This is a genomic window from Burkholderia sp. Ax-1720 (assembly GCF_011753035.1).
In the GTDB taxonomy this organism is placed as follows: Bacteria; Pseudomonadota; Gammaproteobacteria; order Burkholderiales; family Burkholderiaceae; genus Burkholderia; species Burkholderia gladioli.
Genome location: NZ_VWWK01000048.1, coordinates 1 through 41,227 on the forward strand (window position 1 = coordinate 1; position 41,227 = coordinate 41,227).

General features: G+C 67.3%; 34 protein-coding genes, 1 tRNA gene and 2 pseudogenes. 20 read left to right on the forward strand and 17 right to left on the reverse strand.

What is annotated here, in order from left to right; all coding sequences use genetic code 11:
• From F3J18_RS16295 to F3J18_RS16310, 4 genes and pseudogenes are all read right to left on the reverse strand, one after another.
• Positions 1-311, reverse strand: a pseudogene (locus F3J18_RS16295) (hypothetical protein); the annotation flags it as partial.
• 52 nt (positions 312-363) lie between these two features.
• On the reverse strand, positions 364-1,461 hold the full coding sequence (locus tag F3J18_RS16300) for a BMP family ABC transporter substrate-binding protein (protein ID WP_025099260.1): 1,098 nt from the start codon (positions 1,459-1,461) through the stop codon (positions 364-366).
• A 19-nt stretch (positions 1,462-1,480) separates the two neighbouring features.
• Positions 1,481-3,535: an allophanate hydrolase gene (atzF, locus tag F3J18_RS16305; protein WP_166913342.1), complete on the reverse strand. Its 2,055-nt coding sequence runs from the start codon at positions 3,533-3,535 to the stop codon at positions 1,481-1,483.
• 304 nt (positions 3,536-3,839) lie between these two features.
• A complete protein-coding gene (locus F3J18_RS16310) occupies positions 3,840-4,652 on the reverse strand; it encodes an inositol monophosphatase family protein (protein WP_025099262.1) in 813 nt (270 codons plus the stop codon).
• A gap of 353 nt (positions 4,653-5,005) precedes the next feature.
• Here F3J18_RS16310 and F3J18_RS16315 point away from each other — a divergent pair, with 353 nt between their 5' ends.
• Positions 5,006-5,782 carry an RNA methyltransferase gene (locus F3J18_RS16315; protein WP_013698603.1) on the forward strand — a complete coding sequence of 259 codons (777 nt, stop codon included), beginning with the start codon at positions 5,006-5,008 and terminating at the stop codon, positions 5,780-5,782.
• 255 nt (positions 5,783-6,037) lie between these two features.
• Positions 6,038-6,808: a serine O-acetyltransferase gene (gene cysE / locus F3J18_RS16320; RefSeq protein ID WP_013698602.1), complete on the forward strand. Its 771-nt coding sequence runs from the start codon at positions 6,038-6,040 to the stop codon at positions 6,806-6,808.
• A gap of 61 nt (positions 6,809-6,869) precedes the next feature.
• Here the strand turns inward: cysE and F3J18_RS16325 are convergent, their stop codons facing one another.
• The 4 genes from F3J18_RS16325 to F3J18_RS16340 form a co-directional block, all read right to left on the reverse strand.
• Positions 6,870-7,673, reverse strand: a complete 804-nt coding sequence (locus tag F3J18_RS16325) for a UDP-2,3-diacylglucosamine diphosphatase (protein ID WP_166913343.1) — start codon at positions 7,671-7,673, stop codon at positions 6,870-6,872.
• A 22-nt stretch (positions 7,674-7,695) separates the two neighbouring features.
• The gene (locus tag F3J18_RS16330) at positions 7,696-8,187 is read right to left on the reverse strand and encodes a peptidylprolyl isomerase (protein WP_025099265.1); all 492 of its coding nucleotides are present in this window, start codon (positions 8,185-8,187) and stop codon (positions 7,696-7,698) included.
• An 86-nt stretch (positions 8,188-8,273) separates the two neighbouring features.
• The gene (locus F3J18_RS16335; RefSeq protein ID WP_013698599.1) at positions 8,274-8,849 is read right to left on the reverse strand and encodes a peptidylprolyl isomerase; all 576 of its coding nucleotides are present in this window, start codon (positions 8,847-8,849) and stop codon (positions 8,274-8,276) included.
• A gap of 41 nt (positions 8,850-8,890) precedes the next feature.
• On the reverse strand, positions 8,891-9,628 hold the full coding sequence (locus tag F3J18_RS16340; RefSeq protein WP_025099266.1) for a tetratricopeptide repeat protein: 738 nt from the start codon (positions 9,626-9,628) through the stop codon (positions 8,891-8,893).
• Between the two features lie 230 nt (positions 9,629-9,858).
• On the opposite strand from F3J18_RS16340, the gene cysS reads away from it, so the two are divergent.
• From cysS to F3J18_RS16400, 12 genes are all read left to right on the forward strand, one after another.
• Positions 9,859-11,253, forward strand: coding sequence for a cysteine--tRNA ligase (cysS, locus tag F3J18_RS16345; protein WP_166913344.1), 1,395 nt, complete (start codon positions 9,859-9,861; stop codon positions 11,251-11,253).
• A gap of 47 nt (positions 11,254-11,300) precedes the next feature.
• Positions 11,301-12,209, forward strand: a complete 909-nt coding sequence (locus F3J18_RS16350; RefSeq protein WP_025099267.1) for a DNA-3-methyladenine glycosylase — start codon at positions 11,301-11,303, stop codon at positions 12,207-12,209.
• Between the two features lie 105 nt (positions 12,210-12,314).
• The gene (locus F3J18_RS16355; RefSeq protein WP_013698595.1) at positions 12,315-13,286 is read left to right on the forward strand and encodes an acetyl-CoA carboxylase carboxyltransferase subunit alpha; all 972 of its coding nucleotides are present in this window, start codon (positions 12,315-12,317) and stop codon (positions 13,284-13,286) included.
• A 34-nt stretch (positions 13,287-13,320) separates the two neighbouring features.
• Positions 13,321-14,754 (forward strand): tRNA lysidine(34) synthetase TilS, encoded by a 1,434-nt coding sequence (gene tilS / locus F3J18_RS16360; RefSeq protein WP_166913345.1) that lies wholly within the window; start codon positions 13,321-13,323, stop codon positions 14,752-14,754.
• Between the two features lie 334 nt (positions 14,755-15,088).
• Entirely contained in the window at positions 15,089-16,339 is a 1,251-nt protein-coding gene (locus tag F3J18_RS16365; RefSeq protein WP_013698592.1) for an aspartate kinase, read from the forward strand.
• Between the two features lie 173 nt (positions 16,340-16,512).
• A tRNA-Ser gene (locus tag F3J18_RS16370) sits at positions 16,513-16,606 on the forward strand.
• Positions 16,607-17,234: 628 nt separating this feature from the next.
• Positions 17,235-20,225 carry a type VI secretion system tip protein TssI/VgrG gene (gene tssI / locus F3J18_RS16375; RefSeq protein WP_166913346.1) on the forward strand — a complete coding sequence of 997 codons (2,991 nt, stop codon included), beginning with the start codon at positions 17,235-17,237 and terminating at the stop codon, positions 20,223-20,225.
• The gene (locus tag F3J18_RS16380) at positions 20,225-21,094 is read left to right on the forward strand and encodes an ankyrin repeat domain-containing protein (RefSeq protein WP_166913347.1); all 870 of its coding nucleotides are present in this window, start codon (positions 20,225-20,227) and stop codon (positions 21,092-21,094) included. The genes tssI and F3J18_RS16380 overlap by 1 nt, the downstream gene beginning before the upstream one ends.
• Complete coding sequence (locus F3J18_RS16385) at positions 21,094-21,528, forward strand: hypothetical protein (protein ID WP_166913348.1); 435 nt, start codon at positions 21,094-21,096, stop codon at positions 21,526-21,528. Before F3J18_RS16380 ends, F3J18_RS16385 begins: the two co-directional genes overlap by 1 nt.
• A gap of 52 nt (positions 21,529-21,580) precedes the next feature.
• Positions 21,581-22,051 carry a DUF1795 domain-containing protein gene (locus tag F3J18_RS16390; RefSeq protein ID WP_166913349.1) on the forward strand — a complete coding sequence of 157 codons (471 nt, stop codon included), beginning with the start codon at positions 21,581-21,583 and terminating at the stop codon, positions 22,049-22,051.
• Positions 22,052-22,072: 21 nt separating this feature from the next.
• Positions 22,073-26,350, forward strand: coding sequence for a DddA-like double-stranded DNA deaminase toxin (locus tag F3J18_RS16395; protein ID WP_166913350.1), 4,278 nt, complete (start codon positions 22,073-22,075; stop codon positions 26,348-26,350).
• A 1-nt stretch (position 26,351) separates the two neighbouring features.
• A complete protein-coding gene (locus F3J18_RS16400; RefSeq protein ID WP_166913351.1) occupies positions 26,352-26,723 on the forward strand; it encodes an Imm1 family immunity protein in 372 nt (123 codons plus the stop codon).
• Positions 26,724-26,754: 31 nt separating this feature from the next.
• Here the strand turns inward: F3J18_RS16400 and F3J18_RS16405 are convergent, their stop codons facing one another.
• Positions 26,755-26,970, reverse strand: coding sequence for a hypothetical protein (locus F3J18_RS16405; RefSeq protein ID WP_166913352.1), 216 nt, complete (start codon positions 26,968-26,970; stop codon positions 26,755-26,757).
• A gap of 109 nt (positions 26,971-27,079) precedes the next feature.
• Complete coding sequence (locus F3J18_RS16410) at positions 27,080-28,081, reverse strand: YopT-type cysteine protease domain-containing protein (RefSeq protein WP_166913353.1); 1,002 nt, start codon at positions 28,079-28,081, stop codon at positions 27,080-27,082.
• A 281-nt stretch (positions 28,082-28,362) separates the two neighbouring features.
• Between F3J18_RS16410 and F3J18_RS16415 the strand changes: the two genes are divergently transcribed.
• Complete coding sequence (locus F3J18_RS16415; RefSeq protein ID WP_166913354.1) at positions 28,363-29,355, forward strand: aldo/keto reductase; 993 nt, start codon at positions 28,363-28,365, stop codon at positions 29,353-29,355.
• A gap of 114 nt (positions 29,356-29,469) precedes the next feature.
• Here F3J18_RS16415 and F3J18_RS16420 read toward each other — a convergent pair whose 3' ends face one another.
• Positions 29,470-30,036 carry a TetR/AcrR family transcriptional regulator gene (locus F3J18_RS16420; RefSeq protein WP_166913355.1) on the reverse strand — a complete coding sequence of 189 codons (567 nt, stop codon included), beginning with the start codon at positions 30,034-30,036 and terminating at the stop codon, positions 29,470-29,472.
• A 212-nt stretch (positions 30,037-30,248) separates the two neighbouring features.
• Between F3J18_RS16420 and F3J18_RS16425 the strand changes: the two genes are divergently transcribed.
• Complete coding sequence (locus F3J18_RS16425) at positions 30,249-30,896, forward strand: TIGR00730 family Rossman fold protein (RefSeq protein ID WP_166913356.1); 648 nt, start codon at positions 30,249-30,251, stop codon at positions 30,894-30,896.
• Between the two features lie 43 nt (positions 30,897-30,939).
• On the opposite strand, the gene F3J18_RS16430 is transcribed toward F3J18_RS16425, so the two are convergent.
• Positions 30,940-31,803 carry a LysR substrate-binding domain-containing protein gene (locus F3J18_RS16430; protein ID WP_166913357.1) on the reverse strand — a complete coding sequence of 288 codons (864 nt, stop codon included), beginning with the start codon at positions 31,801-31,803 and terminating at the stop codon, positions 30,940-30,942.
• 123 nt (positions 31,804-31,926) lie between these two features.
• Between F3J18_RS16430 and F3J18_RS16435 the strand changes: the two genes are divergently transcribed.
• Both F3J18_RS16435 and F3J18_RS16440 read left to right on the forward strand, forming a co-directional pair.
• Positions 31,927-33,564, forward strand: a complete 1,638-nt coding sequence (locus tag F3J18_RS16435) for a gamma-glutamyltransferase family protein (RefSeq protein ID WP_166913358.1) — start codon at positions 31,927-31,929, stop codon at positions 33,562-33,564.
• Positions 33,565-33,653: 89 nt separating this feature from the next.
• Positions 33,654-34,973 carry an MFS transporter gene (locus F3J18_RS16440; RefSeq protein ID WP_025099280.1) on the forward strand — a complete coding sequence of 440 codons (1,320 nt, stop codon included), beginning with the start codon at positions 33,654-33,656 and terminating at the stop codon, positions 34,971-34,973.
• Positions 34,974-35,039: 66 nt separating this feature from the next.
• Here the strand turns inward: F3J18_RS16440 and F3J18_RS16445 are convergent, their stop codons facing one another.
• Together F3J18_RS16445 and F3J18_RS38540 are read right to left on the reverse strand one after the other, a co-directional pair.
• On the reverse strand, positions 35,040-36,110 hold the full coding sequence (locus tag F3J18_RS16445; protein ID WP_126242516.1) for a saccharopine dehydrogenase NADP-binding domain-containing protein: 1,071 nt from the start codon (positions 36,108-36,110) through the stop codon (positions 35,040-35,042).
• 80 nt (positions 36,111-36,190) lie between these two features.
• Entirely contained in the window at positions 36,191-36,313 is a 123-nt protein-coding gene (locus F3J18_RS38540) for a hypothetical protein (RefSeq protein ID WP_275691126.1), read from the reverse strand.
• A 32-nt stretch (positions 36,314-36,345) separates the two neighbouring features.
• On the opposite strand from F3J18_RS38540, the gene F3J18_RS16450 reads away from it, so the two are divergent.
• Complete coding sequence (locus F3J18_RS16450) at positions 36,346-37,398, forward strand: FAD-binding oxidoreductase (protein WP_166913359.1); 1,053 nt, start codon at positions 36,346-36,348, stop codon at positions 37,396-37,398.
• A 29-nt stretch (positions 37,399-37,427) separates the two neighbouring features.
• Entirely contained in the window at positions 37,428-38,114 is a 687-nt protein-coding gene (locus F3J18_RS16455; protein ID WP_025099283.1) for a M24 family metallopeptidase, read from the forward strand.
• A 33-nt stretch (positions 38,115-38,147) separates the two neighbouring features.
• Here F3J18_RS16455 and F3J18_RS16460 read toward each other — a convergent pair whose 3' ends face one another.
• From F3J18_RS16460 to F3J18_RS16470, 3 genes and pseudogenes are all read right to left on the reverse strand, one after another.
• On the reverse strand, positions 38,148-39,158 hold the full coding sequence (locus F3J18_RS16460) for an AraC family transcriptional regulator (protein WP_025099284.1): 1,011 nt from the start codon (positions 39,156-39,158) through the stop codon (positions 38,148-38,150).
• A 90-nt stretch (positions 39,159-39,248) separates the two neighbouring features.
• Positions 39,249-40,445: a porin gene (locus F3J18_RS16465; protein WP_166913360.1), complete on the reverse strand. Its 1,197-nt coding sequence runs from the start codon at positions 40,443-40,445 to the stop codon at positions 39,249-39,251.
• 146 nt (positions 40,446-40,591) lie between these two features.
• A pseudogene (locus F3J18_RS16470) lies at positions 40,592-41,227 on the reverse strand (MFS transporter); the annotation flags it as partial.

Consider the following 41,227-nt stretch of genomic DNA (forward strand, 5'->3'; position numbering starts at 1 on the left):
TGGCGGCGCAGGAAGGCCTCGGCGATGTTCGCGTGGACCACGAAGCGCTTCGAGCTGGTGCAGACCTGGGCCGGCAGCGCCACGCACAGCGCGGTCAGCATCAGAGGGGCTGCGCGCAGCAGCGTGTTCTGCCAGGCGAACGAGGAGCCGAACGCGCCTTGCGCGATCAGGCCCAGCGCATCGAGCGCCGGCGCGTGCGCGGCGGCCAGGAAGGCCGCGAACAGCAACACGGTGGCCGCCAGCGCGGCCACCGTCGGCACGGCCGGCAGCAGCGCGAGCGCGCAGCGCGCGGCGAGCGGATTCAGGCGCATGGTCGGGCTCCGGATTGGGCTCCTGGTCGGGCGCGGTCGGTCGGCGCCTTCATCAGATCTGGCCCACCACGCCGGCCACCAGGTAGTTCATGCTCTCCAGCACGATGTCGGTCTGCACGTGGCTCACGCCCGCCGCGATCGCGGTGCCGCCCTTGTTGTCCTTGAGCGGGCCCTTGAAGATCACGAAGTCGCCGGCCTGCATCCTGGCCTTCACCGCGTCGGCCGCCTGCTTCGCGGCGGGCGTCACCTTCGCGCCGTAGGGCGAGGGCTTCACGTAGCCTTCCTTGAGGCCGCCGCGCATCACGTTGGGCGGCGTCTTGCCGGCCTGCACGGCCTGCACCAGCTGCGTGTAGGGCGTGGCCCAGTCCCATTCGGCGCCGGTCAGGTAGCCCTTGGGCGCGAGCGCCGACTGGTTGGCGTGATAGCCGCAGCTCATCGCGCCGCGCTTCTCGGCGGTTTCGATCACCACCTTGGGACCGTCGACGTGGCAGGTCAGCACGTCGCAGCCCTGGTCGACCAGGCTGTTGGCGGATTCGGCTTCCTTGACCGGCATCGACCAATCGCCGGTGAAGATCACGTGCGTAGTGATCGACGGATCGACCGACTGCGCGCCGAGCGTGAAGGCGTTGATGTTGCGCAGCACCTGGGGGATCGGCTTGGCGGCCACGAAGCCGAGTTTCTTCGTCTTCGTCATGTGGCCCGCCACCACGCCGCTCAGGTACTCGCACTCGTCGATGTAGCCGAAATAGCTGGTGATGTTGGCCGGGTTGCCGGCCTTCCAGAGCCCGCCGCAATGCGCGAAGCGCACCTTCGGGTATTTGGCCGCCATCTTCAGCACGTGCGGGTCGAAATAGCCGAACGAGGTGGCGAACACCAGGCTCGCGCCGTCCTGCTCGATCATCGCGGCCATCGACTTCTGCGCGGCGATGGTCTCGGGCACGTTCTCCTCTTCGACGATCTTCACGCCGGGCAGCTTGCGGATCACGTTGGTGGCGGCGGCCTGCGCCTGGTTGTAGCCGTAGTCGCCGCGCGCGCCGACATAGAGCGCGCCGACGGTGAGCCCGGAGGCGGCCAGCGCCCGCTCGAGCGGCAGCATCGCGCCGAGCGCGAGGGCGCCCGCGGTGTGGAGGAAATGGCGGCGTGTGGTCATGAGGCGTTCTCGTTCAGCGTCAGGCGTTCAGGGGGAGGGAGGAGATGGCGGCGCTCGCCGGCGCGGCGCGCTCGCGCAGGTAGGCGAGCCAGCCGCCGTGGGCCGTGATGTCCAGCGCGCGGCCGGCGGCGACCGCTGCCGGCTCGCAGATGAAGCCCTTCACCGCGCGGCCGTCGGCCACGCGTACCGTGCCGATGCCCAGCGGCGCCGGCACCTGGGCGACCAGGCCGCCGAACAGGCGCAGCGGCAGCTCCCACAGTTCGATCGCGATCGCGCGGCCGTCGGCGTCGCCGGGGCTGTGGACCAGGGCCGGCTTGGGCGGGGTGGTGCCGGCCAGCGCGTAGAGGCGGTAGTCGGCGCTGGTGACGGTGGCTTCGACGAAGCGCGCGCCGGCTTCGAGCAACTGGCCGTTGAGCGGCTGGCCGCGCAGGTGCGCGCCGACCACGGCGACGATCAGGGTGGGCTCGTTGGCGGGCAGCGGCGGCAGGGGTTCGGCTGCCGGGCCGGATGTCGAGGGCTGACCGGCGGACGTATCGGCCGGGCGCGCGCCCGATTGCGAGCCCGGCAGGGCGGCCGACGAAGCCGCTGATCCAGCAGTCGATGAAAGGGTCGATGACGGGGACGATGACAGGGCCGATGACGCGCCCGCCGAAGAGGGCGACGGAGCAGCCGATCGAGCAGCCGTTTGCGCGCCCGTGCGAGCGCCGGATTGCGCAGCCAACCGCGCCACCAGCGCGCGGCCGAGCGTGGCGAGCTGGTGATCGGCGCCCGCCTTGCCGATCAGCGTGATGCCGGCCGGCAGGCCGTCGGCGCGCGGCAGGGCGGGGATCGCCAGTGCGCACAGGTCGAGCAGGTTGACGAAGTTGGTGTAGTAACCCAGCCGGCTGTTGACGGCGATCGGATCGGCGCGCACCTGGGCGATGGTCGGATGGGTCGGCGCACTCGGCACGATCAGCACGTCGAGCTCGGCGAAGATCGCCTCGGCGGCGCGGCGCAGCTCGGCCAGTTCGTATTGGGCGTTGAACGCGTCGACGGCGCTGAAGGCATCGGCGCGCGCCACCACGGCGGCCACCACCGGGTCCATTGCCTCGCGCTCGGTGTCGAGGAAGCCGCCGATCGCGGCGCGCCGCTCGGCCACCCAGGGGCCGTCGTAGAGCAGGCGCGCGACGGCGTTCAAGGGCGCCATGTCGACGGCGACCGGGTCGGCCAGCAGGTCGGCCGCCAGGTGGCGCAGCGTCTGCATATAGGCCGCCTCGGCTTGCGCGTCGTCGAAGAATTCGGGCTGGGCCGGCACGCCGATGCGCCAGGCGCGGTTCGGCAGGCCGAGCGACGGCACCGCGCGCGAATAGGGATCGGCCGCGTCGAAGCGGGCCAGCACGCCGAGCACGCGCCAGGCGTCCTCCACCTCGGGCGCGAAGATCGACACGGTATCGAGCGTGCGGCAGGCCGGCACCACGCCGCGCTTGCTGAGCAGGCCGAGCGTCGGCTTGAGCCCGACGATGCCGTTGAAGCCGGCCGGCACGCGGCCCGAGCCGGCCGTGTCGGTGCCCAGCGAGAAGGCCACCGCGCCGCCCGCCACCGCTACCGCCGAACCCGAGCTGGAACCGCCCGAGACGTAGTCGGGATGGTCGACCTGGCGCACCGCGCCATAGGGCGAGCGCACGCCCACCAGGCCGGTGGCGAACTGGTCGAGGTTGGTCTTGCCGATCAGCACCGCGCCGGCCGCCAGCAGCAGCGCGACCACCTGGGCCGATTCGGCCGGCGTACTCGCGAAGGCGGGGCAGGCGGCGGTGGTCGGCAGGCCGGCCACGTCGATGTTGTCCTTGACGGCGAAGGGCACGCCGAACAGCGGCATGCGCTCGACGACGGCGGGGCCGTGCGCGGCGCGCAGCGCGTCGAGTTCGGCCGCGCGAGCATGCAGTTCGGCGGGTTCGACGCGGTGGATCCAGGCTTCGGGGCGGTCCATCGCCTCGAGGGCGGCGAGCGCCGCGTCGATCCGGTTCGCGACGGTCAGCGTGCCTGCCGCGTAGTCGACGAGCAGGGTGGTAATCGAGGTGCGTTGTCGGTCTGGCATTCGGAACTCAATCTTGTATTCAAGATGGCGTTCAAGATGCAGGTTGCGTGCCAGGGGCGCCGGCGTGATCGGCGGGAAGACGGGGAAGGCTTGCCGGGCAAGGCTCGGCGGGAGGCAGGGGCGAGCGGGCGCACGCGCGCCGCGCCGCGATCGCACCGGCGGCGGGCGGCGCGGCTGGTGCGCGGCGGCGTCCGAAATGGTGCGGAGGTCCGATCCTGGTGCGCGGCGTGGTCGATGCGGCCGGCCGTAAACGACAACGGCCCGCATCCCGGAGGATGCGGGCCGTGCTGCCCGGCGCCGATGCTTACTGCTGGGCCGGTGCCTCGCCGCCGACGCGCGAGTAGCGGTTCAGGATCGGGATCATCTGCGCGTAGATCTTCGGGTTCGCCGCGACGATCTCATGACGCTCGAGGAAGTCGGCGTCGCCGTGGTAGTTGCCGACCAGGCCGCCGGCCTCGGTGATCAGCAGGCTGCCCGCGGCCATGTCCCAGGCGCTGATGCCTTGCTCGAAGAAGGCGTCCAGGCGGCCCGCGGCGACATTGGCCAGGTCCAGCGCGGCCGCGCCCGGGCGGCGCAGCCCCGTGCAGGCCTGGGTCATCTCGACGAACAGGCGCGTGTAGGCCTCGAGGCCGTCCTTCTCGCGGAACGGGAAGCCCGTGCCGACCAGCGCGTCCGACAGGCGGTCGCGGCGGCCGACGCGGATCCGGCGGTCGTTCAGGAAGGCGCCGCGGCCGCGGGTGGCCGTGAACAGGTCGTTGTTGTTCGGGTCGTAGACCACCGCCTGCTGGACCACGCCGCGATGCGCGAGCGCGATCGAGACGCAGTAGTAGGGGAAGCCGTGGATGAAGTTGGTGGTGCCGTCGAGCGGATCGATGATCCAGACGAATTCGGACTCGTTGTCCGACTTGCCCGATTCCTCGGCGAGAATCGCGTGGTCGGGGTAGGCCGTCTTCAGCGTATCGATGATGGCCTCTTCCGAGGCCTTGTCGACTTCCGTCACGAAATCGTTCTGCTGCTTCTTGCGGATCTCGATCATGTCGAGATCGAGCGAGGCGCGGTTGATGATCTGTCCGGCGCGGCGCGCAGCCTTGACAGCAATATTGAGCATGGGATGCATGGAACTGGATCCTGTAGCCGGCGGCACGGGGCCGCCACGAGGTGACTGGAACCGGCGAAGCGCGCCCGCCGCAAGGCGGACGGACGTTTCGTCGACGGAAGACGCGAATTGGCAAAGAACGGGGCGCCAGGCGGCGGACAGCCTCGGAAAACGGGGAGGCGGGGCGGCCGGCGAGCGCGGAAAGCGGCATTTTACCCGAGTCGCGGCGTTTTTCCGACTGTCTCGCGCCCGGGGCCGTCGGCCCTGCCGTTCGGACGGGTGGGATTGGGACGGCGTTGGCGATACCATACCGCCAGTTCGTTTCCCGTTCGTTTCCCATTTCCTTGCCGTTTTCTCAGCCGGACCCATCGACGTTGGACATTTCGCCCCCGATCCCCGCCCCGCCGCAAGCCTTCCGTGCCGCGCGCTTCGTGCTCGTCGAGCCCAGCCATCCCGGCAATGTCGGCGCCGCCGCCCGCGCGCTGAAGACCATGGGCTTCTCGCAACTGGTGCTGGTCGCGCCGCGCGTGGCCGAGGTGCTGGCCGACCCGGAGGCGATCGCGATGGCCAGCGGCGCCGACGACGTGCTGGCCGCCACCCGCATCGTGGCCACGCTCGACGAGGCGCTGGCCGGCGTGTCCTGGTCGGCCGCGCTGACCGCGCGCAGCCGCGAATACGGGCCGCCGCGGCTGGCGCCGCGCGCCGCCGCCGGCGAGGCGCGGCGCCAACTCGACGGCGGCGAGATCGCCTTCGTGTTCGGCAACGAGCGCGTCGGCCTGTCGAACGAGCATGTCGAGCGCTGCAGCGCGATCGCGCATATCCCCGCCAATCCCGATTACAGCTCGCTGAACCTGTCGCAGGCGATCCAGGTGCTGGCCTACGAGTTGCGCGTCGCGCTGCTGGAGGGCCAGGCCGCCGAGCACCACGACGGCGCGGCCGGCACGCTGGCGCAGGCCGACGAGATCGAGAAGATGTTCGCCCATCTGGAGCAGGCGCTGGTCGCGCTCGAATTCCTCGATCCGCGCAATCCCAAGAAGCTGATGCCGCGCCTGCGGCGGCTGTTCTCGCGCGCCGGGCTGGAGCGCGAGGAGGTCAACATCCTGCGCGGCGTCGCCAAGCACATCCTGATGAAGTCGGGCGGCGAGCACTGAGCCTCGGGCTCGGGCGCCGAGGCCGCCGTCGACGGCGGCAGGCGCCCGGCGCTTGCTTGGCGTTCCTGAGGATTCGCCTAGCCGCGCCGCGCCGCGCGCCGGCGAATACCCCCGGCGCCGATGGGGACAAAATCCGTCGCCAGCAGCCGCGCGCGAGTCGCCCTACAATCGTCGCGCGTCATAAGCAAATGGCGATAAGGCATAAGCGCCGCGCGGCAGGCGGCAAGAACATTCCTCCCCGGTCACCGACACACCATGTTCACGAGACTTCGAGAAGACATCGCGACGATCCGCGAGCGTGATCCCGCCGCTCGCAGCGCCTGGGAAGTGCTCACCTGTTATCCGGGCATCCATGCACTGGTCTTCCATCGCCTCGCGCACGCCTTCTGGCGGCGCGGCCAGCGCTGGGCGGGGCGCTTCGTCTCGCAGGTCGGGCGCTTCATGACCGGCATCGAGATCCATCCCGGCGCGACGCTGGGCCGGCGCGTGTTCATCGATCACGGCATGGGCGTGGTGATCGGCGAGACCGCCGTGGTCGGCGACGACTGCACCATCTACCAGGGCGTGACGCTCGGCGGCACCTCGCTCACGCGCGGCGCGAAGCGGCATCCCACGCTCGAGCGCGGCGTGATCGTCGGCGCGGGCGCCAAGGTGCTGGGCGGCTTCACGATCGGCGAGGGCGCCAAGATCGGCTCGAACGCGGTGGTGGTCAAGCCGGTGCCGGCGGGCGGCACGGCGGTTGGCAATCCCGCGCGCGTGGTGCTGCCGGCCGAGAGCCGGCCCGCCGCGCCCGAGCGCGCCGCGTTCTGCGCCTACGGCATCACGCCGAACGCCGACGATCCGATGTCGCTGGCGATCCACGGCCTGATCGATCATGCGGCCAAGGAATCGCAGCGCGTCGACGAGATCGTCGCCGCGCTGGAGCGGCTCGGCGAGCGCTTCGAGGCGCTCCAGGCCGATGGCCGGCTGGACCTGCGCCGCTTGTCGGCCGCGCTGGAAGGGCGCGCGGTCGAGCACACGGGCTGAGCCCGGATCGCGAAGGGAATCGCCAATGGAAAAGGGCGGCCGAGAGGCCGCCCTTGTCGTTTCAGTGCTCCAGCGGCAGCGCCGCGACGCCCTCGGCGTCGATGCGCAGGTAGCCGCCGCGCGGCCTGCCATGGTCGAGATCCCAGTCGGGCAGCACCCAGCGCGTGCCCTCGGGCTCGATGTGCCGCGCGGGGCGATGGGTATGGCCGTGGATCATGGTGTCGGCGCTGCTGCGCTCGAACAGCTCGGCGATGCCGTCGCGCGTGACGTCGTAGCGCGGCAGCATCGGCCGGTCGCGGCCCGCCTCGCTCTTGGCGCGCATGCGCTCGGCCAGGCCGCGCCGCCAGCGCAGCGAACGCGCGAGGAACAGCCACTGCGCCAGGCGATTGCGCGCGAAGCCGCGGAACCACTGGTAGCCGCGATCGGCCGTGCACTGCGCGTCGCCGTGCGCGAGCACGATGCGCCGGCCGAAGGCGAGCACCACCGACGGGTCCGGCACCAGCATCGCGCCCGCGGCCTTCATGAAGCGCCGGCCGAGCAGGAAGTCGCGATTGCCGTGCATCACGTAGAGCGCGATGCCGCGCTCCGAGAAGCTGTGCAGCAGCGCGGCGATGCGCTGCGCGAACGGGTCGTCGTCGAGGATGTCGTCGCCGACCCAGTATTCGAACAGGTCCCCGAGGATGAACACCGAGTCGGCGCTGTCGGCCGTGACGCGCACGAAATGCTCGAACGCGGCGACGGTGCGCGGGATCGCCTCGCTCAGGTGCAGGTCGGAGATGAACAGAAACGGGCGTGCCGCATGCGCGAGACCCTGCTCGCCCGGCACGCCCCCGGAGACGCTTCGCGGCGGTGTTTCCTGCAGCATCGAAGTGCCTCCCTCGACGGCGTCAGGCCACCACGGCCTTTTCGATGATCACGTCGTCGGCCGGCACGTCCTGGTGGAAGCCCTTGCTGCCGGTCTTGACCTTCTTGATCGCGTCGACCACGTCCTGGCCTTCGACCACCTTGCCGAACACGGCGTAGCCCCAGCCTTGCGGCGTCGGCGACGAGTGGTTCAGGAAGTCGTTGTCGTTGACGTTGATGAAGAACTGCGCGGTGGCCGAGTGCGGATCGTTGGTGCGTGCCATCGCCACCGTGTAGGTGTCGTTCTTCAGGCCGTTGTTGGCCTCGTTGTCGATCGGTGCCTCGGTCGGCTTCTGCTTCATGCCCGGCTCGAAGCCGCCGCCCTGGATCATGAAGCCGTTGATGACGCGGTGGAACACCGTGTTGTCGTAGTGGCCGGCCTTCACGTAGTTCAGGAAATTCTCCACCGACTTCGGTGCCTTGGCGGCGTCGAGTTCGAGCTTGATCACGCCGTGGTTCGTGTGCAGTTCAACCATGATGGTTCCTTCGTTGAGGTGGGTGAAATGGCACGCGGCCGGTCGTGACGACGCGGCCGCGTGAGGGGCGCTGGTGGCGCGCCGGATTATTTGCCGACGACGCTCGCCGATTCGATCGTGATCGTCTTTTCGGGCACGTCGCGCATCGAGCCGCGCGAGGTGGTCGGCGTCGCCTCGATCTTCTTCACGACATCCAGGCCCGAGACCACCTTGCCGAACACGGCGTAGCCGTTGCCGTCCGGGTTCGGGTAGTCGAGGTTGGAATTATCGACGGTATTGATGAAGAACTGGGCGGTGGCCGAATTCGGATCGCTGGTGCGCGCCATCGCGATGGTGCCCGTCAGGTTCTTCAGGCCGTTGCGGCTTTCCAGCGGAATCGGCGCGCGCGTCGGCTTCTCGTCGAAGTTCGCCTTGTAGCCGCCGCCCTGGATCATGAAGCCCGGGATCACGCGATGGAAGATCGTGCCGTTGTACTGGCCGGCCTTCACGTAGTCGAGGAAGTTCGCCACCGTCTTCGGCGCCTTCTCCGGGTAGAGCTCGACACGGATGTCGCCCTGCGTGGTCTTGAACTGCACGACGGGATGCGCGGCGGCCGTTTGCGCATGGGCCGGCGCGGTCGCGACGAGGGCGGCGCTGCCGAGCGCCAACAACAGACGTTTCATGACGATCCTCTGGTTGATGAAAAAATGACGGCCCGGCCGCCTCAGTGCGAGGGCGCGACGTAGGGCGGGGTGGCCAGCGTCGCGCCGCCGCCGCCGTTGAACTCGAAGTTCGACTGCTGCGGCGGCGTGATGGTCGACAGGTTCGAGGTGGCATCGGCCGAGACGCCCTCGGCCCGGCTCGCGGCGGCGGGCTTGTCGGCCTTGGCCTGCGCTGCCTGTTGCGCTGCGGCCGGCGGCGCGATGATCCGCTCGATGTCGGCCAGGCGCTGCGCGCTCGCGCCGCTCGTGCGGCCCAGCGAGCGCGCGCGCTTGTAGGATTCGGAGGCCAGGCGCAGGTACAGGTCGCCGAGGTTCTCGTAGGCGAGGCTGTAGTCGGGGTTCGCCTGGGTGGCCGTGACCAGCGCCGCGCGCGCGTCGTCGTAGCGGCCATGCTTGGCATAGAGCGCGGCGAGGTTGTTGTACGGCTCGGGGAGTTCGGGGTAGGCCTGGGTCAGCGCGAGGAACTGCGCGATCGCGTCGTCGTCGCGATTGAGCCGGGCCAGCACGGTGCCGCGCTTGAACTGCGCCTGCACGTCGCGTGGGTTCGCGGCGATCCGCGCATCGAGCTGCGAGAGGGCCGCCGACCAGTTGCGGCTGGTGATCGAGGCGTCGATCTCCGGGGTGCCGTCGGCGGTGGCGGGGGCCTTCTGCGCCCAGGCCGGGAGCGCCAGCGCGACGCCCAGGACGGTGGTCGCAAGGAGGGTCGCAGCGCTCGTCGCGCGGCCGCGGGAAGATTTCATAGGCTCAAATCGCAATGTTATACTCCGAGCCATTCTAGCAAATCGTCCGCGCGTTCCGGCGAGCCGCGGACTGTCTTTTGCCTCTCGCGGCCGTTACCGCTTCGCCCGTCGTCCGACCGACGCCTCCATGTCGACGGTGCGTCGTGCCGGGCAGCGGCGGGTGCTCCGAGCGGATTCACACGCAGGCGCCCTTCGCCAGGGCGGCACTCATCGGCTCTCGTTTGTTCTCTATGGAATCACTGCGCATCTACAACACGCTCGCGCGTGACAAGCAAGTCTTCGTGCCGCGTCAGCCCGGCGAAGTGCGCATGTACGTGTGCGGCATCACGGTTTACGACTACTGCCACATCGGCCATGCGCGGATGATGGTGGTGTTCGACATCGTGCAGCGCTGGTTGCGCCAGCTCGGCTATCGCGTGACCTACGTGCGCAACATCACCGACATCGACGACAAGATCATCCGTCGCGCGGTGGAGAACGGCGAGACCATCGGCGAGCTGACCTCCCGCTTCATCGCGGCGATGCACGAGGACCTGGACGCGCTCGGCGTCGAGCGGCCCGACCACGAGCCGCGCGCCACGCACTATATCCCGCAGATGCTCGGCATGATCGCGGCCCTCGAGGCAAACGGTTACGCCTACCAGGCCAAGGACGGCGACGTCAATTACGCGGTGCGCAAGTTCGCGAACTACGGCCGCCTGTCGGGCAAGTCGCTCGACGACCTGCGCGCCGGCGAGCGCGTCGCGGCCAACGACGCCAAGCAGGATCCGCTCGATTTCGTGCTGTGGAAGCGCGCGAAGCCCGAGGAGCCGGCCGATACCAGCTGGGATTCGAAGTACGGGCGCGGCCGCCCGGGCTGGCACATCGAGTGCTCGGCGATGGGCTGCACGCTGCTCGGCAATCATTTCGACATCCACGGCGGCGGGCAGGACCTGCAGTTCCCGCATCACGAGAACGAGATCGCCCAGAGCGAGGGCGCGACCGGCGAAACCTTCGTCAACACCTGGATGCACAACGGCTTCGTGCAGGTCGACAGCGAGAAGATGTCGAAATCGCTCGGCAACTTCTTCACGATCCGCGAAGTGCTGGAGAAGTACGACGCCGAGGTGGTGCGCTTCTTCATCGCGCGTACCCACTATCGTTCGCCGCTGAACTACAGCGAAGTGCATCTCGACGATGCGCGCGCCGCGCTCACGCGTTTGTATACGGCGCTCAAGGACGTCACGCCCGACGGCGCGCCGCTCGATCCCGACGAGCCGCACGCGCAGCGTTTCGCCGCCGCGATGAACGACGATTTCAATACGGCCCTGGCCGTGTCGGTGCTGTTCGAACTGGCCGGCGAGGTGAATCGCACCGGCGATGCCGCGCTGGCGCGGCAGTTCAAGCAGCTCGGCGCGCTGCTGGGCCTGCTCGGCCGCGATGCGCGCGCCTTCCTGCAGCAGGCCACGGGCGCCGGCGCCGATGCGCTCGACGGCGAGGCGATCGAAGCACGCATCGCCGAGCGCGTGGCCGCCAAGCAGGCCAAGAACTATGCCGAAGCAGACCGGATCCGGGCAGACTTGCTCGAGGCCGGTGTCGCGCTCGAAGACAAACCGGGCGGGTTGACCGAATGGCGTCGCGTTTGATCGCGCGTCGTCCGTTCCGCTGATCGACTCGTCAGGCAGGAGGCAAGATGGCAACGGGCAGGAAAGTGCCGGCAAAGGGCGCGGTTCGCGCGGCGACACGCTCGCCGGCCACCGGCCGCGCGCCGGCCGGGAAGGTCGCCGCCAAGCGCGCGACCGACCCGCGCGCGGGCGCCGTCAACGGCGTGGCGCATTCGCCGGCCGCGCGCGGCGCGGCGAAACCGGCGCGTGCCGAGAGCGCGGAACGCGAACTCGCGGCCGAGCTCGTCGACGGCGCCGCGCGCAAGGCCCGTGCGAACGAGGCGGCCTTGCCGGAGTCGTCCGCCGAAGCCGAGGAAGTGGTGCGCCCCCCGTACTGGGACAAGGCCAGCGCCGATCTCGTCAAGCGCGATCGCATCCTCAAGAAGCTGATTCCGAAATTCGGCCCGGCGCATCTGGTCAAGCGCGGCGATCCCTTCGTCACGCTGGCGCGCTCGGTGGTCGGCCAGCAGATCTCGGTGAGCTCGGCGCAGGCCGTGTGGGCGGCGATCGAAGCCGCCTGCCCGAAGCTCGCGCCGCAGCAGGTGATCCGCCTCGGCCTGGAGAAGCTCGCGGCCTGCGGCCTGTCCAAGCGCAAGTCGGAATACATCATCGACCTGGCCCAGCATTTTGTTTCGGGCGCCTTGCACGTCGATAAATGGACCTCGATGGAAGACGAGGACGTGATCGCCGAGCTCACGCAGATCCGCGGCATCGGCCGCTGGACCGCCGAGATGTTCCTGATCTTCAACCTGTCGCGGCCCGACGTGCTGCCGCTCGACGACCCCGGCCTGATCCGCGCGATCAGCGTCAACTACTTCAGCGGTGAACCCGTCACGCGCAGCGAGGCGCGCGAGGTCGCAGCCAACTGGGAACCGTGGCGTACTGTCGCAACCTGGTACATGTGGCGCAGCCTTGACCCGGAATCCGGTGACGCTTGATCCGTTTTTGCTATTGATTAAATCAGCTCGATAGTTTCGAGTCGATTTTGATGCGAACCAGCGCGGTTAGAATACGCGCTGCCGCACGACCTAGGACTCCCATACATGAAGACCACGTTTCTGGATTTCGAACAGCCGATCGCCGAACTGGAAGGCAAGATCGAGGAACTGCGATTCGTGCAGGACGATTCGGCCGTCGACATTTCGGAAGAGATCGAGCGGCTGTCGAAGAAGAGCCAGCAACTGACCAAGGACCTCTACGCGAACCTCTCGCCGTGGCAGGTCTCGCAGATCGCGCGCCATCCGCAGCGTCCCTACACGCTCGATTACGTGAGCGAGTTGTTCACCGATTTCCACGAACTGCATGGCGATCGCGCCTTTGCCGACGACCAGTCGATCATCGGCGGCCTGGCGCGCTTCAGCGGCAATCCCTGCATGGTGATCGGCCACCAGAAGGGGCGCGACACCAAGGAGCGCGCGGCGCGCAACTTCGGCATGCCGCGTCCGGAAGGCTATCGCAAGGCCGAGCGCCTGATGCGCCTGGCCGAGAAGTTCGGCCTGCCGATCTTCACCTTCGTCGATACGCCGGGCGCGTATCCCGGCATCGGCGCCGAGGAGCGCGGCCAGTCGGAGGCGATCGGCCGCAACCTGTACGTGATGGCCGAGCTGAAGACGCCGATCATCACCACCATCATCGGCGAGGGCGGCTCGGGCGGCGCCCTGGCGATCGCGGTGGCCGATACCGTGCTGATGCTGCAATTCTCCACCTACTCGGTGATCTCGCCGGAAGGCTGCGCCTCGATCCTCTGGAAGAGCGCGGCCAAGGCGCCCGAGGCCGCCGAGGCGCTGGGCCTGACCGCTCACCGCCTGAAGGCGCTGGGCCTGATCGACAAGATCGTCAACGAGCCGCTCGGCGGCGCGCATCGCGATCCGAAGGGCATGGCCGCGCTGCTGCGCCGTGCGCTGGCCGATACGCTGCGACAGTTCCAGGGCATGAGCATCGATGCGCTGCGCGAGCGTCGCCTGGAACGCCTGCTTGCCTACGGCAAGTACAAGGAAACCACGCCGGGCATCTGAGCCCCGTCTTCCACGTGCCTTGCGCGTGATGCCGATGATTCCTCCGAATGACCTCAACGCGGACCGCGTCGTACTCGACGCGGTCCGCGTTGCTTTGGGCGAGCTGCCCGAGCACGCGACGATCGCGATCGCCTACAGCGGCGGGCTCGATTCCTCCGTGCTGCTCGAAGCCGCCGCGCGCGTCGCCGGCGCCGAGCGCTGCGTGGCGCTGCATGTCCATCACGGCCTGAGCCCGAACGCCGATGCGTGGCTCGCGCATGCCGAGGCGGCCGCGGCTGCGCTCGGCGTGCGTTTCGATGTCGAGCGCGTCGAGGTGCCGCGTGGCACCGGGCTCGGCGTCGAGGCCAGCGCGCGCGAGGTGCGCTACCGCGCGCTCGACGCGATGGGCGAGCGGCATGGCGCGCAGGCGCTGTGGCTGGCCCAGCATGCCGACGACCAGGCCGAGACGGTGCTGCTGCAGTTGCTGCGCGGCGCGGGCCTGGCCGGCATCGCCGCGATGGCGCCGCGCTACCTGCCCGCCGAGGCGAGCATGGTGCGCGTGCGCCCGCTGCTGCATCTGCTGCGCGCCCAGCTCGAGCGTTATGCCGAGGCGCGCCGGCTGCGCTGGATCGACGACGAATCCAATGCCGACACGCGCTATACGCGCAATGCGCTGCGCATCGAGGTGCTGCCGGCGCTGTCGGTGCATTTCCCCGGTTTTCGCGACGCGCTCGCGCGTACCGCCCAGCATGCGGCGGCCGCGCAACGGCTGCTCGACGCGCTGGCCGCCGGCGATCTCGCCGAGGTCGCCCGGGACGAGGGCCGCGCCTTGTCGCGCGAGCGCCTGCTCGCGCTCGACGACGAGCGCGGCGCCAACCTGCTGCGCCACTGGATGCGCACGCTCGGCCTGCCCGGCGCATCGGCCGCGCGCCTGGCCGAGATGATCAAGCAGTTGCGCGCGACACAGGTGTCGCATGCGCTGCGGATCGATCATGCGGGACAGTGCCTGAGGCTGTATCGCGAGGAGGTGTATTGGGAGGCCGGTGACAGTGCCGATCCGCCCGACGACGGCACCTCGCCCGAGCGCCCCGTGGCGCGGCTCGACTGGAGCGGTCAGGAGGTCTGGCACCTGCCGGCCTGGCGCGGCAGCTTCGTGTTCCGGCCGGTGACGGCCGAGGCGGGGCAGGTGGAGAACAGCGTGGCCGAGGCCACGCTCGCGCAGGCGCCGCTGATGGTGCTCGCGCGCAGCGGCGGCGAACGCCTGCGGATGTCCGCCGGCGGCCCCTCGCGCACGCTCAAGAACCTGTTCCAGGAGCGCGGCGTGCCCGCCTGGCAGCGCGACGTGCCGCTGCTGCATGTCGGCCCGGTGCTGCTGTTCGTGCCGCGCATCGGCCTGAATCGCGCGCCCGAGGCGGCCGGCGCCGAGGCCGGGCAGGGCGGCGGCGCGCGCCGCCAGATCGAGTGGCGCCCCGATCTGCTGATGGCCTGAATTAAATGGGGCTGGGGCGATAACAAAAATGCCGATTTGCAGCGGCGCCCGTTTTTTAAAGGTGTCGGATCAATGCGGCTCGCTTGTCAAGCGGACCTCGATAGAGTACGCTCAAGCGTTTGCTCGGCTCGATTTTTCGAGCATTTTGTGCAGGTTTTCCGCGTGACGTACCCGGTTTGCGCGGCCTGATCCGCCGACCGGGCAAATCCGCCACGCCAGCGTACTGTTCCCGCCGTTTTTCCCGTCGTCCCCCTGCCAAAAGCCGCGAGACCGAACGGCAGCGCGGCTTCCGGCGCAGTGCGCCCGCGCGGTCAATCTCCTGTTCTGAACGACAATGGCACTCATCGTACATAAATACGGCGGCACCTCGATGGGCTCGGTCGAGCGCATCAAGAACGTCGCGAAACGCGTCGCGAAATGGCATCAGGCCGGTCACCAACTGGTGGTCGTGCCCTCGGCGATGTCCGGCGAAACGAACCGCCTGCTGGGTCTCGCGAAGGAAATCTCGAGCCAGCCCGATCCGCGCGAACTCGACATGATTGCCTCGACCGGCGAGCAGGTCAGCGTCGGCCTGCTGGCGATCGCGCTGCAGGAAATCGGCGTCCCGGCCGTCAGCTACGCGGGCTGGCAAGTGCCCATCAAGACCGACAGCGCATTCACCAAGGCACGCATCCAGTCGATCGACGATGCGCGCGTCAAGAAGGATCTCGCGGCGGGCAAGGTGGTGATGATCACCGGCTTCCAGGGCGTCGATCCGGAAGGCAACATCACCACGCTGGGCCGCGGCGGCTCGGACACCTCGGCGGTCGCGGTCGCGGCGGCGCTGGGTGCCGAGGAGTGCCTGATCTATACCGACGTCGACGGCGTGTACACGACCGATCCGCGCGTGGTCGACGGCGCCCGCCGGCTCGACCGCGTGACCTTCGAGGAGATGCTGGAAATGGCCAGCCTCGGCTCGAAGGTGCTGCAGATCCGCTCGGTCGAATTCGCCGGCAAGTACCGCGTGAAGACGCGTGTGCTGTCGAGCCTGACCGATCCCCTGATTGCGCTCGACGAAGAGATGAAGTCGGGCACCCTGATTACTTTTGAAGAAGACGAGACCATGGAAAAGGCAGTCATTTCCGGCATCGCATTTCAGCGCGACGAAGCCCGCATCGTGGTGATGGGTGTGCCCGACAAGCCGGGTATCGCCTACCAGATCCTCGGCCCGGTGGCCGACGCGAACATCGACGTCGACATGATCATCCAGAACCAGAGCGTGGCCGGCAAGACCGACTTCACGTTCACGGTCGGCCGCGGCGACTACCAGAAGGCGATGGACATCCTGACCAACCAGGTCAAGGGCCATGTCAACGCCGAGCAGGTGCTGGGCGACCCGAAGGTCTCGAAGGTCTCGGTGGTGGGCGTGGGCATGCGTTCGCACGTGGGCGTGGCGAGCACGGCGTTCCGCACGCTGTCGGAAGAGGGCATCAACATCCAGATGATCTCGACCTCCGAAATCAAGATCTCGGTGCTGATCGACGAGAAGTACATGGAGCTGGCCGTTCGCGCGCTGCACAAGGCGTTCGAGCTGGACCAGGCCTGAGTTCGCGGGTTTTTCGCGGATTCGAGCGCGCGGCCGTCTTCGGCCGCGCGGCTCCTTGGAAGCGGGTTGTGGTTTAGGCAAAAAAAAGCGTGCCGAAACATTTGACCTGGGCCCAATGAGCAGATAGAATTTCGTTCTCGTCGCGCTGCCTCCCTGGCGCGAGCGAAAGTTTGGGAGACGTGGCCGAGAGGTCGAAGGCACTCCCCTGCTAAGGGAGCATCTGGGCCAAAACCTGGATCGAGGGTTCGAATCCCTCCGTCTCCGCCAATAGGCGGTGACAAAGCCCCGCAAGTTTTCGGACTTGCGGGGCTTTTTCTTTTCCAGCGCATCAGCCAGCCCATCGGTAGCAACGTGCTTGATAGCCGTTGTTCGGGGCGCATCGTAGAGCTAGCACGCGTTCTTCGACCTTCTCGTGTACTTCGGCGAAAAGAGAGATCATTTTCGGGCAGCGACTTGCAAGGTCACGTCAAACTTCCACTCGGATCACTGTTCGAGTTTTGGTCGTTCTGCAATGCCATTGCGGAGATGATCCGCTTGGGTTTTCCGGGCCAAGCCTGGCGCAGATCATTTACGGAAAGGCCCCGGCAATCCGGGTTTCATCGAACTTTGTCAACGACGCTGATACTCCGTTAATAGCGATGTTGCATCGCAGCCTGCCATCACGCTGAAATTATCGACTTTCTCGAAGTAAATCTCATTGATTTCAGGAATATTGAATCGACTGTCATGCGGGAAATCGTACCGAGATAACCCGCTATATCATTGACGTTGAGTCAAAATTTCCGAATCGATTCAACGCCAATTCAACGTTTACCGTTTCTTTCATTTTTCCCCTAAAGTGGCGGGGCCATGAAAAAAATGGCCCTACGGGAAGAACCTGAGAAGAAGGAAAGACATGAGTACGGCGTCGTCAGGCGGCGTCCTGTCCAGCTTTGCGAGCCTGCAGGGAGCACCCGCAGGACTCGGCGGACTGGCGGGTTCGCTTGCCACCACTATCGCTAGCCAGGTCGGCCCGGTGGCCGCGCTTGCCGGTCACGTCGATACGGTGCAGCGCGCTGCGCAATTGGCGCAGACGGGCTTCTCGCTGTTGCAGCGGCCGCCGGCCGCGATTGCCGATTCGATCAATCAGGCAGTGGGCAGCACGGCGAGGCTCACGCAGATGAACCGCTACGTCACGCTCGACACGCCGCTCGGCGAGGACGTGCTGCTGGTGAGCGTGGCGGTGGTTGACGAGCACGTCAACCGGCTGCCCGAGATGCACCTCGATCTGCTCTCGCACCGCAACGATCTGAAGCCGGCCGACCTGATCGGCCAGCAGGTCCGGCTCAGGTTCGACCCGCAATCCCAGCAATCGCTGCTGCCCGCCGCCACCGCCGTGAGCGGCGACGAGACGCGGTATTTCGATGGCTTCGTGGCGTCATTCGATCGCGTCGGCAATCCGGGCAGCGTGACCCAGTACCACATGTCGGTGGTGCCGTGGTTCTGGTTCCTGACGCGCTCGACCGATTGCCGGATCTTCCAGGAGCAGACCGCGCAAGCCATCCTGTCGACCGTGTTTGCCGATCACGGCTTCAGCGATTTCGCGTTCGACATCCATTCCGAGCAAAAGCCGCTCGAATACGTGGTGATGTACCAGGAGTCCTATTACAACTTCTGCGCCCGGCTGATGGAGCAGGAGGGGCTGATCTGGACGCACCGCTACGAGAAGGACAAGCACACCCTCGTGATCGGCGATAGCAACGCCATGTTCCGCCCGATCAAGGAGCTGGCCAGCGTGCCCTACGCCGACAGTGCGTCGAGCGAATACAACGGCATCGACCAGTTGAACCAGGGCGGCCATTTCGGCGTCGGCAAGATCGTCTATCGCGACTTCAACCATCAGACGCCATCGTCGCCGCTGATGATGGTGGAAGTCGAATCGACGCTCAAATACGCACGGCTCGCCACGACCGAGCGCTTCGAACATCAATCGCTCTACGATCATGCCGCCGACGGCGACCGCTACGCGCTCCAGGCCATCGAGGCCGAGGAGGCGGAGGGACAGCGCTACACGGGCCAGGGCTACGCATGGCGCATGACCACGGCCGGTAGCGTCAGCGTGACGGGCCACCCCGTGGCCGCCGACAATCAAGCCTACGTGATCCTGCAGGTACGCCACGAGGCGGTCAACGACTACACCGCGCACGCGGCCAAGCTGCCGTATCGCAACAGTTTCGTGCTGCTGCCGCAGAAAGTCTCCTACCGCGCGCGGCGCGTCACGCCCAAGCCGCTGATCCAGGGCACGCAGTCCGCCATCGTGGTCGGCCCGAAGGGCGAGCAGATCCATACCAACGGCAGTTGCGTGAAGCTGCATTTCCTGTGGGACCGGCGCGGCAAGCTCGATGGCTCCGATTCGATGTGGATCCGGGTGTCGCAGCCGTGGGCCGGGGCCGGCTGGGGCGCGGCCGCGATTCCCCGGATCGGCCAGGAAGTGCTGGTGGCTTTCAATCAGGGCGACCCGGACAACCCGGTGATCGTCGGCCGCGTCTTCAACGGCGAGCAGGGCAACCCGTACCACGGCGCGGCTGGCCAGACGATGGGCATCAAGAGCCAGACGCACAAGGGCGATGGTTCGAACGAATTGCGCTTCTCCGACGTGAACGGCAGCCAGGAAGTGTTCCTGCACGCCCAGAAGGACATGAACACGGTCATCAAGGATGCCGAAACGCATACCGTCGAGGCCGGCCCGCGCACCGTCTCGCTGCTCAAGGGCAGCGAATCCAAGCGGATCCTCGAAGGCGGCATGACCGAGACGATCGCGCTGACTCGCGACACCTCGGCGAACATCATCAATACCAAGGCGATCGCCAGCAAGGCCGGCCCCGGCATGCAGAGCCACCAGGCCAGCGACGGCATCGAGCACCGCGTGGGCGAAAGCGTCGTGACCATGACGCCCGACAGCATCAAGCTGAGCCACGGCCCGTCGACGATCCTGATCAACGCGAACGGTATCTATCTCGACGGCCCGGTCATCCACCTGAACCAGGGCAGTGTGCAGACGCCCGAGCAGGCGCTGGCGCTGCAATGGGCCGCCGCGCAGGCCATGATCGCGCAGGGTCTCGCCAGCTCGGACCCGGCCACGCGCGCGGCGGCCTCGAAGCTGGCCGAGTCGCTCAAGGCGCAGCAACTCGCCAAGCTGGCCGACCACGTCTATCACCCGAACGATCCGCCGCCCACCGGCTGGAAGGCGATCGGCAACGATCCCGAGGCGCTGAAGGCCTACGGCCTCAAGCCGAGCGATCTGCAGAAGCCCGGCAGCAACTTCGGCGCGCAGATGTACGCGCCCGATCCGGCCGTGTTCGGCGACACCATGAAGCCGGCCATCGCGTTCAAGGGCACCCAGCAATTGTTCGGCGAGGACATGACCAACAACCTCGCGCAGGGCCTTGGCAACGATTCGCCGTATTACCGCAACGCTGTCACGATCGGCAAGGACCTTCAGACCTCCGGGGCGGCGTCGGGCGTCGATTTAACGGGCCATTCGCTCGGCGGCGGGCTGGCCTCGGCGGCCTCGGAAGCCAGCGGCTCGTCTGCCATCACGTTCAACGCGGCGGGCCTCGATCCCGGCACGGTCGCCCAGTACGGCGGCACCGCGCAGGCCAGCAACATCACCGCCTACCGCGTCGACGGCGATATCCTGACGGGCATGCAGGAAGGCCGCCTCGGCCCGATCAGCGATGGCACGGCCGCGCTGATGCCGAAGGCGGTCGGCACGCCGGTGACGCTCGACGGCACCAGCGTGACCACCGTCGGACGCCATTTGATGGGCGAAGTGTCGAACGGCCTGGGCCAACAGGTTTCCAAGGACGAGCTGAATCTCGCCTCCCATCTGAACTCATCGAACTGATGCGATACAAGAATGCAATTGCCGCCGGCACCGTCGCCGCGCTGATCGGCGCGGCGCTGCCGCTCGGCTGGCCCACTCAAGCGCAAGGGATCACCATGACTGGCTTCAAACGCTATGCGCCGGAAGAATTCTTTTCGGGGCAGCAGCTTACGCTGGCCCAGGCCATTCACGACGGCAACCTCGGCAGCGTGCAGCAGCTCGCGCCGAAGACGGAGCTGAACACGCCCGGCGCGAAGCACACCACACTGCTGTCATATGCCGTGCAGGAAATCGTGCCGGTCAAGAACGACGCGTCCAGCCCGCGCTACCAGATCATCTCGGTGCTGCTGAAGAACGGCGCCGATCCGAAGGCGAGCCTCGGCCCCGACGGCGGCTCGGTCGCCGAGCTCTCGCTGCGCGCCGATACGCCGAACCTGCTGCGCGTGCTGCTGGACGGCGGCCTGGATCCGAACTGGCTCTACAACGGCGACACGCCGATGCTGTTCGAGGTGGCCGAGAACAAGCTGCTGCCGCAACTGAAGGTGCTGATCGAACACAAGGCAAACGTCAACGCGCGCGATTCGCTCGGCAAGACGGCGCTGTTCCAGGCGACGATGATCCAGCAGTGGGACACCGTCGATTACCTGCTTGCGCACGGCGCCGATCCGAAGGTCGCCAGCGAGCTGGGCGTGTCGTACGGCTGGGTGCTGCAGAACGAACTGAAGCATCACGCCACGCCCGATTCGCCGGCCGCCGCGCGCATCGAGCAGATCCGCCGCAAGATCGTCGCTGCCGGCGCGCCGTGGCCGCCGCTCGATCCGAAGGCCCAGCGCGCGGCCATGCGCGCGCGCGGCGAGAAGGTCGTGACGCCGGCCGGTCAGGCGGACTGATGGCCGATCTGATCGAGGCTTTGCCGGCAGTCGGCCGGCGCACGGTGCTGGGCGCGTCGGCGGTGGGCTACGTGCTGTCGCTGCTGCTGCCGGCGATGTACTTCGAGAAGGCGCCGCCGCTGAGCGGCCTGGCGCTGCTCGGGCAGGGCTGGTTCGGCTTGCTGACGCTCAATCCGTCGTGGCTGGCCAATCCGCTCTACCTGGTCGCCGCGGTGCAGCTCGCCCGGCGTCGCGACGCCAGGGCCGCGGCATTCGGAGGCGCCGCGCTGGCGTGCGCGCTGTGCTCGTTCTTCACGAGGAACTGGTATTTCAACGAGGCCAATGCGACGCCGATCGCCGGCCTCGGGATCGGTTTTTATGTGTGGTTGCTGGCGCTGGCGGCGTTGCTGCTGGGCAGCCTGCGCCTGCGCCGGAGCGCCGCCGCGACGCACTGACTCGCGCGCGGGCCTTCGCCTCATTCGATTTTTTTTGACACGGGCAGTTTGCATGACGGATTCCGACAGCCGTATCCGCATCCACGAAGGCAGCATCACGCTGCCGACGGGTTTCGAGGATCGGACTACCAATCTCTTCGTGCCGGCCGACCTGGCCGCGCAGCCGAACCTCAGCGTCGCGCGCGACTGGTTGAAGGACGGCGAAGCGCTCGCCGTCTACATCGATCGCCAGAGCGCGTTGCTCAAATCGCGGCTGCAGGGCTATCGCCTGATCGCGCGCGCGGCCGAGCGGCTCGGCGCGGAAGACGGCGGCATTGCCGGCGAACGGATCGACACCGCCTACCGCAACGGCGCGAAAACCGTGTTCCAGCGGCAAGCGGCGTTTGTCGTCGCGCCGGGGCGCGTGCTGATCTTCACGGCGTCGAGCGCGAGGAGCTTCGGCGACACCTACAACGCACTCTGGCGCGACTGGCTCGACAGCTATCGGCCGGATGCGCCGGAACCGGCGCCGAACCAGGCCTGACCCGCGCAAAGGAGACGTATCGTGTACGAAGCGGCCCGCGTCACCGATCCGATCGAGCACACCAGCGCGCTGGCCGGCTTCCTGGTGGGCGCCGTGCTCGGTATCGCCCTGATTGCCGCCGTGGCGTTCGCCACGTTCACCTGCGGCTTCGGCGTGGCGCTGCTCGCGGGCATGGCCGCCGGCATCGGCGCGCAGGTGCTGTTGTCGTTAGGGGAATCGATCGGGAAGATGTTCAGTTCGCAATCCGGCGCGATCACGCTCGGCTCGCCGAACGTCTACGTGAACGGCAAGCAGGCCGCCTACGCCACGCTCAGCAGCGTGGCGTGCAGCAAGCACAACCCGGTGCCGCTCGTCGCGCAAGGCTCCACCAACATCTTCATCAACGGCAAGCCGGCCGCCCGCAAGGACGACAAGATCACCTGCGGCGCGACTATCTCGGACGGCTCGCACGACACCTATTTCCACGGCGGCACCCAGACCTGCCTGCCGATCGACGACGAAGTGCCGCCGTGGCTGCGCACCGCCACCGACTGGGCGTTCGCGCTGGCCGGGCTGGTGGGCGGGCTCGGTGGCCTGCTCAAGGAAGCGGGCGGGCTATCGCGCGCGGTGATGCCGTGCGCGGCGAAGTTCATCGGCGGCTACGTGCTCGGCGAGGCGGCGAGCCGCTACGTGATCGGCCCGGCCATCAACAGCGCGATCGGCGGGATGTTCGGCAACCCGGTGGACGTCACCACCGGGCGCAAGATCCTGCCGGCCGAATCGGAAACCGATTACGTCGTGCCCAGCCCGATGCCGGTGGCGATCCGGCGCTTCTATTCGAGCGACCTCGATTACGTCGGCACGCTCGGGCGCGGCTGGGTGCTGCCGTGGGAGCTGCGCCTGCACGGGCGTGACGGGCGGCTCTGGTACACCGACGCGCAGGGGCGCGAGAGCGGCTTCCCGATCCTGAAACCGGGCCAGGCCGCGTTCAGCGAGGCCGATCAGCGCTATCTGACCTGCACGCCGGATGGCCGCTACATCCTGCACGACGTCGGCGAAACCTATTACGATTTCGGCCGCTACGAGCCGGGCTCGGGCCGCATCGGCTGGGTGCGCCGGATCGAGGATCAAGCCGGCCAGTGGTGCCAGTTCGAGCGCGACAGCCGTGGCCGCGTGCGCGAAATCCAGACCTGCGGCGGCTTGCTGGCCGTGCTCGATTACGAGCCGGAGCACGAGCGGCTCGCCGAGGTGTCGCTCGTCAGCGGCGATCAGCGCCGCCTCGTCGTGGCCTACGGCTACGACGAAAGCGGCCAGATGGCCTGCGTGACCGACGCGAACGGCGCGGTGGTGCGCCGCTTCACCTATGCCGACGGGCGCATGACGAGCCATTCGAACGCGCTCGGTTTCACCTCGGGCTATACGTGGAAGGCCATCGACGGCACGCCGCGGGTGGTCGCCACCCATACCAGCGAGGGCGAGGCCTGGGCGTTCGAGTACGACATCGAAGGCCGCCGCACCCATGTGCGGCATGCCGACGGTCGCCACGCGCAATGGCGCTACGACGCGCAATTCCAGATCGTCGAGTACCTCGATTTCGACGGCCGTCGCTACGGGCTCAAGTACAACGATGCCGGCATGCCCGTGATGCTGGCGCTGCCCGGCGAACGAACCGTGATGTTCGAATACGACGACGCCGGCCGCATCGTTGCCGAAACCGATCCGCTCGGCCGCACCACGAAAACGCGCTACGACGGCAACAGCATGCGGCCCGTCGAGATCATCTTGCCCGACGGCAGCGCCTGGCACGCCGAATACGACCGACAGGGCCGGCTGCTCGCCACCCGCGATCCGCTCGACCGAGAGAATCGCTACGAATATCCGAAGGCGCTGAGCGCGCTGCCGATCGCGCATGTCGATGCGCTGGGCGGGCGCAAGACGTTCGAGTGGAACCGGCTCGGCGAGCTGGTGGCCTACACCGATTGCTCGGGCAAGACCACGCGCAATGTCTTCGACGCATTCGGCCTGCCGCTCGCGCGCGAGAACGCGCTCGGGCACCGCTTGTCGTTCGACCTGCGCCCGACCGGCGAGGCGCGCCGCGTCACCTATCCCGACGGCAGTTCCGAAAGCTACGAATACGATGCCGCCGGGCTGATGATCCGGCACATCGGGCTGGGCGGCCGGATGCAGACGTTGCAGCGCAATGCGCGCGGGCAACTCGTCGAGGCGGTCGATCCGGCCGGGCGGCGAACCCGCTACCACTACGACACCGAAGGGCGGCTGCGCGAGCTGCAACAGGCCCACGCGCGCTACGCGTTCGCGTACAGCGCGGGCGGGCGGCTTGTCAGCGAAACGCGGCCCGACGGCGTGCTGCGCCGCTTCGAATACGGCGAGGCCGGCGATCTGGCGGCGCTCGAGATCGTCGGAACGGCCGATGATCGCGCTCCAAACGATCGCCCGGTTCGCGCGATCCGCTTCGAGCGCGACCGGATGGGCAACCTGTGCGTGCAGCACACGCCTACCGAGGTGACGCGCTACGAGCGCGACACCGGCGGCCGCCTGCTCGAAGTCGCGAGCGTGCCGACCGCGGCCGGACTGGCGCTCGGCATCGCGCCCGACACGCTGACCTTCGAATACGACAAGGCCGGGCGGCTGAGCGCCGAACACGGCGCGAACGGCAGCGTCCAGTACACGCTCGACGCGCTCGACAACGTGTTGAAGCTCGCCTTGCCGCACGAACAGACGCTACAGATGCTGCGCTACGGCTCGGGGCACGTGCACCAGATTCGCCACGGCGACCAGGTCGTCAGCGATTTCGAGCGCGACGACCTGCATCGCGAGTTGACGCGCACGCAGGGGCCCCTGACCGAGCGGACCGCCTACGACCTGCTGGGCCGCAAGATCTGGCAATCAGCCGGCTTCCAGCCCGACGCGCTTGCGCGTGGGCAGGGCCAGCTGTGGCGCAACTACGGCTACGACGCCGCCGGCGAACTGGCCGAGAGTAACGACAGCCTGCGCGGCAGCACGCAGTTCAGCTACGATCCGGCCGGCTATCTGACGCAGCGCGTCAACACCGCCGACCGGCAGCTCGAATCGTTCGCCTGGGACGCCGCCGGCAACCTGCTCGACGATGCGCAACGCAGCAGCCGCGGCTATGTCGAGGGCAACCGGCTGCGCATGTGGCAGAACCTGCGCTTCGACTACGACGCGTTCGGCAATCTCGCGACCAAGCTGCGCGGCGCGAATCAGCGCCAGCAGTTCACGTACGATGGGCAGGATCGGCTCGTGGCCGTGCGCACGCAGGGCGCGCGCGGGGTGGTGGAGACGCGTTTCGCCTACGATCCGCTCGGGCGGCGCATCGCCAAGACCGATAGGACACTCGACGTGCGCGGCGTAACGCTGCGCGAGGAAACGAAGCGGTTCGTATGGGAAGGGCTGCGGCTCGCGCAGGAGGTGCGCGACACCGGCGTGAGCAGCTACGTGTACAGCCCGGATGCGCCTTACACGCCTGCGGCGCGGGTCGATGCGGTGAACGCCGAAGCGCTCGCAAACGCCGCGATCGACAAGGCCAGACAGGCGACGCGGATCTATCACTTTCATACCGATGTGTCGGGCGCACCGCAAGAAGCGACGAACGAGGCCGGCGACATTGTTTGGGCCGGCCAATACTCGGCCTGGGGCAAGGTGGTGCCGAACCAGCATGCCCCCGCCCGGATCGATCAGCCGCTCCGCTACGCCGGACAATATGCCGATGACAGTACCGAGCTGCACTACAACACGTTTCGTTTCTACGATCCGGATGTCGGCCGGTTTATCAATCAGGATCCAATCGGGTTGATGGGGGGGCTGAATCTTTACCAATATGCACCCAACTCAATCGCGTGGACCGACTGGTGGGGGCTGGCCGGCAGCTATACGCTCGGTTCCTATCAAATTTCTGCTCCTCAACTTCCCGCCTACAATGGGCAGACTGTTGGGACCTTCTACTATGTAAACGACGCGGGCGGGCTCGAATCGAGGACATTCTCTTCTGGAGGGCCGACCCCTTATCCAAATTATGCCAATGCCGGGCACGTGGAAGGCCAGTCCGCACTGTTCATGAGGGATAACGGAATTTCAGACGGACTGGTTTTCCACAACAACCCTGAGGGTACTTGCGGATTCTGCGTCAATATGACCGAAACGCTTTTGCCTGAAAATTCCAAACTTACCGTCGTTCCGCCCGAGGGCTCGATTCCGGTCAAGCGGGGCGCGACGGGCGAAACGAGAACATTTACAGGGAACAGCAAGTCTCCGAAGTCCCCTGTCAAAGGAGGATGTTGATATGTACGCAGACGATTTCGATGGCGAAAATGACGTTGCAAGTCTTGACGAGCTGATCGAGTTTCTCGATAGAAAGCCGGCATTCAATGCCAACAACTTCACACTGACGTTCGAGGACGATGGTTTTCCTCAGCTTAATATTTTTTTGAAAGACGAGATTGCCGTCGTGTATTACATGGATGCGGGCGAAAATTTTGTTTCACAAGGAAAATCCCAGGAAGATGCAGTCGAGACATTCTATGAAAACAAGCTCGGCGGTGAAGTTAAGCTGGCAAAGAGCTGCGTTGTTTCCAGGGACGAAGCAATCGAAGCAGCAAGGCAGTTCTTTTCCACAAAAAAGCGACCCGACGTGTTGTCGTGGGATGAACTTTGAAATAATCGAACTCGATCTCCACTCCTGTTTTTCATAAATGAGGCAGCAGAATTTCGAGGTATTTCAAACGGCGCGGAGGTTGTACGGCATCGGCTTGAAGATCGGCAACAAAACGCTGCCGATCTTCGATTTCGCGAAAAGGATGAACCACGAAAATCGCACCGTATTGATAATGGAGTGCGTAACCTCGCTTGCCGAAAGCAGTATTGGAAACTACGCGTTCGACGTATCGTACAGCGAACGTCATCGGATCGAAAGCTGTGCGGCCGGCAGCATCATGACTTCCTTACTCCGTTGGAAGCCATTCTCCCAAGTTTCAACTGGTCCGAAAATCACCGGGCAGGCCGCGCCGACGCTCACGGAATCGAATAGGCCGAGGCGTGTGTAAACCTCTCGCCGATGACGTTGTAGCGAGCCTGCATCGCGTCGAAGAAATACTCCTCGTCGCGGCGCGATACCTTGAACTCGCCCATGTTGGAGTCGAACACGGTGAGCCGCTGGTCGCGCTCGTTGCGCGCCGGTCGGTGGACCGTGATGGCATGGCCCGTGCCGAAGCCGATGAGGCCGACGACATAGTCTCCCGGTGCGCGAGTCAGGGCATGCATCGATTCGCCGTTGAACAGGTCCGTCGCGCGGCTGACCTGGACGCCTTGTTGGCGGAAGATCTCCGTGATCGCCATGTCGGTTCTCACCGAGGGATCGTGCGATACCGACTGGATGCTCTGCTGATAGCTGACGTAGTTGTTTTGCACGTTCTGGGCCCTCCCCAGGGCCGCCGGGGAGCGCAGCGCGGCCAGGCTGTCGGCGTTCTGCCCGGCGGCGCCTGATCGACGATTGGCGAGCCACTCCATGCTCAGCCCGTAGCACACACCCTCGCCGATCTCCTGTCCTACCGAGTCCGCCACCTGGCCCATGTTGTAGCGATTGCCGAGGAAGGGCAGCAAGGCATCGCGGGTGCGTTGCTGGGCCAGTTCCCTGCCGATGTGCTGGATATTCGACAGGTCGGGCCGCTGAGCCTGTTGCGGCGGAGTCGTATCGTGGGCGGGATCGGACAAGCAGCACAGGCGGCTGATCCAGGAGCGCGACCGGACAGCCGGCGTGGTCTGTGACTGCGGCGGGTAATGATTGATGCCGGTTTGGGAATGATGGGCGGGAGGCGCGTGCCGCGGAGGTCTCGAGGACGTGCTGCTGCGCTGCGAGCGCATGGACGGTGGCAGGGCACCATAGGGGTTCGGCCGCGCGGACGGTTCGCCCGAGACCGACGGCGACGCATGCTGCGTGGCGGATTGCGGATCGTGCGATGGATGGCTGGTATAGGGGTTGTAGACCGGATTCGACTTGGGGAAATGAGAAGACATGAGTCGTGTACGTGAAAGTCAAAAGTCATTCTGATATGGCGACTCCTACTCTAGAGACTCGGCGCAGGCTTGGCGGCGATGCAGGCGAAGAAGTAGGGCAATTGGCGAACACGTTCCATCGCGCCGCGATCCGTGATCGAACCTCCATGCCTCGCGCAAGCCGCCGGCATCACTCGCGCCGTTGAGCGCAACTCATGAGTCGGCGTGTCAGAATCCCGAAGCAAAATCCGCGCGGTCGTCCCGACCTCGTCCCCCCGTCGTTCATTCCTATCGGAGTTGTCATGCAGGTTTCTCATCGCCGTTTCGGCCGCACCGGCTGGGACGTTTCGGAAGTGGGTTTCGGTGCCTGGGCGATCGGCGGCGCATGGGGCGACGTCTCTGACGCGGATGCGCGCCAGGCGCTGCACGCGGCGCTCGACGCCGGGGTCGATTTCATCGATACGGCCGACGTCTATGGCGACGGCCGCTCGGAGCGGATCATTCGCGAGGTATTGAAGGAGCGCGGGGGCCAGCGTCCGATCGTGGCGACCAAGGCGGGGCGCCGGCTCGATCCGCATGTGCTGGAAGGCTATACGAAGGCCAATCTCGAAGCCTTCATCGATCGCAGCCGCGAGAATCTCGGCGTCGATACGCTCGATCTGCTGCAACTGCATTGCCCGCCGACGGACGCCTATTTCCGCCCCGAACTGTTCGAGGCGCTCGACGAACTCGTCGCGGCCGGCAAGCTGCGCCATTACGGCGTGTCGGTCGAACGCGTCGAGGAGGCCTTGAAGGCGATCGAGTATCCGAACCTGGTGTCGGTCCAGCTCATCTACAACCTGTTCCGGCAGCGGCCGGCGCAGTTGCTGTTCCGCGAGGCGATCGCGCGCGATGTCGCGATGATCGTGCGCGTGCCGCTGGCCAGCGGCATGCTGACCGGCAAATTCACGGCGCAGTCGAGTTTCGCGGCCGACGATCACCGCAATTTCAACCGTCACGGCGAAGCCTTCGACGTGGGCGAAACCTTCTCCGGCGTGCCTTACGAGGTTGCCCTGGAAGCCGTCGAGGCGCTGCGCCCCCATGTGCCGCAAGGCGCGACGATGGCGCAGTTCGCCCTGCGCTGGATCCTGATGGAGCGGGCCGTGTCGGTCGTCATCCCCGGGGCGAAGAACGCTGCGCAGGCGAAGGGCAATGCCGAGGCGAGCGCGCTGGCCCCGCTGCCCGAGGACAGCATGGAACAGGCGCGGCGGATCTACGATCAGTTGATCGCGCCGCACGTCCATCATCGCTGGTGATCGGAGCCGCCGCTGCCGGCACGCGAGGCGCGCAGGCAGCGGCGCCGCTTGCCTGCGATCCGTCGCGGCCTGGATTGCCCCCGCAATCCCATCCGAGCGGCCGAGCCCGATCGATCAAGCCGTTTCCGGAATCACCATCCGCACCACCAGGTCGATATACGCATCGTCGATCTCGGCATAGGGCATCAGCAAGCGATAGTAGAAGGCACCAAACAGCAGGTCGATCATGACCGCCTCTTCCTGCGTCGACATGCCCGCCATCTTCAGGGCATTGCGTCCTTCCTCGCGTCGCGGCCCGATCCATTTCTCCCAGAATTCGCGCGCCAGCTCCGGGTCCGACTGCGCCGCGCCGATCAGGTGACGCAGCAACTCGCGGCGTGAGGGATCGAGCGCGCGCGCGAAATCGCGAAGCACGTTGCGGAAGGTTTCGCGCGGCGTCGAGCCCCGGGGGTAGACGATATGGGGCTGGATGTCCGCGAGGAAGGCATCCATGATCACCGCGGCGGCATTGGGCCAGCGCCGGTAGATGGTCGTCTTGGCCACGCCGGAGGTCGTCGCGATCCCGTCGATCGTGACGCGGCTCGGGCCCAGTTCGCGCGCCAGCTGCAGCGCCGCCGCCTGCACCGAAGCCGTTGTCGCGTTGCTCCTGGTACGTCCCGCGCGTCCTTTCTCCATCGTCATCCTGTCGATTCTCCTTGTCGCCGGGGCCCGCGGGCCTCCATCCACACCCAATTCATTCGATTGACATCGCTACGATGCGTAGCGTAATCTCCGCCCGAAACGCTACGAATCGTAGCGTATTTATGGGCGTGCTGCCCGGCGGCGCTTGCACGATCGACTCCCGATCCGGTCAAGCCGCGCCGCGACTCGCGCCATCCTGATCGGAAAGGAACATGGCAGACAAGGAAGTCAATTCGCAGCGGGGCGAGGATAGGGGCGTTCGAGCGGTATGTGTCTACTGCGGGTCGTCGCCCGGCGCCGATCCCGCCTTCATGGAGGCCAGCCAGGCGCTCGGGCGGGCATTGGCGCGGGCGAGGCTAAAGCTGGTCTATGGCGGCGGAACCACCGGCCTGATGGGCGCGGTGGCGCGTGGCGCGCTCGACGCCGGCGGGGAGGTCGGCGCGGTCATTCCGCGCTTCCTGATCGATCGCGAGGCAAACCAGGCATCGCTGACGATGTTCGAGGACCTGACGATCACCGACACCATGCACGAGCGCAAGCACCGGATGTTCGAGCGCTCGGATGCGTTCGTGGCACTGCCGGGCGGCATCGGAACGGTCGAGGAGATCGTGGAGATCATGACCTGGAGCCAGCTCGGCCGCCATCGCAAGCCGATCGTGCTCGTCAACACCAAGGGTTTCTGGAATCCGCTGCTTGCCCTGCTCGACCACCTGCGCGAGGCCGGCTTCATCCATAGCGGGCACCTGTTGCAGCCGATCCTTGCCGAGCGCGTGGAGGACGTGGTGCCTGCCATCCTGGAGGCAGCCGTTCCCGCCGGAACCTCGGGCGAGGGTGAGCCCTCGATCGTCGGGACGCGCTAGCCGGCAGGTTGGTTCCTCCGCCGACGCGGCTTGCGCCGCCCGCTCACCGGCGCAACATCTCCGCGATCGTCTGTGTGAGCAGGGTCTGCCGGTTCGCCTTGCGCTGGACCATGCTCACCGAGCGGATGAAGGTTCGCCCCGGCAGCGGCACCAGCCGCAGGTTCGGGTCGCTGCGCCATCCGCCGCCGCGCAGCACCGGCAGCACGCTCACCCCCACGTTGCCGCGCACCAGCGAGACGATCGTCTCGATCGAGTTCAGCTCCAGGTATTCGCGCGGCGCGATGCCGAGCTCGGCCAGCGCGCGGTCGATCACCACGCCGGTCGGCACGCGCCGGTCGAAGCGCAGGAATTCACGCTCGCGCAGGATGCGGCGCGCGTCGTCGCCGGGCGTCTCCCGGCTGGTCACCAGCATCAGCGGCTCCTCGTAAAGCGGCGTCCAGGCGAGCGTCTCGTGCAGCGCGCCCTCGGCGCTGTCCACCACCACGGCGAGGTCCACGTCGCCATCCTCGACCATGTGCGCCAGCTCGTTCGAGCGTGCCGAGGTCAGCCGCACCTCCAGTTCCGGATGATCGTTTTTCAGGTGCGCGATGGCCAGCGACAGCCCGCCGATCACCGATACCACCGCGCCGATGGTGACCGAGCCGCGCATGGTGTCGCCCGTGCTGGCGGGCAGCTCGTCGATCAGGGCGAGTATGTGCTCCACCTTGGCGCAGATCTCCCGGCCTTCGCGCGTGAGCGCGATCTGGCGCGCGCGGCGGTCGAAGATCGACTTGCCCAGCGCTTCCTCGAGCCCGCGCATCTGCAGGCTCACGGCGGCTTGCGTGAGCGCGGTCTTCTCGGCCGCCGTGGCGAACGAACCGCTGCGCGCCACGGCCTGCAGGGTGCGCAGCATGCGTAAGGTGAGCATGTAAATTAAATTTAAGTGTCGAGAAAAAATATTAAATTTTTTTGCCCGCGCGTTCAAGATAATCCAGGTATCGAGGTGGGCATGCGTGCCGCCTCCTTCCTCATTATCGGGATCCGAACTTCCATGACGAGCTTCGACTGGCAGAACCCCTATCCGACACCGCGCCTGCCGGTGTTCGCCCGCAACATCGTCTCGACCTCGCACCCGCTGGCGGCGCAGGCGGGGCTGCGCATGCTCTGGAAGGGCGGCAACGCGGTCGACGCGGCGATCGCGGCGGCCGCGGCCATCACCGTGGTCGAGCCGGTCTCCAACGGCCTGGGCAGCGACTGCTTCTCGCTGGTCTGGGACGGCGCGAAGCTGCATGGGCTGAACGCCTCGGGCCCCGCGCCGGCGGCCTGGAGCGTCGATTATTTCCGCCGCAAGTATGGCGAGGAAAACGGGCTGGCGAAGCAGCCCAAGCGCGGCTGGGACACGGTGACCGTGCCCGGCGTGATCGCCGGCTGGGAGGCGCTGCATGCGAAGTTCGGTTCGCTGCCGTTCGCTGACCTGATGGAGCCGGCCATCGAGATCGCCGAGCGCGGCCATGCCGTGGCGACCATCGTCACGCGCAAGTGGCAGGCCGCGATTCCCGAACTGCATAAGCAGCCGGGGTTCGCCGAGACCTTCATGCCGCGCGGGCGCGCGCCGGAAGTCAGCGAGCGTGTCTGTTTCCCGGGCCACGCGGCCACCCTGCGCCGGCTCGCGGAAAAAGGGCCGCGCGACTACTACGAAGGCGAGATTGCCGAGCGCATCGCCGCCTTCGCGCGCGAGGGCGGCGCGGCGCTCACGCTGGACGACCTGCGCGGCTATCGCCCGGAATGGGTCGAGCCGATCGGCAAGGACTATCGCGGCTACACGGTCCACGAGATCCCGCCGAACGGGCAGGGCATCGCGGCGCTGATCGCGCTGGGCATCCTCGAGCAGTTCGACATGAGCGCGTTGCCGCGCGACAGCCTCGAATCGCAGCATCTGCAGATCGAGGCGATGAAGCTCGCCTTCGCCGATGTCTACCGCTACGTCGCCGATCCGCGCTCGATGGAGGTCACGCCCGAGCAGATGCTCGATGCCGCCTACCTCAAGGAGCGCGCCAAGCTGATCGACCCGAAGCGCGCCACGCACTTCGGCTTCGGCATGCCGCGCTCGGGCGGCACGATCTACCTGTCCGCGGTGGACGAGCGCGGCATGATGGTGAGCTTCATCCAGTCGAACTACATGGGCTTCGGCTCGGGCGTGGTGGTGCCCGGCACCGGCATCGCCCTGCAGAACCGCGGCTGCGGCTTCTCGATGGATCCGGCCTCGCCGAACGTGGTGGCGGGCGGCAAGCGCCCGTTCCACACCATCATCCCGGCCTTCCTCACGCAACAGGTGAACGGCCGCCAGGAGGCGGTGATGAGCTTCGGCGTGATGGGCGGCGACATGCAACCGCAAGGGCATCTGCAGTCGGTGGTGCGCATGCTCGATTACGGCCAGCAGCCGCAGGCCGCCTGCGACGCGCCGCGCTGGAAGGTCAACCGCGATTTCACGCTCGACATCGAGTCGACCTTCGACGCGCAGACGGCACGCGGCCTGCAGGGCCTCGGCCACGAGATCAAGGGCATCGACGACCCCTACATGGACTTCGGCTCCGGCCAGTTCATCTGGAAGCTCGATCGCGAGGATCCGGAACGCGGCTACGTGGCCGCGAGCGATACGCGACGCGACGGGCTCGCCGCGGGTTTCTAGTCGGCCGGCGCCTGGCCGCGAGTCGGAGTTCCCGGCTCGCGGCGCGCGGCCATCGATGAGTAGAACAAAGCAAAGTGGGGAAGACTGGCATGGATATCGGGACATCGGCCGAGCAGGTCGCGCTCAGCCGCGGCATGATGCGCCGCATCGTATTCTCCTCGTCGATCGGCAACGCGCTCGAGTGGTTCGATTTTCTCGTCTACGGCTACTTCGCGCCGATCATCGCGAAGGTGTTCTTCCCCGTGCACGACGAATGGCTGTCGACCCTGCTGGCCGTCGGCACCTTCGGCATCTCCTTCCTGATGCGGCCGCTGGGCGCGATCGTGCTGGGCATCTACGGCGATCGCCACGGGCGCAAGGCGGCGCTCACGCTGGCCATCGCGCTGATGATGGCCGGCACGCTGGCGATGGCGGTCATGCCGCCCTATGCGTCGATCGGCATCGCGGCGCCGCTGCTGATCCTGCTCGCCCGCCTGGTGCAGGGTTTCGCGGTGGGCGGCGAGTTCGGCAGCGCGACCGCGCTGATGGTCGAGCACAGCCCGAACCGGCGCGGCTACTTCGCCAGCTGGCAGTTCGCGAGCCAGGGCGCGGCGGCGATCCTGGCGGCGGCCTTCGGTTCGCTGCTGGCCTGGTGGCTGCCGCCCGAGCAGCTCCAGTCCTGGGGCTGGCGCCTGCCGTTCTGCTTCGGGCTGGTGCTGGGGCCGGTGGGCTGGTACATCCGCTCGCACCTGGACGAGACGCCCGAATTCCTCGCCAACCAGCGGGCCGAGTCCATGCAGGCCGCGCCGCAAGGCAAGGCGCCGGGGCTCGGCCGTCAATGGGGCAGCCTGCTGCTGGCGGTCGGCATCGTCGCGCAATCGACGGTCGGCGTGTACATCCTGCAGCTCTACATGCCGATGTACGCGGTCAAGCAGCTCCACATGGCGGCGGCGACCTCGTTCGGCGTGGTCGTGCTCAACGGCGGCCTGCAGTTCCTGCTCTCGCCGGTGATGGGCGCGCTCTCGGATCGCATCGGGCGCGTGCGCATCATGCTGACCACCTCGATCCTGCTCGCCACGCTCACCTATCCGATGTTCGCGCTGCTGCAGCGCCATCCCACCCTGGGCTGGCTGCTCGTGCTGCAGGCCGCGGCCGGCATCTTCAAGGCGGCGTATTCGGGGCCGATGCCGGCCCTGATGTCGGAGATCTTTCCCGTGCGCGTGCGATCGGCGGGGCTGTCGATCGCCTACAGCCTCGGCGTGACGCTGTTCGGCGGTTTCGCGCCGACGATCGCGGAGGTGTTCATCCACGCGAGCGGCGATGTGCTCGCGCCTGCGTACTACGTGTCGCTCGCTGCCGTGATCTCGGGGGTATCGCTTGCCGTCGTGGGTTGGCGACGGCGAGATCGCGTTGGCGGCCGGCTTCGTTAGTCAAGTGTACGAAACGTCGGTCGCTTCAGGCCGGCATGCGGTCGTCGGTCGAGACGAACGCGCGTTTCATACGATCTCCAGCGGCCCCGAGCCGGGCAGGCTGCTCACCAGCCCGGCCCCGATCAGCCTGGACGGCGTGTAGGCGCCGCCGGCCGGGCGAGTGCGCATCAGATGGTCGACCACGGCCAGCGCGCCGTTGACGGTGAGGCTGTACACATGGTCGGTACGCACGCGCGCCGTCCTGCGCTCGCCTCGCGCATTGCGCACCTCTCCCCAGACATAGGTGGCCTGTCCGGCGCGCCGACGCGCATCCGGGCCGGTGACGGTCCTGCCGATGCGGGCCTTGAGCAGGTCCTGCACGGCGCGCAGGCCCAGCAGCGGCCGGACCAGGTTGCCGAGCCGGGCGCCGAGGACCATGCCGGCCGAGGCGGGGATGAACACCTCGATATTGGGAATGCCCGTGGTGGCGTAGGCCGTGGACACGTCGCCCCACGGAATAGTCATGGCGTTCTTCTCGCCATTGCCGAAGTCGATCCGGCGCACGCCATGGGCGAGCGGCACCGTCACGATGCGCCCGTCGCGACGGACCTTGCCGCCTTGCGGCATGCCCTCGACCAGGGTCTTGGCGGTGCCGGGCGAAAAGCTCGAACTCGAATCGAAGCCGAGGGCGAGATGCGTGGCATCCGGCAGGGCGGCCTTGAGCGCGGCCGCGACGCAATCGGTGGGAATCACGTCGAAGCCGACGCCCGGGCAGATCGTGATGCCCGCCTGCCGGGCGCGTTCGTCGAGCGACCGGGCATGCTCGAACACGGCGATCTCGCCGGAAATATCGAGGTAGTGCGCCCCGGCTCCGAGGCAGGCCTCCATCATGGGCGCCGCGGTCGCCGAAAACGGGCCGGCGCAGTGCATCACCAGCGTCTGGCCGTCGACCTGCCGCGCCACCTCCCCGGGGCGATCGAGGTCGAACACGCGCGCCTCCAGGCCCAGCTCCCGGGCCAGTGACTCGACCTTGTCGCGGTTGCGGCCGGCCAGCACCGGCCTGAGCCCGCGTCTTGCCGCCTCGCGCGCGATCATTTCCCCCGTATAACCGTTCGCTCCGTAGAGCATCCAGTCCGGCGTGCTGTGCTGTTGGTTCATCGGCGTGGTCCCTGGTGCGAGTTGCGCTGCTTGTCGGTCCTGATGGAGGTTCGACCTTAACGTTCAAGTGGTATTGAAGGTCAATAGGCGCGCGAGGGCAAGGAGAGGCTGGCCGAAGCGTGCCGGTTCTTCGCGGCATAGTGGTCCAGTTCCGGCGCCCTCAAGTGGTCCTTCAGTTGGTCCTCGACGATTCGTATAGTCACCCCCATGGAAGCATGACCACATGGGAGGCTCAATGCAGGCGCTGGTACAGAGCCTCGAACATCGAGGCGGATCCGTCGTGATCCTGGGTTTGTCCCCGGTGGACACGCCCTTGCGCTATCAGGAAGGGCAATATCTGAGCATCGCATTGCCGGGCACGGACGCGCATCGTTCCTATTCGATGGCTTCGCCCTGCCGCGCTGACGGCAGGATCGAACTCCACATCCGCCTGCACGAGCAGGGGCGGTTCTCGCGCATGCTGCGCGAGCAGATCCGGGTCGGCAGCACGCTTGAACTGTCCGGGCCCTACGGCGATTGCATCTGGCGGGTCCCGGCCGATCAGGATGCCAAAGTGATCCTGCTGGCGACCGGAACCGGCATCGCGCCGCTCAAGGCGATGCTCGAGAGGCACCTCGCGACGGCCGTGCGCAACGAAGTCTGGTTGTACTGGGGCGGCGACCGGCCCGGCGATCTCTACGCGGTCGACGCCTTGCGCTCGCTCGAGCGCGAGTACCGCCATTTCCATTTCGTGCCGGTCATGCGCACCACGAGCCCGGATTGGGAGGGCGCGACGGGTTTCGTCCAGGACGTGGCGGCCGCCGCCCATCCCTCGCTCGGCGACGCGTATGTATTCGCGTGCGGGGCGCCGGCCATGGTGCGAATGGCGCGCGAGCGACTGGTATCGCGCTGCGGCCTGCCCGAGGACAGGTTCTTCTTCGATGCGTTCGAGGCGTCCGCGGCTGCCGCCGTGATCGACGCGTCGCCGGACGCGAGCATCACGGTTGCGGTGTCGCTGCCCGACGGGACGCGCCGATCCCTGCGCTGCCCGGTCGGCGCGTCGCTGATGCAGGCGCTCGCCGCCGAGCACGTCGTGGAGGCCATCTGCGGCGGCAACCAGTCATGCGGCACCTGCCGCGTGAGGATCGACGAGACGGACCTGCCGAGGCTGCCGGCGATCTCGAGAGCCGAGAAGCGCCTGCTCGGCGCGCTTGCCGCCAGCGGGCCGTTCGACCGGCTTTCCTGCCAACTGGACATGCGAGCCGAACACGAAGGCCTGCGGCTGACCATACCCCCGAAAGACTTTTGACCAGGAAGACCATGCAAGACGAATCGCTCATGAACCCGCACGACAATCCGCTCGAGGCCGTGGGCCCGCATTACGACGCCGCCCAGATGCTGATCGCGCGCGAGCACACACGCGCCGCCGTCGAGGCGATCGCCGCCGCCATGCAACCGGGCATGGCCGAATCCGAGGCGATCGAGACCGCCAAGGACATCCTGGCCGACATGGGGCTGCTGCGAGGCTGGCACGACGTGTACGTCCGTTTCGGCCGAAACACCGTGCAGATCGGCGGCGCGCCGGCCGACCCGCACCGCGTGCTGGGCGAGGACGACATCTTCCTGGTCGACATCGGGCCTTGCTGGCAGCGCTGGGAGGGCGACGGCGGCGACACCTTCGTGACCGGCTCGAACCAGGAGATGGCGCGCTGCGCCGAGGACGTCAAGGCGATCTTCCACGAAGTGCGCCGCCATTGGCTGAGCACCGGCGCGACCGGCAGGCAGCTCTACGAGTTCGCGAAAGCCAGCACAGAGCGGCGTGGCTGGGAGCTGAACTTCGACTTGCCGGGGCATCGCATCGCCGATTTTCCGCACAAGGCCATCGTCAACGTGCCCTTGTCCGGCATCGAATTTCGTCCCTCGCAGGAGCTGTGGGTTCTCGAGATCCATATCCGCGACAAGGACCGTCGCTTCGGCGCGTTCTTCGAGGACATGCTGCTCGACGATTCGTATTTCGAGCGATGAGCGCCGCAGTCGCGCAATCGGGCTGGCCCGGCCTCAAGGCGTGCCGCGCGGCCCATGCCCCGTCCAGCGCTTGAACGCGCGCCGGAAGTTGTGCGCGTCGCTGAAGCCCACCTCGTGCGCCACGTCCTCGATCGAGAAGCGCGGGTTGCTCAGCAGCGTGCAGGCGCGCTTCCTGCGGATCGTGTCGATCACCGCCTGATACGACACGCCCTGGTCGGCGAGGCGCCGTCGCAGCGTGCGCTCGCTCATGCACAGTTGCGAGGCGATCGCCGCGAGCGTCGGCGCGTGCCGCAAGTCGCGCCGCACGATCCGCTCGATCGATTCGAGGAACTCGCTGCCTTCGGGTTCGGGGGGTAGGGCACCCTGCAGGAATTCGAGTACCTGGCGATGCGCGAGCGGGTCGTGCGTCGCGATCGGCAGCGCGCCGAGCGCGGCATCGCAGGACAGCAGGTTCTGCTCGCGCTCGAAGCGGATCGGGCAGGCGAATACCTGCTCGTAGTGCCCGGCATAAGCGGGCGGCGGATAGCTGAGTTCGATGCAGCTGGGCTGGAACGCCGGGCCGGCGAGCGAGCGCCCGATCTTCATGAAGCTGGCGAAGGCTTCCTCGACCAGGAAGGCCTCGATATCCGGTTCGAGGAACACATTGGTGGCGCGGATCGACAGCGTGCTCGCATCCGAGACCAGCTCGAAGCGCATCAGCGGGCCGGTGTGGCGCTGCAGCTCAAGGCCGACCGTGATGGCATCCTTCAGCGTCGGGCTGGTGAGCATCGCGTAGCCGACCAGCCCGATCGAGGCGATCGTCTCGCTCATCCCCAGCTCGATGCCGAGCGCCCGGCGCGGCGCCATCTCGATCGCGCGCCGGATCATCGTGCTGGCCTGGCGCAGCGAAATCCGGCACGAGGGGTTCGACAGATCCGCGACCTCGAAGCCCAGCCCGAGGCACAGCCGCGTGGGATCGATGCCCAGTTCCCTGCTTGTCTCCGCGAGGCACCGCAACAGATGGACCGGCAGATTCGCCGTCGTGTAACGGGCGGTATCGTCCATGGATGCTCCCTGTTTTTTTCCATGGATTGTACTCGTCCCGCCCGGCCGGGTCGCCCCGGCCGCCATTGCCCACATCCAGGCGGCCCGGCGTCAGAAATAGTGGCGCAGGCCGACGGTCGCGCCGAGCTGGTTGCTGCTGGTGCTCGGCGACTGGCCGTTCACGCCCACCAGTTGCGCGCCGATCAGGCCGCCGCGATAGACGGCATAGTCGACTTCCGCGTAGAGCATGCTGCGCTTGGACAGCCGGTAGCCGGCGATCAACTGGAACTGCCGCGCCCGGCCGTCGAAGTCCGGCGTATAGCCGGACTGGGTGGTCCACCACATGTTGGCCGCCGCGGTGAAGGTGGAGGTGAGGCGGTAGGCCAGCCCGGCCAGCGCCATCCTGCGGCGGCGGAAGCCGCCCGGCGCCGACGGATCGACCACCTGCTCCGGCGAGATGATGCCGAGCCCGGCGAGATCGGTCGGACTGAAAGGGCCGTTGCCGAACGAGGTGAAGTCGTTGTCGCGCGCGTTCACGATGTAGCCGGCGTTGACGGTCGCGTCGCCGACCGTCAAGGTGCCGCCGCCGGTGTAGACGTCGAACTTGCCGTGCGTGAAGTCGTCCCAGGAGCGCATGAAGGAGGCGCCGAGCGTGAAGGGCCCCTTGGCCGGCACGTAGGCGACGGCGCCGCCCAGCTGGCTGCCGAGCACGCCGCTGCCCGCCTGGCCGCCCGGCGCGTACTGCGCGAGCAGGATCAGGCTGCCGAGTTGCGCGCCGTACTGGATCATGTTGCTGGTGCGCGCGGCCGCGAGCATCGTCTGCTCGGGCTTGAACAGGTTGAAGTAGGGGTCCTGCGGGCCCGCCCACAGGTTCGATCCGTAGGTCAGCGACACCATCTCGAAGGGCACGTTGTACTGGCGGCCCAGCGAGAGCTGGCCCAGCGAACTGGAAGTCAGCCCGACATAGGCGATCTGGAAGAAGTTCGGCGAGCCGGCCGGCACGATGCTGCCGCTGTTGGGGCCGAAATGGCTTTCCACGTTGAACTGCGCGGACAGCCCGCCGCCGAGGTCCTCCTGTCCCTTGAGGCCCCAGTAGCTTTCCGTCAGCCCGCCGCCGTCGGTCATCGAGACCTTGCGGCCGGTCGAGACCGGCGTGCCGTCGGCGCCGTAGGACACGCCGTGCGTCTCGTAGCGGATGCCCGCGTCGATCACGCCGTAGAGCGTCACGCCGCTTTGGGCCTGCGCCGCGGCGCAGGCCAGGACCATCGTCGCGCAACAGGCCGCGCGAATGCCTTCATGACGATTCATTCTGGACTCCGCATCGAACCGGGGCCGGCGATGTCGCCCCGCCGGGAATGACTGTAGAAAGCCAAATTTTCCGGAACCAAGGCCGTGGCGGCCAATCTCGTGGTGCGCGGCGGCCAGGGTGCCGCGCGGCGAAGCGATCGGTTGGTTCAGGGCGAGGCGCGCGCCACGCTGCCGGGCAGCGTGCGGCGCAGCGCGAGCCGCACGCAGGGCACGGCGGCCAGCACCGCCAGGCACAGCACGTGGGCGAGGCGCGTGCCGCCGAGGCGATCGAGCAGCGCGCCTGACAGCGCCGTGCCGATGCCGGCCGCGAAGAAGGTGACCACCAGCGTGCGGGCTACCAGCGAGCCGTCGGGGTCGAGGTCGGAGAGCATGCCGGTCAGGAAGGGCACGATCACGAAGAACGCGCTGTTGAGCACCAGCTGGCTCAGGAAGTAGGCGCTGCCGCCGGTCGCGCCGAAGAACCACTCGATCGATCCGATCATCGCGAGCTGGGCGGCGCCGATCAGCAGCAGGCGATGCCGCCGGCTGGCGGGATGCGCGGGAATCGCGGCGCCGACGAAGCCGAGCAGGGACGATACCGACAGCAGCACGCCGATGGTGGTGGGCGCGAGCCCGGCGCGCGCGCCGACGAAGCCGGCGATCGCCCACTGCGAGGCCTGCACGCCGTAGATCAGCGCGGTGACCGCCCAGATCGCGGCGACCGGCTGCCATGGCGGCGCGTGGGCACGCACGCGCGCGGCTTCGGGGGCGGCCGCGAAGGCGCCGATGCCGCGGATGGCCGG

Coding starts and splice junctions, on each gene's coding strand:
- F3J18_RS16415 (WP_166913354.1), top strand. CDS start 28,363: ATGCAGGTTTCTCATCGCCGTTTCGGCCGCACCGGCTGGGACGTTTCG.
- F3J18_RS16310 (WP_025099262.1), bottom strand. CDS start 4,652: ATGCATCCCATGCTCAATATTGCTGTCAAGGCTGCGCGCCGCGCCGGA.
- F3J18_RS16410 (WP_166913353.1), bottom strand. CDS start 28,081: ATGTCTTCTCATTTCCCCAAGTCGAATCCGGTCTACAACCCCTATACC.
- F3J18_RS16300 (WP_025099260.1), bottom strand. CDS start 1,461: ATGACCACACGCCGCCATTTCCTCCACACCGCGGGCGCCCTCGCGCTC.
- atzF (WP_166913342.1), bottom strand. CDS start 3,535: ATGCCAGACCGACAACGCACCTCGATTACCACCCTGCTCGTCGACTAC.
- F3J18_RS16465 (WP_166913360.1), bottom strand. CDS start 40,445: ATGAATCGTCATGAAGGCATTCGCGCGGCCTGTTGCGCGACGATGGTC.
- F3J18_RS16350 (WP_025099267.1), top strand. CDS start 11,301: ATGGCAACGGGCAGGAAAGTGCCGGCAAAGGGCGCGGTTCGCGCGGCG.
- F3J18_RS16400 (WP_166913351.1), top strand. CDS start 26,352: ATGTACGCAGACGATTTCGATGGCGAAAATGACGTTGCAAGTCTTGAC.
- F3J18_RS16450 (WP_166913359.1), top strand. CDS start 36,346: ATGCAGGCGCTGGTACAGAGCCTCGAACATCGAGGCGGATCCGTCGTG.
- F3J18_RS16435 (WP_166913358.1), top strand. CDS start 31,927: ATGACGAGCTTCGACTGGCAGAACCCCTATCCGACACCGCGCCTGCCG.
- F3J18_RS16380 (WP_166913347.1), top strand. CDS start 20,225: ATGCGATACAAGAATGCAATTGCCGCCGGCACCGTCGCCGCGCTGATC.
- F3J18_RS16365 (WP_013698592.1), top strand. CDS start 15,089: ATGGCACTCATCGTACATAAATACGGCGGCACCTCGATGGGCTCGGTC.
- F3J18_RS16390 (WP_166913349.1), top strand. CDS start 21,581: ATGACGGATTCCGACAGCCGTATCCGCATCCACGAAGGCAGCATCACG.
- F3J18_RS16330 (WP_025099265.1), bottom strand. CDS start 8,187: ATGGTTGAACTGCACACGAACCACGGCGTGATCAAGCTCGAACTCGAC.
- tilS (WP_166913345.1), top strand. CDS start 13,321: ATGATTCCTCCGAATGACCTCAACGCGGACCGCGTCGTACTCGACGCG.
- F3J18_RS16355 (WP_013698595.1), top strand. CDS start 12,315: ATGAAGACCACGTTTCTGGATTTCGAACAGCCGATCGCCGAACTGGAA.
- F3J18_RS16460 (WP_025099284.1), bottom strand. CDS start 39,158: ATGGACGATACCGCCCGTTACACGACGGCGAATCTGCCGGTCCATCTG.
- cysE (WP_013698602.1), top strand. CDS start 6,038: ATGTTCACGAGACTTCGAGAAGACATCGCGACGATCCGCGAGCGTGAT.
- F3J18_RS16385 (WP_166913348.1), top strand. CDS start 21,094: ATGGCCGATCTGATCGAGGCTTTGCCGGCAGTCGGCCGGCGCACGGTG.
- F3J18_RS16335 (WP_013698599.1), bottom strand. CDS start 8,849: ATGAAACGTCTGTTGTTGGCGCTCGGCAGCGCCGCCCTCGTCGCGACC.
- F3J18_RS16405 (WP_166913352.1), bottom strand. CDS start 26,970: ATGACGTTCGCTGTACGATACGTCGAACGCGTAGTTTCCAATACTGCT.
- tssI (WP_166913346.1), top strand. CDS start 17,235: ATGAGTACGGCGTCGTCAGGCGGCGTCCTGTCCAGCTTTGCGAGCCTG.
- F3J18_RS16455 (WP_025099283.1), top strand. CDS start 37,428: ATGAACCCGCACGACAATCCGCTCGAGGCCGTGGGCCCGCATTACGAC.
- cysS (WP_166913344.1), top strand. CDS start 9,859: ATGGAATCACTGCGCATCTACAACACGCTCGCGCGTGACAAGCAAGTC.
- F3J18_RS16425 (WP_166913356.1), top strand. CDS start 30,249: ATGGCAGACAAGGAAGTCAATTCGCAGCGGGGCGAGGATAGGGGCGTT.
- F3J18_RS16430 (WP_166913357.1), bottom strand. CDS start 31,803: ATGCTCACCTTACGCATGCTGCGCACCCTGCAGGCCGTGGCGCGCAGC.
- F3J18_RS16325 (WP_166913343.1), bottom strand. CDS start 7,673: ATGCTGCAGGAAACACCGCCGCGAAGCGTCTCCGGGGGCGTGCCGGGC.
- F3J18_RS16445 (WP_126242516.1), bottom strand. CDS start 36,110: ATGAACCAACAGCACAGCACGCCGGACTGGATGCTCTACGGAGCGAAC.
- F3J18_RS16440 (WP_025099280.1), top strand. CDS start 33,654: ATGGATATCGGGACATCGGCCGAGCAGGTCGCGCTCAGCCGCGGCATG.
- F3J18_RS16420 (WP_166913355.1), bottom strand. CDS start 30,036: ATGACGATGGAGAAAGGACGCGCGGGACGTACCAGGAGCAACGCGACA.
- F3J18_RS16340 (WP_025099266.1), bottom strand. CDS start 9,628: ATGAAATCTTCCCGCGGCCGCGCGACGAGCGCTGCGACCCTCCTTGCG.